39 protein-coding genes are annotated in these 43,902 nt (G+C 33.0%); 11 read left to right on the top strand and 28 right to left on the bottom strand.

Translation table 11 applies throughout. The features are described from left to right. Positions 1-213: 213 nt before the first annotated feature. The 12 genes from K8Z87_RS12200 to K8Z87_RS12255 form a co-directional block, all read right to left on the bottom strand. Entirely contained in the window at positions 214-786 is a 573-nt protein-coding gene (locus tag K8Z87_RS12200) for a nucleoside monophosphate kinase (protein ID WP_227477852.1), read from the bottom strand. Positions 787-1,014: 228 nt separating this feature from the next. Next, complete coding sequence (locus tag K8Z87_RS12205; RefSeq protein WP_227477853.1) at positions 1,015-1,878, bottom strand: thioredoxin family protein; 864 nt, start codon at positions 1,876-1,878, stop codon at positions 1,015-1,017. 119 nt (positions 1,879-1,997) lie between these two features. Further along, on the bottom strand, positions 1,998-3,179 hold the full coding sequence (locus K8Z87_RS12210; protein ID WP_227477854.1) for a tyrosine-type recombinase/integrase: 1,182 nt from the start codon (positions 3,177-3,179) through the stop codon (positions 1,998-2,000). A gap of 295 nt (positions 3,180-3,474) precedes the next feature. Beyond that, entirely contained in the window at positions 3,475-4,221 is a 747-nt protein-coding gene (locus K8Z87_RS12215; RefSeq protein ID WP_227477855.1) for a YebC/PmpR family DNA-binding transcriptional regulator, read from the bottom strand. A 116-nt stretch (positions 4,222-4,337) separates the two neighbouring features. Continuing rightward, a complete protein-coding gene (locus K8Z87_RS12220) occupies positions 4,338-4,628 on the bottom strand; it encodes a 4a-hydroxytetrahydrobiopterin dehydratase (protein WP_227477856.1) in 291 nt (96 codons plus the stop codon). Positions 4,629-4,658: 30 nt separating this feature from the next. Further along, a complete protein-coding gene (locus K8Z87_RS12225) occupies positions 4,659-5,489 on the bottom strand; it encodes a sugar nucleotide-binding protein (RefSeq protein ID WP_227477857.1) in 831 nt (276 codons plus the stop codon). A 26-nt stretch (positions 5,490-5,515) separates the two neighbouring features. After that, a complete protein-coding gene (locus tag K8Z87_RS12230; protein ID WP_227477858.1) occupies positions 5,516-6,430 on the bottom strand; it encodes a glutaminase in 915 nt (304 codons plus the stop codon). After that, the gene (gene gcvT / locus K8Z87_RS12235; protein WP_227477859.1) at positions 6,431-7,513 is read right to left on the bottom strand and encodes a glycine cleavage system aminomethyltransferase GcvT; all 1,083 of its coding nucleotides are present in this window, start codon (positions 7,511-7,513) and stop codon (positions 6,431-6,433) included. Positions 7,514-7,638: 125 nt separating this feature from the next. Further along, positions 7,639-9,969, bottom strand: coding sequence for a glycoside hydrolase family 113 (locus K8Z87_RS12240; RefSeq protein ID WP_227477860.1), 2,331 nt, complete (start codon positions 9,967-9,969; stop codon positions 7,639-7,641). A 121-nt stretch (positions 9,970-10,090) separates the two neighbouring features. Next, positions 10,091-10,612 (bottom strand): DUF7935 family protein, encoded by a 522-nt coding sequence (locus K8Z87_RS12245; RefSeq protein ID WP_227477861.1) that lies wholly within the window; start codon positions 10,610-10,612, stop codon positions 10,091-10,093. A 14-nt stretch (positions 10,613-10,626) separates the two neighbouring features. Next, entirely contained in the window at positions 10,627-12,186 is a 1,560-nt protein-coding gene (locus tag K8Z87_RS12250) for an FMN-binding glutamate synthase family protein (RefSeq protein ID WP_227477862.1), read from the bottom strand. 4 nt (positions 12,187-12,190) lie between these two features. Continuing rightward, positions 12,191-13,465, bottom strand: coding sequence for an amidohydrolase (locus K8Z87_RS12255; RefSeq protein WP_227477889.1), 1,275 nt, complete (start codon positions 13,463-13,465; stop codon positions 12,191-12,193). A gap of 406 nt (positions 13,466-13,871) precedes the next feature. Between K8Z87_RS12255 and K8Z87_RS12260 the strand changes: the two genes are divergently transcribed. Then, positions 13,872-16,202 (top strand): ATP-dependent helicase, encoded by a 2,331-nt coding sequence (locus tag K8Z87_RS12260; protein ID WP_227477863.1) that lies wholly within the window; start codon positions 13,872-13,874, stop codon positions 16,200-16,202. A gap of 98 nt (positions 16,203-16,300) precedes the next feature. Continuing rightward, positions 16,301-16,921, top strand: a complete 621-nt coding sequence (locus K8Z87_RS12265; protein WP_227477864.1) for an L-threonylcarbamoyladenylate synthase — start codon at positions 16,301-16,303, stop codon at positions 16,919-16,921. 2 nt (positions 16,922-16,923) lie between these two features. On the opposite strand, the gene K8Z87_RS12270 is transcribed toward K8Z87_RS12265, so the two are convergent. Beyond that, positions 16,924-18,129, bottom strand: a complete 1,206-nt coding sequence (locus K8Z87_RS12270) for a multidrug effflux MFS transporter (RefSeq protein ID WP_227477865.1) — start codon at positions 18,127-18,129, stop codon at positions 16,924-16,926. Positions 18,130-18,196: 67 nt separating this feature from the next. Between K8Z87_RS12270 and K8Z87_RS12275 the strand changes: the two genes are divergently transcribed. The 3 genes from K8Z87_RS12275 to K8Z87_RS12285 all read left to right on the top strand — a co-directional run bounded on the left by K8Z87_RS12275 (position 18,197) and on the right by K8Z87_RS12285 (position 21,638). Then, entirely contained in the window at positions 18,197-18,646 is a 450-nt protein-coding gene (locus tag K8Z87_RS12275; protein WP_317207426.1) for a DinB family protein, read from the top strand. 25 nt (positions 18,647-18,671) lie between these two features. Beyond that, a complete protein-coding gene (locus K8Z87_RS12280) occupies positions 18,672-20,441 on the top strand; it encodes an ABC transporter ATP-binding protein (RefSeq protein ID WP_227477866.1) in 1,770 nt (589 codons plus the stop codon). Positions 20,442-20,546: 105 nt separating this feature from the next. Further along, the gene (locus K8Z87_RS12285) at positions 20,547-21,638 is read left to right on the top strand and encodes an amidohydrolase family protein (RefSeq protein WP_227477867.1); all 1,092 of its coding nucleotides are present in this window, start codon (positions 20,547-20,549) and stop codon (positions 21,636-21,638) included. A gap of 137 nt (positions 21,639-21,775) precedes the next feature. On the opposite strand, the gene K8Z87_RS12290 is transcribed toward K8Z87_RS12285, so the two are convergent. Genes K8Z87_RS12290 through K8Z87_RS12320 form a run of 7 tightly spaced genes read right to left on the bottom strand, consistent with a single transcriptional unit; the run spans position 21,776 to position 28,778 of the window. Then, a complete protein-coding gene (locus K8Z87_RS12290; RefSeq protein WP_227477868.1) occupies positions 21,776-23,317 on the bottom strand; it encodes an acyl-CoA carboxylase subunit beta in 1,542 nt (513 codons plus the stop codon). An 8-nt stretch (positions 23,318-23,325) separates the two neighbouring features. Next, on the bottom strand, positions 23,326-24,765 hold the full coding sequence (accC, locus tag K8Z87_RS12295) for an acetyl-CoA carboxylase biotin carboxylase subunit (RefSeq protein ID WP_227477869.1): 1,440 nt from the start codon (positions 24,763-24,765) through the stop codon (positions 23,326-23,328). Position 24,766: 1 nt separating this feature from the next. Further along, positions 24,767-25,243, bottom strand: coding sequence for an acyl-CoA carboxylase biotin carboxyl carrier protein subunit (locus K8Z87_RS12300; protein WP_227477870.1), 477 nt, complete (start codon positions 25,241-25,243; stop codon positions 24,767-24,769). Positions 25,244-25,296: 53 nt separating this feature from the next. Beyond that, on the bottom strand, positions 25,297-25,968 hold the full coding sequence (locus K8Z87_RS12305; RefSeq protein WP_227477871.1) for a PrsW family intramembrane metalloprotease: 672 nt from the start codon (positions 25,966-25,968) through the stop codon (positions 25,297-25,299). Beyond that, positions 25,965-26,519, bottom strand: coding sequence for an NUDIX hydrolase (locus K8Z87_RS12310; RefSeq protein ID WP_227477872.1), 555 nt, complete (start codon positions 26,517-26,519; stop codon positions 25,965-25,967). Before K8Z87_RS12310 ends, K8Z87_RS12305 begins: the two co-directional genes overlap by 4 nt. Continuing rightward, positions 26,519-27,685, bottom strand: coding sequence for an aminotransferase class V-fold PLP-dependent enzyme (locus tag K8Z87_RS12315; RefSeq protein ID WP_227477873.1), 1,167 nt, complete (start codon positions 27,683-27,685; stop codon positions 26,519-26,521). The genes K8Z87_RS12310 and K8Z87_RS12315 overlap by 1 nt, the downstream gene beginning before the upstream one ends. Positions 27,686-27,689: 4 nt before the next feature. Continuing rightward, positions 27,690-28,778 carry a M42 family metallopeptidase gene (locus K8Z87_RS12320; RefSeq protein WP_227477874.1) on the bottom strand — a complete coding sequence of 363 codons (1,089 nt, stop codon included), beginning with the start codon at positions 28,776-28,778 and terminating at the stop codon, positions 27,690-27,692. A 127-nt stretch (positions 28,779-28,905) separates the two neighbouring features. Between K8Z87_RS12320 and K8Z87_RS12325 the strand changes: the two genes are divergently transcribed. After that, positions 28,906-29,607, top strand: a complete 702-nt coding sequence (locus tag K8Z87_RS12325) for a DUF4294 domain-containing protein (protein WP_227477875.1) — start codon at positions 28,906-28,908, stop codon at positions 29,605-29,607. After that, entirely contained in the window at positions 29,608-30,234 is a 627-nt protein-coding gene (trhA, locus tag K8Z87_RS12330; RefSeq protein ID WP_227477876.1) for a PAQR family membrane homeostasis protein TrhA, read from the top strand. It begins immediately after the preceding gene. A gap of 34 nt (positions 30,235-30,268) precedes the next feature. Here trhA and K8Z87_RS12335 read toward each other — a convergent pair whose 3' ends face one another. The 8 genes from K8Z87_RS12335 to K8Z87_RS12370 all read right to left on the bottom strand — a co-directional run bounded on the left by K8Z87_RS12335 (position 30,269) and on the right by K8Z87_RS12370 (position 34,802). Then, complete coding sequence (locus K8Z87_RS12335) at positions 30,269-30,721, bottom strand: hypothetical protein (RefSeq protein ID WP_227477877.1); 453 nt, start codon at positions 30,719-30,721, stop codon at positions 30,269-30,271. 16 nt (positions 30,722-30,737) lie between these two features. Next, complete coding sequence (locus K8Z87_RS12340; RefSeq protein ID WP_227477878.1) at positions 30,738-31,076, bottom strand: n-acetylglutamate synthase; 339 nt, start codon at positions 31,074-31,076, stop codon at positions 30,738-30,740. After that, complete coding sequence (locus tag K8Z87_RS12345; RefSeq protein WP_227477879.1) at positions 31,076-31,447, bottom strand: VOC family protein; 372 nt, start codon at positions 31,445-31,447, stop codon at positions 31,076-31,078. Before K8Z87_RS12345 ends, K8Z87_RS12340 begins: the two co-directional genes overlap by 1 nt. A gap of 22 nt (positions 31,448-31,469) precedes the next feature. Further along, entirely contained in the window at positions 31,470-31,997 is a 528-nt protein-coding gene (locus tag K8Z87_RS12350; RefSeq protein ID WP_227477880.1) for a GNAT family N-acetyltransferase, read from the bottom strand. Between the two features lie 7 nt (positions 31,998-32,004). Continuing rightward, positions 32,005-32,835, bottom strand: coding sequence for an SMP-30/gluconolactonase/LRE family protein (locus K8Z87_RS12355; RefSeq protein ID WP_227477881.1), 831 nt, complete (start codon positions 32,833-32,835; stop codon positions 32,005-32,007). Positions 32,836-32,929: 94 nt separating this feature from the next. After that, complete coding sequence (locus tag K8Z87_RS12360; protein WP_227477882.1) at positions 32,930-33,373, bottom strand: DUF4268 domain-containing protein; 444 nt, start codon at positions 33,371-33,373, stop codon at positions 32,930-32,932. Further along, on the bottom strand, positions 33,366-34,040 hold the full coding sequence (locus tag K8Z87_RS12365) for a ZIP family metal transporter (RefSeq protein ID WP_227477883.1): 675 nt from the start codon (positions 34,038-34,040) through the stop codon (positions 33,366-33,368). The genes K8Z87_RS12360 and K8Z87_RS12365 overlap by 8 nt, the downstream gene beginning before the upstream one ends. 30 nt (positions 34,041-34,070) lie before the next feature. Beyond that, a complete protein-coding gene (locus K8Z87_RS12370) occupies positions 34,071-34,802 on the bottom strand; it encodes an SAM-dependent methyltransferase (RefSeq protein ID WP_227477884.1) in 732 nt (243 codons plus the stop codon). Between the two features lie 55 nt (positions 34,803-34,857). Between K8Z87_RS12370 and K8Z87_RS12375 the strand changes: the two genes are divergently transcribed. The 4 genes from K8Z87_RS12375 to K8Z87_RS12390 form a co-directional block, all read left to right on the top strand. Next, a complete protein-coding gene (locus K8Z87_RS12375; RefSeq protein ID WP_227477885.1) occupies positions 34,858-36,024 on the top strand; it encodes a THUMP domain-containing class I SAM-dependent RNA methyltransferase in 1,167 nt (388 codons plus the stop codon). A gap of 32 nt (positions 36,025-36,056) precedes the next feature. After that, a complete protein-coding gene (locus K8Z87_RS12380) occupies positions 36,057-37,604 on the top strand; it encodes an NAD(P)H-hydrate dehydratase (RefSeq protein ID WP_227477886.1) in 1,548 nt (515 codons plus the stop codon). A 126-nt stretch (positions 37,605-37,730) separates the two neighbouring features. After that, positions 37,731-39,281, top strand: coding sequence for a histidine ammonia-lyase (gene hutH / locus K8Z87_RS12385; RefSeq protein WP_227477887.1), 1,551 nt, complete (start codon positions 37,731-37,733; stop codon positions 39,279-39,281). 354 nt (positions 39,282-39,635) lie between these two features. Continuing rightward, positions 39,636-43,902: PKD domain-containing protein (locus K8Z87_RS12390; protein WP_227477888.1), on the top strand; the 4,267-nt coding region annotated here is incomplete at its 3' end.

Consider the following 43,902-nt stretch of genomic DNA (forward strand, 5'->3'; position numbering starts at 1 on the left):
GAGTTATCTGAGTCTTCTTTCTCACTACATCCAATTACAGATACTAAGGCTAAAAATATTATAATTCTCTTCATTTTTTTATGTTGGGTAACGTGTTTGTGTATGATTTCGTTGCGTGTTTCAGCAACTAAATTAGTAAACTAAAACGAACCAGAGGAAATTCCGAAGGAATTTCCAAGTAGGCTAGAACCTAGCAATGAATTATACACGTTGTTAGGCACAGTCTTTTATTCTTCGTGTTATATATTCCGAATTTAAATTCTTAATATAATCCATTTCTATTATTTTCCATTTAGATTTGTCGGTTACATTTTGAATCTCAGCGATCTGTTCACGTCTTCGAGTAAATTCAATTTTCCATTTTTCAATGACTTCATCACCATATTTATCCAGCCATTGTTTTTCTATTGGATTTTTAAAATGGTTGGTCATAAATTCTTTTGGTTCACGTTGTTTGAAATACCAAATATTTTCCAATTCAATATTTTCATCAGTTAACACTTTCTTTAATCCGTCAAATTGTTCAATGGTTCTTGGATATTCTAGAAACAATACATTTCTATCAACTTCTTTTAAGTTTTTAGAGATAAATCTTCCAATTATTTCAGTTGTCAGCATTTCTCCGCTCTCCAATATTCTAGTCATTTCTTTCCCTAAACTATCATTGTTCCTCAATTGCTCTTTTAATAAATTACCTAAATTAAAAATCGAAGAATTTAATTCAGACGATAATGTGCTTCCAATTTTATTTTGTGAAAGTCGCCAGTCGAGGAATAGAATGTTCAATTTTCGCATTTTTTTCAGATTGTGCCTAACGGTTTAGCTAAGCGTAGTGCGGAAGGTAAGGAAACGTTACGTTTCCGCCGTAGCACTAAGCTAAAGCTTTTTGTTTAGTTATTATTTTTCTTATCCAAAGCTAAATCGGAAAGATTTAGCGACATCATAAATATACACAGACCTTTTGATTTAGCACTAAACTCCGCATTACGTTTAGGTTTTGTTGGCAACTGGATTTTACCCTTTTTTAGCTTCATCAAATTGCTTTTGGAATAATGACGTCATTCTCTCTGCGCTTTCTTTGCTCAAGGCTTTATTTACAAATTCAACAGCTTTATCAAATTTTTCTTCATTTTTATGTTCAATTGCATCCTCAAATTTACCAAAACTAAAGAATACAAGTGCTACGTTTACATCGGTCTCCCCATAGAGTTCAGTATATTTTTCTTTTCTTTCAAGAAAATCATTTGCGATATTTATAGGGACATCTTTTGCAAAATATACTAACGTTGAAAAATATTCTTCAGATGTGAGGTCAGTATTCGTTTTCCAATAATTTTTAAAATCTTCGCTTCTGGTCACTTTTGTATTGTCCCTATTTACAAAATCTATATAAAACTTAGGGTAATTGGATATTTTTATCGTATTCGAATATCCTTTTAAAATTTTTTTTTGTTTATCAAGTTCGATAGATTGGTCTGTAAATTCGTATACTGCTTTGCTCAATTCGTCAATATTTTCGCTAGCAAAACCATATTTTCGATTTACTACAAATCCTTTTCTGTTAAGAATTATTCCAGTAGGATAGCTATTTACGTGGTGTTTTTTCGATAAGTGAAATTCTTTATCTTTCTCAGCATCGTATCTTAAAAGCACAAAGTCTTTAGCAAGTTTTTTACTTTTGTTCTTATCTTGAAAAATCCATTTATCCATTTTTTTACAAGGTTTACACCAAGTTGTATAGAAGTCAATAAATAATAGTTTGTTTTCCTTTTTAGCTAATTTTTTTGCTTCATTGTAATTTTGTTCTACAATAGTTAATTCTTGGGAAAACCCAATAATATTAGTGCTGAAAATCAGAAGTGTAATTAATTTTTTCATTGAATATGTTTTTATTAAAGACTTTATTTTTTTATCAATGTTGCAAATTTTTTACAATTGGGTTTATCAATCTTGTTGCCAACTCGTTATATCACTACTAATATACGTATTTTTAATTTTTATTTACTGGATAATAGGAATTTTTGTTCCGACTTTTCATTTGTAGAAAATTGCTTTATGGCCAAATCTAATGGACTACTAATATCTAGTAAATCTTTTCTAGCTACGTGTGTGTAAATCATTGTAGTTTCGGGCTTAGAATGTCCTAACAACTCTTGTATATGCCTTAAACCTACACCATGTTCTAATAAATGAGTAGCATAACTATGCCTTAGCGTATGCGGCGTAATGTTACGTTTTATACCAGATGCTTTACATGATTTGCTTAAAAATTTACGTACACTGCTTGCAGAATATGGTCTCCGTTTTGGGCCTTCTACAAAATAAACACTGGGCTTATAGGTTAAAATGTAATTGTGAAGCAATGGCAAAAAGCTATCAGCAATGCTTACAAATCTATCTTTTCGTCCTTTACCAGATCTAATATGTATTTGTTTTCTTTCTACATTAAAGTCACTTAACTTTAAGGTTAATAACTCTCCAATTCTAAGCCCAGAGGAATAGAGTAGTGTTAAAATAGCACGATGCTTTAGGTTTTTGGTATGCTGAATGATACCTATCATTTCTTGTGGCGATAAAACGATAGGTAATTTTTTAGAGCGTTTAGGTCTAGTCAATGCTAAATTACTAATTTGAGTATCTGGGTAAAACAAAATAAATTGCTTTATGGCACTAATAAATTGGCGTTGTGTACTAATAGAGTAATTGCGTTTTAAAAATACCGACTCAATAAATAATTCTACATCTCTGTTAGATAAATTTTTTAAATCAATTTTATTATGATATTCAATAAAATCTGCAATAAAAAACGAATATGTATCTACTGTACTTTTACTGTAACGCTTACCCTTTAAATAAGTGTAAAAATTGTTAAGAAATTGACGTTGTATATTATTTATATTTCGTTTGCGTTTTACAGGAAAATAGTCCTTTTTCTCAACGGCTTTTTCAAAAAGTAATCGATTATCAATCTCTGCAGAGTCTTTAAATGTAGAATAAATTAGCTTTAAGTTTTTAGAATTATTTTTTACATACCAACTCTTTAAGGTTTTACTCCATTTTGCTTCCGGAATATGTTTTACAACATTTATTAATGACCAATCATGCTTAAATCCTATTAAAATTTGATTTTCATTTCTATGATTTGCCACAGATAAACTTACAATTGGTAATTTGCTCATAACCTTAAAAATTTGACTATAAGATAAGAAAAATTAGTGTACTAACCCGTTGTTTATGTATAATTTATATAATATTAAACGTTAGATCAGTTTGAATGCTTTTGAGATACAAAAAAGTGTATCGATAATTATTTTAGAACTATAACTCGTATTCTCTATAGAATTTTCATTATTCCAATAGTTATCGAGGCATTTTGAAAAATCACTCGAATTGATAGAATTTCACTTCAAAAGCATTTGTACTAATAAAATATATTGTACTGTGATGTAGTAGATTAAAAATATTGATGTCTTGCTATTCTGCACTTTCTTCCATAGTATGATATACATTTTGTACATCATCATCTTCTTCAAGTTTTTCAATAAGTTTTTCTACATCTTTAACTTGATCTGCTGTTAGTGTCTTAGTCACTTGCGGAATACGTTCAAAACCAGAAGATATAATTTCAATATTATGACTCTCTAAATACGATTGAATGTTTCCAAAACTCTCAAATGGTGCATAGATCATTATACTAGTAAGCTCATTGCCATCGGCATCTTCGTCTGTATCTTCAAAAATTTCTTCAACTCCATAGTCTATCAATTCTAACTCTAGCTCTTCTAAGTCTAATGTATCTCCTTTAATTTTAAAATTACAAGTATGGTCAAACATAAAAACTACAGAACCAGATGTGCCTAAACTACCATCACATTTATTAAAATAACTACGTACATTAGCTACTGTACGTGTATTATTATCTGTAGCTGTTTCTATCAATACGGCAATGCCATGCTGCGCGTATCCTTCAAAAAGAACTTCTTTATAATCTCCTTGGCCTTTATCGCTTGCTTTTTTTATGGCGCGTTCTACATTGTCTTTAGGCATATTTACAGCCTTAGCATTTTGTATAACAGCTCTTAAACGCGAGTTACTAGCAGGGTCTGGACCTCCTTCTTTTACAGCCATAACAATGTCTTTACCTATACGTGTAAAGGCCTTACTCATTGCTGACCAGCGTTTCATTTTGCGTGCCTTTCTAAACTCAAAAGCTCTTCCCATTGAAAATTATATTTTCATTTCCGTGAAAACGGAAATCTCATTAAACAATTTATTAAAATGACCAAAATTTTAGTCGATTCCAAATATAATTCTTTTGCAAAATTCTACAAACTGAATTATTCCTCTGGCTCTACAATATACGCTATAGCTTCAGCCAATTTAAAATCGTTATCAGTAACTCCTCCGGCATCATGCGTAGATAATGAAATTTTTAAAATATTATAGACATTAGACCAATCTGGATGATGATTTAAGGCTTCGCACTCAAAAGCGATACGACTCATAGCACTAAAACAATCTTTAAAGTTTTCGAATTCAAATTCTGTATGTATAGCACCATCAAAATAATCCCAATCAGGGAATTGTAATAATTTAGCTTCTATTGTGGCATCGTTTAACTTTTTCATACTTAGATATTTCTTTAAAAATATTTTAATTTATTTACGAAGTTCTTCAAGAACTTTCTGACTTGTGATTTGAAGGTGTTTTGGTAAGCGATTATACTTTGGTAATACGGCTAAATAACGATCTTCATTTGTAGTGTAAACATGCTTTAAAGCTACTTTGTTTTTATTTAGGTCTGAAATAATTTCTTTGATAAAATCATCATGATGCACTAAATCAGTGCTGCCTAAATGAAAGATGCCAGATTTGTTTCTATTAATAATATAATGAATTTGCTGTGTTACTTTTTTATCTAAAGTAACATTCATAATTAAATTAGGGAAAATCTCAACAGGTGCTTTCTCAGAAATTAATTGCTTTATTTCTCGTATTCTTGGACAATTACTACCAAATACCATTGGTAAACGCAATACGGTAACTTGTTTTTTTGGCATGCGTAATAGCATGTTTTCGATCTTAATCTTAAAATGTCCGTAGACGCTATTGCTTAAGGTTTTGTCGGTTTCGTAGCTTGGGTATTTGCTATAAGCATCAAACGCATTGGCAGACGATAAAAATATGATTCTAGTTTGGTGCTCTAAGGCATATTCGGCCACATGTGCATGTGCTATAGTTTGTGCATAAAAGTCTCCTCGTAGCGCAGAGATAATAATATCTGGTTTTGTAGCTTCAAGAATTTCATAAATATCATCTTCTTCTACATTATACTGAAAGAAGTGTTTGTTTTTTTCGTAGTCTTTTTTAGGACTAAAATAGGTGCCAAAAGTTCTAAAGTAATCGCAGAGTTCTTTATAAATGGCACTTCCGAGATAACCACTAGCACCAAGTATAAGTATTCTATGTTTAGTTTGTTTGCGTACCATTAATATATTCTATACTCAGTGACGCATTAAAAAATAGATAATTGTGTTTCGGTGGTAAATAATTTTAAAGCTTGCATACCTAATAATGAGTTCCCTTTTGCATTTAAGCCAGGCGACCAAGTTGTTATAGTAAAGGTATTAGGTAAAAGTGCAACAATGCCACCGCCAACACCACTTTTACCAGGTAACCCTACTTCAAAAGCAAATTCTCCAGCTTCATCATAAAATCCGCAAGAGAGCATAATAGCATTAATACGTTTAACTTGGCTTAATGTAAGATAATCTTTATGCTGCGAGCAAGTACCTCTGTTAGCAAATACATAAAATGTATCTGCAAGTTGCTTACAATTCATTTCAATAGCACACTGATGAAAATAGAAATCTAATACCTCATCAACATCATTCTCTAAATTACCGAAGGATTTTAAAAGATTTGCAGCAGCAAAATTTTTATAGCCAGTCGCTTTTTCAGAAGCTGCAACATTTTTATTAAAATTAATAGTAGGATCGTTTGCCAAATCTCTAACAAAATTTAAAAAATCGGCTTTCGGATTTTTTAAATGCGATACTAATATATCGGCAATAACAATAGCACCCGAATTTATTAACGGATTTCTTGGTATACCGTTTTCTAGTTCTAATAATGATAAATGGTTAAAAGGATTACCTGATGGTTCTACATTAACACGCTGCCATAATTGCTCACCTATAATAGAAAATGCTTTAGCTAAGGCTAATACTTTAGAAATACTTTGAATAGAAAATGGGGTATTTGTATTTCCAACAGAAAATTGATCGCCGTTTAAAACATTTAAATGAATTCCGAAATTATGAATATCTACATGTGATAATTCAGGAATATAATTAGCCACTTCTCCTCTAAAATGCGATGCATTGAGTTCTGTATATATGTTGTTTAAAATGGCGCTATAATTTTGCATCTATTTTTTATAAAAAGGTAATTTTACTACAGTTGCCGGAATAGCTTTTTTACGCACTTGAATATTAATTTTACTATCTACAGCAGCAAAAACCTTAGGCACATAACCTAAGCCAATACCAATGCCTAAACTAGGGCTCATGGTACCAGATGTAACTCTACCAATGGTTTTACCTTGTGTATCTACAATATCATAACCATGACGCGGAATACCGCGTTCGTCGAGTTTAAAGGCTACTAATTTATTTTCAGGCTTACGTAATTTTTCAGCCTCTAAAGCTTCACTATTAGTAAAGGTTTTGTTGAATTTACAAACCCAACCTAATCCTGCTTCAATAGGCGATGTAGTATCATCTATATCATTGCCATATAAGCAGTAACCCATTTCTAAACGTAGCGTATCTCTTGCAGCAAGACCAATAGGTTTAATACCAAAATCTGCACCAGCTTCTAAAACTTTATCCCATATTTGTTTTACTTCAGAATTTTTGCAATAAATTTCAAATCCACCGCTTCCAGTATAACCTGTAGCTGAAATGATAACATGTTCTATTCCCGCAAAATCACCAACTACAAAATTGTAAAAGTTTATGGCAGACAGATCATGGCTAGATAAAGACTGCATGGCTTCTACAGCTTTTGGACCTTGTATAGCTAATAAGGAATAATCTTCGCTTAAATCGCGCATATCTGCGCCAACATCATTTTTTGAAGCTATCCAATTCCAATCTTTTTCTATATTACTGGCATTAACGACTAAAAGATACGTTTCATCTTTTATCTTGTAGATGATTAAATCGTCAACAACTCCGCCATCATCATTAGGTAAACAACTATATTGTGCTTTTCCTATATCTAATTTTGAAGCATCATTACTAGATACTTTTTGTATAAGATCTAATGCCTTTGGGCCTTCAATTAAAAATTCTCCCATATGAGACACATCAAAAACACCAACGGCTTTTCTAACGGTTTCGTGTTCTATATTAACGCCTTCATATTGCACAGGCATATTATAACCCGCAAATGGTACCATTTTAGCTCCAAGGGCTTCGTGTGTAGCTGTTAATGCTGTATTTTTCATTTGTATTAAATTCAAAAAATTGATGCGCTAAATTAATGAAATTTTGCGTTAAAGTAGAGTAGTAGCTATAGTTAAAATATAGTAAAAGTTATCGGCTAAATTTAAAGTGATTATTTGCTCTATAACTAAAGAGAAAACCATTTACGAACCGTAGCTTCTGCTTTTTTGTTATTAGGTGTAAACGACGTATTCTCTCGACCACGATATTCTAAATAACTTGGAAATTTCCACCACAGAATACCACGACACCATTCCTCGTCTTTAATACCGTTAAAAATCACCTTATAAGCTCTATCTTGATGTTCTTCATTAAAGATGTTGTTATCTCCATCTGAATAAGGTAATTTCCATGGTGCGTTTAAGCTCCTAAATCCTATTTCTGTAAATACTATTGGCTTTTTGTAGGTGTTGTATACCGATTTTATTTTCGTTTTTACATCTTCAAACGTAGCATTTAACTCTTCGTCAGTAGCATTATTTTTATCGCTTAATGGATAGTAAGAATTAATACCAATAAAATCGAGTTCATTCCAAAGGCTTACGGTTTCAAATTCTTTTCCCCAATTGGCGCAATACGTCATTTGACCAGAGTATAATCCACGAAGATTTTTAATCATTTTCTCCCATTCTTCTTGATGTGTAAGCATAGCTTTAGAAAACTCAACACCAACGGCAAACATTTCAATATCATGTATTTCAGCTAAAAAGGCATAATGTCTAATCCATTTGTAATAATACTTAAAGAATTTTTGCCATTGCGCTTCAGTTTTAAACTCCATATCACCAGACCAACCTCTACCAACAAAAACTTGAGGTTTAAGTAGTGTAGACATACCGAGTTGTTTGGCTTCATAAGCAGAATGAATAACTCCTTGATCATTCTCTGAACGAGCACTTTTATTTAAAGATAAATATGTAGGATCTGTATCTCCGCTATTTCTTATATAACTATATGGCACAATAGTAACGGCATTGGCGCCCATGTTTTTTTGTTTGGTTAAAGACTCTGTAGCTTTACGAGAGAGATAACCATTGTAAATGCCATAACCTTCATGCGCAAAATTAAACCCTTTTAAATAAGATATATAGGGTTTGCGCTTTATTGCAATAGGAATATTATCGGCTATGGTTTTGAGATGTGTTTTCCAACCGATTTCTAATTGTTTTATTTCTATTACTGTTGGTTGCCAGGTGTTATAACGCTCTAAGAATATAGATTTGCCCCATGTTTTAAGTAAAAAATCAACTAAAATTGCAGACATACAATCTACAACTAAACCCGATTCGTTTTCTATAAGCGTATTGTCAAATAATTCTTTTAAAGATAATGTATTATTAGATTTTACTAGTCTGCCAACCCAATATTTATAACCGTTGCGTTGCCATTGTGTGGTAAAGTATACAGGTAAACCTCGTTGTAACGTTAAAGATTTTGAAGTGCCTAATACTTTTTGAATAATTAAATCATTTTCTTTCTGAATGTAGTTGTCACGGTATTTATCGTTAATAATAGTATGTACAGAAAAATCACTGGTATTAAAATGCGCTTGTTCGGTAATCCCTAACATTAAGCCTTTGTCTTCTGCAGTTTTATAAATGTGATAATTAATCTTTGGTAACAATTCTGTTGTATTGGTAAATTCTAAAATAGCAGTTGTTGAGGTTTCTAATGTTGTTGCTAATTGCGATACTTTTGAAGGCGACATCTCCTTTTGATGCGATATAATATTAAAATGCTCTGTTTTATTAATCGTATCATTTCCTGACGAATAATCGAAATGAACTTTACGATCTACTTTCCAAGATGCATTAAAATCACCCATGGTAACCTTAGAATTGTTTCTGTAGATTTCATAATCCATATTCTGAAAATAAAAACCACGTCGCCTTCTACCGCTTTGCTCTAATTGTTTTTCTAAAAAATTATAAACCGCATTGGCGTCATTACCAGTGATAAGACTAAAAGGTAATGTGTTATTCTCTGGGTTTGGATAAGACATTAAAGAAAAGATGTCTTGTTTTTTATTGTAGGTATTTTGGTTAAAACGGAGACTGTTTTTGGTAAAATTAAGCGGTAAGTCTTTAGAGAATTCTTTAACTAAAGGATTATCTTCTGGTGTACCTACAATAAAAAGTACATTATTAGCTTTGTCTTGAGCTGTTAACTCAGAAACAGATTTGTATGTTGTAGCGATAGAAAAACGGCCTTGTTGCGGAGCTTTAGAAGCCGTTTCTAACAGAGTACGATATTTAGTTTCTAAAGCTGTGTTTTTGGTACCAAAAACAAATAATACAGAACGTTTTTCAAATCCGTTGCGTTGTAATTGACGTTTCGTTATGGTTGAGTCTATTTGTGTTTCAGGTGTTAGTATAGCTAAATCTTTCTTAGATGTAGAGGTATTACAACATAGTAATGTTATAGCTAAAATAAAAGTTAGGTATACCCCGTTTTTCATAGGTTAAAAATTGAAACGTTAGTTTGAAGGGCTTAAAATACTATTTATTGCATAATTAGTATTTAAATATAAGTTAAGATTGATAAAGTGTCTTAAAATAGAAGACTAACTAAAAGATTAACTACCACATTTCACTCACTTCATTTTTAATAAAAGAAAGCGCTGCATTACTTGGTGGTTGTTTGTCCATAAGATCAGTTAAAATAATCTCGCGTAACTTGTTTGCTGTTTTTGCTTTTTCTAGTAAGCTCGCCTTACGAATCATTTGAATAGTTGCATTCTTGGCGGCATTAATAATACTCCAACATTCGTCAGAAACATAGATTTGTTGCGATAAATTATGTTCAAACTCTTGTTCAATAGTAGCTATAAGTAAGGCTTCATAATCTTCTTTATTAGAAGAAGTTGGATGGACTCTAATTAATAATTTAGAAGGAGATATGCGTTCTAAAAAAAGTGCCATGCGTTCATAGGCTTGTAAGCGTATAGGAAAGGCATCTTTTTGCAAATCTTTTTGAAGTGTAAATTTCCTTAAATTAAATTCGTTTTCAATATGCTGCTTAAAAAAATAGTAAGCAATACCACCAGTAATTAGTGCTGGTATTGCATATAAAAAAAGGTCAAATAGTTTATCAGTATCCATTGTTTAGTATGTTTTTATGTATTATCATTTCCGCCTAAATGTATACAATCTTTTAGCGATTGCATACTTTTAAATGGTACAGGTGTTTTTTCGTAACAATACGTTTTGTTTAGCGCTTTCGCTAAATTTTGATCATCTACATTAACTTGAACATCACCCATATTAAATTGCGCAGGATGTTCATGGCCAGCTGCATGTGTAATTTCAATAAGCTCTTTTCTAAAAGTTTTAAAATATTGGGCCAAACGTTCAGATTTTAAGGTGACATTAATACCTTTTTGTAACCACTTGTTTTGGGTTGCAACTCCACTAGGACAATGATTTGTATGGCATACTTGCGCTTGTATACAGCCAATGCTCATCATAGCTTCTCTAGCGACATTAATGCAATCTACACCCATAGCAAATGCCATAGCTGCTTTTGCAGGAAAGCCTAATTTTCCGCTACCAATAAAAACAATACGATCGGTTAGGTTTTTCTCTTGAAATAATTTGTACACTTTACTAAAGCCATAAACCCAAGGTAAGGACACATGATCTGCAAAACTTGGAGGTGCAGCTCCTGTACCGCCTTCGCCACCATCAATAGTAATAAAATCTGGACCTTTATTTGTTGAACTCATAATATTAACGAGCTCTTCCCATTGTTCAGTTTTACCAATAGCAGCTTTTACACCAACAGGTAAGCCTGTAGCTTCAGCTATAGATTCAATAAACTCTATTAACTCCGGAACATTAGTAAATGCCGTGTGATGCGGTGGAGATAATACATCTTCTCCAAGTTTAACACCTCGTATTTCAGCAATTTCCTCAGTAATCTTTGCGCCAGGTAAAACACCACCTTTTCCAGGTTTAGCACCTTGCGATAATTTAATTTCTATGGCTCTTATAAAAGGATTTTTGTTAACGAGCTCTACCATTTTATCCATTGAAAAATTACCTTCAGTATCTCTAACTCCAAAATAACCTGTCCCAAAATGAAATACAACATCACCACCATTACTGTGGTATGAAGATAGTCCTCCTTCTCCAGTATTATGATAAGCTCCTGCCATTTTGGCTCCTTTGTTTAACGAATCTACAGCTCTAGCCGATAAAGAGCCAAAACTCATTGCAGAAATGTTAATGATCGATGCTGGGCGAAAGGGTTTTCTACGATTGCTATGTTTCCCCATGACTTTAGCACAAGGTAAAAAGCAATGATCAGTAGCATTTGGATGATCATCTCCTATTTTATAGGGCATCATGGCATTGGTGATAAACATATGCTGGTATGCAAAAATATCACGATCAGTACCAAAACCTTCATAGTTGTTTTCTTTCTTCGCAGAAGCGTATATCCAACCGCGTTCAATACGATTAAAAGGTAATTCTTCGCGATTATTGGCGACCAAATACTGCCTTAATTCTGGACCTATTTTTTCAAGAATATACCTAAAATGTCCAATAATAGGAAAGTTGTGACTTACGGTATGTTTTTTTTGAAAAACATCTCTAATGGCAATTATTATTAAAATTAAAATAACCCATTGCCACCATGTAACTGCTTGTAAAAAGTTTAAAAAAGTATCCATTTGTCTAATAATTTAAATAATCAAACGACATTTGAATAAATGTCTTTACACCTAATAAAATTCCGCTTTCATCAATAAAAAAATCAGGCGTGTGATGAGGTGCCGCTTCAGATCGAGGTGTATTTACAGGTTTACCTCCTAAAAAGAAATATACGCCAGGAATTTCTTTTTGAAAAAAAGAAAAATCTTCTGCACCTGTAATAGCTTTCATTAAAATAACATTGTCTTTACCAGCAACTTTTTCAAAAGAAGGCAACATTTGTGCGGTTAAATCTGGGTCGTTATAAGTAATTGGATAGCCTTCATCAATATCAACCACAGCTTCTGCACGATATGCTTTTGCAAGAGTAGGAATCATCTCTTTCATGCGTTTATGAATCTGTGCTTGCATATCATAATCTAATGTTCTTAACGTCCCAATAATTTGAGCAGATTCTGGGATGATGTTACTACGAACACCACTTGTAAATTTCCCAATAGATAATACTGCAGCTTCTTTAGTAAGCGGTGACTCTCGACTAATAATGGTTTGTAACCCATCAATAATCTTAACGCTAGCCATAATAGGGTCTACACTTGTCCATGGTGTAGAACCATGACTTTGTTTTCCTGTAACATTAATTTCAAAACTATTTACAGCAGCCATAATGCCAGCAGGTTTATAGGATATGGTTCCAACATCATTTCCTGCACTAATATGTAAACCAAAAATAGCATCTACATCAGGGTTTTTTAAAACACCTTCTTTTACCATTAGCTTAGCTCCACCTTCTTCTCCAGGAGGCGCACCTTCTTCGGCAGGTTGAAAAATGAATTTAATTGTACCTTTTATTTTATCGGTATTATTTGCCATAATTTCAGCGACTCCCATTAAAATAGCAATATGTGTATCGTGACCACAAGCGTGCATAACACCAACCTCAGTATCTCTAAATGTAGAAGTCACTGTAGATTTAAAAGGGACATCAGTACGTTCAGTAACTGGTAAGGCATCAATGTCAGCTCTAAGTGCTAAAACTTTCCCTGGGTTATCTCCTTTTAAAATTCCAACGACTCCAGTATGCGCAATAACGGTTTGTACTTCCATTCCTAGAGATTTTAAATGCGCAGCAATTTTTTCAGCAGTTTTAAATTCACGGTTAGACAATTCTGGATTTTGATGAAAATGGCGACGCCATTCAATAACCTTATCTTCAATGTCTATAATGTCTTTTTCAATTTTGTTTTGTGCAAAAGACAAAGACACTCCTAGAAAAAGAAAAATATAAAATGGTTTCATAGACTTAATTAGTTTCATAGGGTTAGTGATTTAATATAATTCTGAATTATAAAAGCTAAAGATATTTAAAATTTAATAAACTTATATCCGTTGTTTTAATATTGAAGTAATGCAGTCATAGCAGACAAAGCAAATTTTACATTTGAGTTAACAGCAGTTGCTATTTTGCTGTTAATTGACATAGCGTTTTTAGCACTTTCTGAAACATCAAAAATCACTTTAAAAATAAAACACCGAATGTTATAAGTATATATAATGGATAATGTGTTTTTATATAATTATTTTTAATAAACATATCGATATAAAATAGGATTACAAATTATCTGTAGATTGTTTATAATTATTAATAAAACCGCCCATTAATAATGTATACTTTGGTTATTTTCACAATTCGAAAATTTAAGATTTGGAAAACTATTTAAGTCAACTTAATGAAGCACAATTAGCGCCAACTTTACAAAAAGATGGACCGATGATTGTAATTGCAGGCGCAGGATCTGGTAAAACACGTGTACTTACCTATAGGATTGCCTATTTAATGAGTCAAGGTGTGGATGCTTTTAATATATTGGCATTGACATTTACCAATAAAGCGGCTCGAGAAATGAAAGGTAGAATTGCGGATATCGTTGGTGATAGTGAAGCAAAAAACCTTTGGATGGGAACATTTCACTCTGTTTTTGCAAAGATTTTGCGTTTTGAAGGTCATCATCTTGGTTTTCCTAGTAATTTCACGATCTACGACACGCAAGATTCTCAAAAACTTTTAGGTTCTATAATTAAAGAAATGAACCTCGATAAAGACATCTATAAAACAAAACAGATTTATAGTAGAATATCTTCATACAAGAACAGCTTAATTACAGTAAAAGCCTATTTTAAAAATCCTGAATTGATTGAAGCTGATGCTATGGCACGTCGACCACGTATGGGAGACATATATGCAGCATATGTAGATCGCTGTTTCAAAGCTGGCGCTATGGATTTTGATGACTTGCTCTTACGCACTAATGAGTTGTTAACGCGTTTTCCAAACGTTTTAGCGCAGTACCAAAATAAGTTCCGTTACATATTGGTAGACGAGTATCAAGATACCAATCACTCGCAATATTTAATTGTAAGAGCTTTAGCAGATCGCTTTCAAAACATATGTGTAGTTGGTGATGACGCGCAAAGTATCTATGCATTTCGTGGGGCAAACATTAATAATATTCTAAATTTTCAAAAAGATTATGATGATGTAAAACTTTATCGATTAGAACAAAACTACCGATCTACAAAGAATATTGTTGGTGCAGCTAATTCTGTTATAGAACACAACAAAACAAAGCTTGATAAAGTGGTATGGACTGCTAATGAAGAAGGCGAGAAAGTAAAAGTTAATCGTTCTTTAACCGATGGTGATGAAGGACGTTACGTTGCAAGTACTATTTGGGAAACAAAAATGAATCAACATCTACATAATAGTGATTTTGCAGTATTATACAGAACAAATGCGCAATCTAGAGCTATTGAAGATGCTTTGCGTAAACGTGATATCCCTTATAGAATCTATGGAGGTTTATCTTTCTATCAACGAAAAGAAATTAAAGACGTTACTGCTTATTTAAGGTTAATATTAAATCCATCGGATGAAGAAGCTTTAAAACGAATTATTAATTATCCAGCAAGAGGAATAGGTCAGACAACTGTTGATAAATTGGTAGTAGCAGCAAATAATTATGGTAAAACTATTTTTGAAGTTTTACAACAGTTAGAAAATATTGACATTAGTCTTAACAATGGTACAAAAAACAAACTTAAAGATTTTGTAACGCTTATTGAAAGTTATCAGGTAATGAATCAGAATGCTAATGCTTTTGATTTGGCTGAACACGTTACTAAATCTAGTGGTTTAATACGTGAGTTTAATAAAGATGGAACACCTGAAGGAATTACGCGATTAGAGAATGTTGAAGAGCTTTTAAACGGTATTAAAGATTTTGTAGAAGGGCAAATAGAAATTGCAGATGCTAATGGTTCGCTTGCAGAATTTTTAGAAGATGTGGCTTTGGCAACCGATTTAGATGCAGATAAAGGAGATCCAAACCATGTAGCACTAATGACTATTCATTTAGCAAAAGGCTTAGAGTTTTCTCATGTATTCATCGTTGGTTTAGAAGAAGATTTATTTCCTAGTGGTATGAGTATGAATACGCGTAGTGAGCTAGAAGAAGAGCGACGTTTATTTTATGTAGCTCTGACAAGAGCAGAAAAACAAGCTTATTTAACATACACACTATCGCGTTACCGTTGGGGAAAATTAATAGATGCAGAACCAAGTCGGTTTATAGAAGAAATTGATGATCAATTTGTAGATATTATTACACCATTGAAAGAACAAAACTTCAACCCTATGCTAGATGCTTCTATATTTGGCGACATAGAACCTAATAAAATAAGATTTGCTAAGCCTAAAACGGCTACCATAAAACGAAAAGATAAAAACTCTAAACTTGAAAATTTTGTAATTAGCACTCCTAAAAAAATGAAACCGTTAGCAAAATCAGAAGATAATACAAATCTTTTTGATCATAAACTGACTGTTGGTAATATTGTAAGACATCAGCGTTTTGGAAAAGGCGAAGTGCTTAAGATTGAAGGTAAAGGAGGTGATGCAAAAGCAGAAATAAAATTTGAAGTTGGTGGTTCTAAGAAGTTGTTATTACGCTTTGCTAAACTTCAGATATTGAGATAATATAAGAGATAAGAAGTAAGAAGTAAGAAGCAAGAGGAAAGAGATAAGAGATAAGAGGAAAGAGATAAGTTATAAGTGCATTGTCTCAAGAAAATAAAATGGCCGAATTCATTAAAATATATCCAGAAAACCCTAACTCAAGAGCGATTCAACAAGTTGTAGATTGCTTAAAACGAGGTGGATTAATTATTTACCCAACAGATACGGTATATGGATTAGGCTGCGATTTTACAAATATTAAAGCCTTAGAGCGCGTGGCAAAGTTAAAAGGAGTAAAGCTAGAAAAATCAAACTTTTCTTTTGTCTGCGAAGATTTAAGTAATCTTAGCGATTATGCAAAGCAAATCGATAATTCTGCATTTAAAATTCTTAAGCGCGCTTTGCCAGGACCTTATACATTTATTTTGCCAGGAGCGAAAACACTTCCTAATCCATTTAAAAAGCGTAAAACGGTTGGGATTAGAGTTCCTGACAATAGCATAGCCATAGCGATAGTTAATGCCTTAGGAAACCCAATTGTATCAACCTCAATTAGAGATGATGATGATATTATTGAATATACTACAGACCCCGAATTAATTCTAGAAAAATGGGATGATAAAGTAGATCTTGTTATTGACGGAGGTTATGGAGATAATGAAGCTTCAACCATAATAGATTTATCTGAAAATCCACCTTTAATTGTTAGAGAAGGTAAAGGGAGTTTAGAGATTTTTTAATGCTAAAAAGATCTTAATGTCGTTGGCTTTTTTATCAAATAAAATAAAATTAAGCAAATCACACCTGTAATAAAGAACCCTATAAATAAAGGTAACACAGAGGTATTGACAAAACTTCCAATATAATTTGCTATAGGAACAGCCATAATAGTAGATATAAAACCATTTAATGCGGCTCCAATACCAGCAATATGTCCCAGAGGTTCCATAGCTAAAGCTCTATAGTTTCCAAATAAAAACGCAATGCAAGTAAACTGAAAGGCTAAGAATATAAGAAAGGTTAGTATGCTAGGATTTCTACCAGAAGAAAACAATATAATGTAAATTAGTGCAACAACAATAAAGCAGATCAGAGCAATATGTACAATACGTCTCATCCCATATTTTACGACTAAAGTGCTATTGATATAAGTAGCAAAACCTATTGCTACAGCCATACTGGCAAATATGTAGGGAAACAAATCTCCTAAACCATATTGTTCTTCAAAGATTTGCTGAGAAGTGCTTAGATAAACCATAAATGATCCTGTAATAAAACCAGAAAGTAAAGTATAAATTACGGCAGGTCTAATTTTAAAAAAGGCAATTGTTCCTGTTTTAAATATGGCAAGACGAAAAGGGATTTTGTGTTTTGAATGTAGTGTTTCTGGTTGTCGTCTCCAAAACCAAAGCATAACTAATATGCCAAAAATTAATGTAAATACGAAGATGGATTTCCAATTGTAATGATGCAATAAAAACTGACCAAGCGTTGGAGCTATAACAGGAACTAATATAAAAGCCATCACTACTATAGATAAAATCTTAGCCATATAATCACCACTATAAGAGTCTCTTACCATAGCAATACTCATGGTGCGTGGAGCAGATAGCCCAATGCCTTGTAGTACACGGCCAAAAATCATCATTTCAAAACTCTTTGTAGTTAAGCATATTAATGACGCTATAATAAATACAAAAAAACCAGCATAGACTATGGGTTTTCTGCCAAAGCTATCAGACAAAGGACCAAATAGCATTTGGCCAATACCTAACCCAAGAAAAATCATGGTAATCAATTTCTGATTGTCATTAGGATTCTCTGTACTTAAATGAAACCCAATCTCTGGTAACGCAGGCAAAACAGCATCAATCGATAATGCTACGATAGACATTAAAGCAGCCATCATAACAATAAATTCTAATTGAGTGTGTTTTTGGTTTTCCATTGTGCAAAACTAAACTAATTATTAGCTACTTTTAGCCTGCATAAATGTCAATTTTATATTAATTATAATGAGTATGTTAACAGATACGCTAATACGAGTTTTTAATCGGGATCTTAACCGTCTAAAAGATGAAATCAATGCTTATAAAGACGAGCATAATTTATGGTTACTGCCAAAAGGTATAAGTAATACAGCAGGTAATTTAGCCATACATATTGTGGGTAATCTTAATACGTATATAGGCGCTAAACTAGGTGCTACAGGTTATATTAGACAACGCGATTTAGAATTTTCAATAAAAAACGTTTCAAGAGAAGACATCATTAATCAAATAGATGACGTCATGGTAATTATTGAAAACACATTAAAAACACTAACGACTGAGGATTTAGAAAAGGAGTATCGACGTAGAGACTCCGAAGCTTATATGACTACTGAGTTTTTCTTAGTCCATCTTACGACGCATTTAAATTATCATTTAGGACAAATTAATTATCACAGACGTTTATTAGAATAGTACTTTTACAAAAACAAATCAATTAATGCAACACTTAAAAGACGCATCAACTAAAGATAAAAAGAAACCTAAAGTTAGTATTAAAAAAGCTTTTAGAGACATTATTTGGCCTAGGAGAAACTTAGTGTTTATAGGTTTAGTTTTAATTGTTATTAGAAGTTTAGCCGGTTTAGTATTACCAATACAAAGTAAGGTATTGCTTGATGAGGTAGTGCCAAGTGGTAACGAATCAGATTTGTATATGCTTATTGCTATTGTTATAGGAGCTATAACAATACAAGCGATTACATCTTTTTTACTAACACGAATTTTAAGTGTTCAGGCGCAGTATCTCATATCAGAATTAAGAGCTCAAGTTCAAAAAAAAGTATTGTCTTTGCCTATTAGCTTTTTCGATAACACTAAATCTGGTGCATTAGTGTCTCGTATTATGAGCGATGTAGAAGGTGTTCGAAATTTAATAGGTACTGGTTTAGTGCAATTAGTTGGTGGTACGTTTACCGCAATAATATCTTTGATAATTCTTATTAAGATAAATGCTTGGATGACACTCTTTGTTTTTGTGCCGTTGTCTATTTTTGGTATAGTTGCGCTTAAGGCTTTTAAATACATTCGTCCCATATTTAGAACACGAGGAAAAATTAATGCTGAGGTTAAAGGACGTTTAACCGAAACGTTAGCAGGAGTCAGAGTAATTAAAGCGTTTAATGCAGAAGCTCAAGAAAACAAAGTGTTTGAAAAAGGAGTGAATGAAATTTATCAGAATGTCAAGAAGAGTTTAACAGCAACGGCTATAATGACAAGTTCTTCAACATTTTTAATAGGAATTGCCACTACAGGCATTATGGGTATTGGTGGCTATTATATGATACAAGAGACAATGACTACTGGAGAGTTTTTAGAATTCACATTTCTTTTAGCATTTATGGTAGCGCCCATTGTACAAATGAGCAATATAGGAAGTCAATTGACTGAAGCTTTAGCAGGTTTAGATCGTACAGAAGAATTAATGAATACTATGGCTGAAGATGAAGATGAAAATAGAACGGTAATTCTTGATAAAATTAATGGTGATATTGAGTTTAATGATGTGTCATTTTCTTATGAAGAAGGAAAAGAAGTCCTTCATAACATTAACTTTAAAGCACCTTCAGGATCAGTCATTGCATTGGTAGGAAGTTCTGGCTCAGGGAAATCAACTATTGCAGGATTATCAGCAACGTTTTTAAACCCTAAGTCAGGAAAAGTTACTATCGACGGGCAAGATATGTCTAAGATAAAATTGAGTAGTTACCGCGAACATTTAGGAGTTGTACTTCAAGACGAATTTTTATTTGAAGGTTCTATTCGTGAAAACATTTTGTTTCCAAGACCTAATGCTACAGAAGATCAATTGCAAAATGCCGTAAAAGCAGCTTATGTTAATGAATTTACAGACCGATTTGAAGATGGTTTAGACACTTTAATTGGTGAACGTGGTGTAAAACTATCAGGTGGCCAACGACAACGATTAGCAATTGCCAGAGCGATTTTAGCCGACCCTAAAGTAATTATCCTAGATGAAGCGACCTCTAATTTAGATACCGAGAGCGAAGCGCTAATTCAAAAAAGTTTAGCTGAATTAGTAAAAGAGCGAACCACAATTGTTATTGCACATCGATTGAGTACTATTAAAAAAGCAGACCAAATTTTAGTAATAGAAGCGGGTCATATTGCCGAGCGCGGTACACATGATGAGTTAATTGCGTTACAAGGTCGTTATTACGATTTATATACCTATCAAGCTAAAATATAAAACAACTAACGTTATAACACCTCTTGTTAAACCCATACTAAAATTAAAACTCAATAGTATAAGAATAGTATCTTTAGCTTTTTCAAATAAAAAATCACTAACAAAATGAATTTAAAACATTACGTATTAGCTGTATTTGCAATCTCATTATCTTTGGTAATTACGGCGCAAGACTTAACTTTTGAAGAATATAATCCTAAATCAACACTGGTTGTACCTGGTAAAATTATTAAACGCGCTAAATTTCCGTTTATAGATGTGCATGGTCATCAATACCGTATGCCAACTCAAGATTTGGCACCTGTAATCGCAGCTATGGATACACTTAACATGGGGTTAATGGTAAATTTAAGTGGACGCTCTGGTGAAGATTTAATGAAATCTGTAGCTAATATTAAAAATAATTATCCTAATCGTTTCGTTGTTTTTGCTAATATAGGATTTAATGGAAATGTAGGTAAAGATGGATGGATAGAAGCTACTGTAGCTCAGCTAGAACAAGATGTGAAAAATGGAGCACGTGGTTTGAAAATATATAAAGGACTTGGGCTTAGAGATAAAGATGTAAAAGGGGAACGTGTAGCAGTAGACGATCCACGTTTGGCACCAATTTGGGATAAGTGTGGAGAATTAGGTATCCCGGTATTAATTCATTCTGCAGATCCAAAATCGTTTTGGGATGATTTTGATGGTGATAACGAGCGTTGGTTGGAGTTAAAGACACGACCAGGCAGAAAACGAGGTGCTGATAATCCAGCTCCTTGGGAACAAATTATAGGAGAACAACATAACATGTTTAAGCGTCATAAAAACACCACGTTTATCAATGCACATATGGGTTGGTATGCTAATAATCTTGGTAAACTATCACAGTTACTAGATGAAATGCCAAATATGAATGTGGGTATTGGAGCCATCATTGCAGAACTAGGACGTCAACCGCGGTTTGCAAAAGCGTTTTTTATTAAATATCAAGACCGTATTTTGTTTGGAAAAGACAGTTGGAAGCCTGAAGAATTCCCAACCTATTTTAGAGTGTTAGAAAGTGATGACGAGTACTTTCCGTATCATAAAAAGTATCATGCATTTTGGCCTATGTATGGTTTAGACTTGCCAGACGAAGTACTTAAAAAAGTATATTATAAAAATGCATTACGTATTGTTCCTGGCTTGGACAAGAGTTTGTTTCCTAATTAGAATGAACTAGATATAATGAAAAAGTAGTATAAACGAAATGTTTATACTACTTTTTTGAATTTGGACACGTCTCGTTTATGATTTGAAAAGACTTATTTTCAAATTAATAGTTATAAAGTAAGCGCCTTGTATGTTTTTTATAAAGGAATATTCCCATGTTTACGCTTAGGTTTATTAACTTCTTTATTTTCAAGCATGCTAAACGCCTTGATTAATTTTCGACGTGTGTCTTTTGGTAAAATGACTTCATCAACAAAACCACGTTCAGCAGCGCTATAAGGATTTGCAAAGAGTTCTGCATATTCTGCTTCTTTCTCTTTCCATTTAGCTTCTTTGTCTTCGGCAGCTTGTATATCGCGTTTAAAAATAATTTCAGCAGCTCCTTTAGCACCCATAACGGCAATTTCGGCACTTGGCCAAGCAAAATTCATATCTGCTCCAATGTGTTTAGAATTCATAACATCATAAGCACCGCCATAAGCTTTACGCGTAATTACAGTCACTCTAGGTACAGTAGCTTCACTAAACGCATAGAGTAGTTTTGCACCATGAACAATGATACCGTTCCATTCTTGATCTGTGCCTGGCAAAAATCCTGGAACATCTTCTAATACCAATAAAGGGATATTAAAACAATCACAGAAGCGTACAAAACGTGCTGCTTTTTTAGAGCTATTGACATCAAGTACTCCTGCTAAAAATAATGGTTGGTTAGCAATAATACCAATACTTTTTCCACCTAAACGCGCAAAACCAACAATAATATTTTCGGCATAATCTTTATGAACTTCATAGAAAGAATCTTCATCAATAATACCTTCAATAACCGAATGCATATCGTAAGGCTTATTTGCGTTATCAGGTACAATGTCTGATAACACGTCTCTTACTTCATCTGTAATATTATAATTGAGGTCAACAGGCTTCTCTGTGTTGTTTTGAGGTAAGTAACTTAATAAACGTTTTATGCTTTCTAAGCATTCTATATCATTAGAGGCAGTAATATGTGCAACACCAGATTTAGTAGAATGTGTGCTTGCTCCACCAAGTGCTTCACTTGTTACCTCTTCGTTAGTTACCGTTTTAACTACATTAGGTCCAGTAACAAACATATAACTACTGTCTTCAACCATAATCGTAAAATCTGTCATGGCAGGTGAGTATACTGCTCCACCAGCGCAAGGTCCCATAATTGCAGAAATTTGTGGGATAACTCCAGAAGATTGTACATTTCTATAGAAGATATCTGCATAACCACCTAAAGAACGTACGCCTTCTTGTATACGAGCGCCACCAGAATCGTTAAGTCCAATTAAAGGCGCTCCGACTTGTACTGCTAAATCCATAATTTTACAGATTTTCTCGGCATGCGTTTCAGATAATGAACCACCAAACACTGTGAAATCTTGAGCAAACACGTAGATTAAACGTCCATTTACAGTACCGTAACCTGTAACAACTCCATCTCCATAGAATTGTTGTTTTTCCATGCCAAAATCTTTGGTGCGATGTGTTACTAGAGCACCAATTTCTTCAAAAGAACCTTCGTCCAAGAAATAATTAACACGTTCTCTTGCGGTTAGTTTTTTCTTTTCATGTTGTTTATCTATTCTAGCTTGTCCGCCTCCCAAATGCGCTAAAGCTAACTTATCGTTTAATGTTTTTATTTTAGAATCCATACTATATCTTAATTAGGTAAGCGTAATTGTTTCTGATCTTCAAAATAACGTTTCAAAGCAATCTGTGCTGCAATCTCAGCTTCATTTTTATGTTGTTCCTCTAATAATTTTGGTGAATAGTAATTTTTTACAAAATGCGTATCAAAATTACCAGAACGGAATGCTTCGTGTTCGCATACAAATCTCCCAAATGCTAATGTGGTTTGTACTCCTTGTATCTTGTAGTTGTTAATGGCTTTAATCATTAATTCAATAGCTTCATCACGTGTTTTGCCATAGGTAATTAATTTTGAAAGCATCGGGTCGTAGTAGATAGGAATATCCATACCTTCTTCAAAACCATTATCTACACGAATGTTTTTTCCGACAGGCAGTTGATAGACTTCTAGATTACCAACGCTAGGTAAAAAATCATTTAAAGGATCTTCAGCGTATACACGTAGTTCTAAGGCATGACCATTAATTTTTAAATCGTCTTGCGCTATATCTAAAACTTCGCCACGTGCCACTTTAATTTGTAGTTCTACTAAATCTACACCTGCAATAATTTCTGAGACAGGATGCTCAACTTGTAAGCGTGTATTCATTTCTAAGAAATAGAAATTATGATCTGCATCTAATAAAAACTCTACAGTACCAGCTCCAATATAATCGCAAGAACGTGCTACATTAATAGCGGCTTGTCCCATTTCCTCTCTCAATTCAGACGATAACACAGAAGATGGTGCTTCTTCAACAACTTTTTGATGACGGCGTTGTACGCTACATTCGCGTTCAAATAAATGGATGACATTACCATGCATGTCGGCCATAATTTGTATTTCGATATGTCGTGGTGATTTTACATACTTTTCAATAAAAACAGATCCATCACCAAATGCCGACGTTGCTTCAGAAATAGCACGTTCCATTTGCGATTCTAAATCCGCTTCTTTCTCAACCACACGCATACCTTTTCCGCCTCCGCCTGCAGAAGCTTTAATTAGTATAGGAAAACCAATTTCTAAGGCTATAGCTTTCGCTTTTTCTACATCTGTAACAGCTTCATCAATGCCGGGAACCATAGGAATATCATAAGCCTTTACGGTTTCTTTGGCAGCTAACTTACTACCCATGACTTTAATGGCTTTAGATCTAGGTCCTATAAATGTAATGGAATTCGCCTCGCAAAGCTCTGCAAAATCTGCATTTTCACTTAAAAACCCATAACCCGGATGGATTGCGTCTACATTTAAAGTTTTAGAGACTTCAATAATTTTGTCTCCTCTTAGATAAGATTGATTGGATGGAGCAGGACCAATACAAACAGCTTCGTCAGCATATCTTACATGTGGTGCATTACGGTCTACTTCAGAAAACACTGCCACTGTTTTAATGCCCATCTTCTTAGCGGTTTGCATAACACGAATGGCAATTTCACCTCTATTTGCTACTAGTATTTTTTTCATATTATTCAAAAGCGATTAAAAGTGAATTTTTACCTACAGTTTCTCCCTGATTAACAGCTATAGATTTAATAACACCAGCTCGTGGTGAACTAATAACATTTTCCATTTTCATGGCCTCAAGGATTAGAAGTTGATCGTTTTCTTCAACTTCATCACCAACAGCTACAGAAATCTCTAATATTAAACCTGGCATAGGTGCTTTAATATCGTTTACTTTTTTAGAAGCTCCGATTTCAAATCCCATAGCGCTAATTTGTTGGTCTAATGCGTCTTGAATCTGTACCTCATAAGAATTATTATTTACTACAACTGTATAGGTTTTTGTTAGAAAAGAAGCATCAGTAATTTGTGCTTCAACAGAAGTATCATCTTTAAGTATATGATACTTGTTTCTGGAAGTTTTTATTGTATCTGAAGAGTGAATGTCTTCTTCAGTAAACTCAAAACTAAAATTTGAATTAACATTAGTTTTATACATGGTTTAAGTATTTGATATTATTTATTTTAAATAGCATTATATAATGTTATTATTCATTTAAAATTTGAAATTTCTTGATGCCGTTTTATAGCTTTTCGAGACAAAATTACACCAATTATTAATGATATAAATGCTCCGATGGAAATTCCTGGTATAAAATTTATAAACAAAAAGAAATCGTATGAGCCATGGAATAAAACAGCTAGAAATAATCCGGCCATATTCCATTTTAATCTATTGTTAGAAAATTTTGCTTTTCCCATAAAATACCCCATTAATACTCCAAATGTTGCATGAGCAGGCACAGCTGTAAAGGCTCTTAATATAGCTGTTGAATATCCGCCATTTAACACATACATTATATTTTCTGTACAAGCAAAACCCATAGACACAATAACAGCATAAACAATACCATCATAAGGTTCATTAAAGGCTTTTCGGGGTTGTGCAAAATATTTTACAATAACGTATTTACTAAATTCTTCAGCCAATGCAACCACAATAAAAGCTTGAATGAATTGCTGCCATATACTACGCTCATCTGTAATAGGAATATATTTTCCGGTAAATAGATATATACCAATAACGATAAGAATACTTAATACAGCTCCTAATAAGAAACTAGCTATAAGTAAACTCGCAGGTTCTTTTTCGTATTTATCTTGTAAATAAATGTATAAAATAATAGCCAATACAGGTGCAACTGCTAATAAAACTAGAGTCATAATCTACATTGGGTTTTAATTGTATCTATAACGAACGTATAGTAGGTGCGATTTGAAGCTATAAAATGAGAATTTGTTTCACTGTTTTGTAATAAATCTTCAAATTCTGTAAAACTTACCAATTTTAAAGCTTCAACTTCATCGGCTTGTGGAGTTAACGCATTTAGATCTACATTTAATTCTGAAATATAAACTTGATGAAACTCATAATCTAAAATAGTTCCATCTGCATAAGAAGATTCATGCAATCGTGTATCTATCTTTTTTAAAGCTTTAGGCGGTAATTTTAACCCTATTTCTTCTTCGGTTTCACGTATAGCGGCAGTTTCAAAAGTTTCGCCAGCATCTATATGTCCGGCAACAGAGACATCCCAAAGTAATGGGTAAATCTTTTTTTTGTGCGAGCGTTGTTGTAACAATATGCGATGGTCTGAAGTATATAACCATAAATGAATAGTGTTGTGATACCATCCGTTTTTGTGAGCTTCAGACTTTAAAGCTATACCTTTGGGTTGGCCATTTTTATCAACAATATCTATATATTCATCCATTACACTAATGTCATAACCGATTTAATACAGCGTAATAATTTATCAAAATCAGCTTTAGTATTTAACACATGGCATGACAAGCGGATATAATTACCACGAAACGATACGTAAATATTTTGCTCAGCTAAAGCCATTCTTAATTGTTCTCCATCTATAGATTTTGGTATTTCAATTCCGAATAAATGTTTTGCACGTTGCTCGTCTTTATTAACATAAAAACCTATATCCTTTAGTTCTTTAACAGCATCTTTTGTAATAGAATGACAATAGGTTTGAATATCTTTAGGACTAAATTGAGAGACTTGTTTTATGCCTTCAATCTGCATGCTTACATTAATAAAATTGCCACTCTCACCAACATTATATCTATTGGCAAGAGGTTTGTATTCTGGTTGATAGTGAGTTAAACCTGTAATGTTCTCACTCCCTAACCGATTGGACCAATTTTCTTCAAATGGAATACCGTTATCAAAATAAGACCCATAATAGGCATAAGCGCAACCGTATGGTCCAAATAACCATTTATAACCTGCGCAAACTAAAGCATCTGGTTGTATGTCATTAACATCAAAAGGTAAAGCTCCAATAGATTGACTACCATCTACAATGAGCAATGCATTGTGTTGTCTGCTTTTTTGTCTAATGGCTTTTAGGTCGAAAACAAGTCCGTTAGCCCAATGAATATTTCCTAGTGTTACTAATGCAGTTTTCTCAGTAATGGCTTCAAGTATCGCTTCATTCCATAAATCACCACAATGTTCTCTGTCTTCGGGTTGCTTAATCGTTACAATAGATGCTCCGTACCGATCTGCAATTTTTTTCCAAACATAATAATTACTTGGAAATTGCTCTTCTACAATAATGATTTCATCACCTTTTTGTAAAGTAATATTTTCTGCAGCATTTGCTAATCCGTAAGATACAGACGGAATTGTAGCAATACGGTTATAATCTTTAGCATTGATAACTTTAGCAAATTCTTTTTTAAGCTCAGTAACGGCATCAAAAAAATGATAACCAGTAATTTTATATGGTCTGCTTTTTTCTAATACAGAAGTTATCCCAGCAGTTTCTACAGACTTAAAAGATGGAGATAAATTGGCTGTATTTAAATAACAGATATCTTCAGGAATATCAAATAAATGTTTTTGTTGTTGTAAGGGCATTTGTTTATTTAAAATAACTAAAAGTTTCTCCGTCTTCTATTTTTAAAATTGTTTCGTAGATTAAACGAATTACGTTTTCTACGTCATCTTGATGTACCATTTCTACCGTAGTATGCATATAACGTAGCGGTAAAGAAATTAGAGCAGAAGCAACACCACCATTGCTATAAGCAAAAGCATCTGTATCTGTGCCAGTAGCTCTAGAGAGTGCAGCGCGTTGAAATGGTATTTTCTTTTCTTCAGCAGTATCGGTGATTAAATCGCGTAACTTTTGCTGAACTGCTGGAGCATAAGCCACAACAGGACCATCTCCAATTTTAGCTAAACCTTGTTTTTTAGGATCTATCATTGGCGTTGTAGTATCGTGAGTAACATCAGTTACTATCGCCACATTAGGCTTAATCGTTTGTGTTATCATCTCAGCTCCACGTAAACCAATTTCTTCTTGTACAGAATTGGTGACATATAAGCCAAATGGCAATTTTTTTTTATTCTCTTTTAATAGACGTGCAACTTCAGCAATCATAAAACCTCCCATGCGGTTGTCTAAAGCTCTACATACAAATTTATCTTTGTTAAGAATATGAAATTCGTCTGGATAGGTAATAACACAACCTATATGAACTCCCATTTTTTCAACTTCTTTTTTGTCTTTAGCTCCAACATCTATGCAAATATTGTCTGGTTTAGGTGGTTCTTCTTTAGCTCTACTTCTGGTATGTATAGCAGGCCATCCAAAAACCCCTTTTACAATACCTTTTTTAGTATGAATATTAACCACCTTACTTGGCGCTATTTGATGATCACTACCACCATTTCTAATGACATATATTAAACCTTTGTCAGAAATGTAATTAACATACCAAGAAATTTCATCGGCATGTCCTTCAATAACCACTTTATATTTTGCATCTGGATTTATAACACCAACGGCAGTGCCATAAGTGTCTGTTATAAATTCATCTACATAAGGTTTTAAGTAGTTCATCCATATTTTTTGCCCATCCCATTCATAACCTGTAGGTGCTGCGTTATTTAGATATTTTTCTAAAAAGTCCATTGACTTTTTATTTAATAATTTTTGTTTTGCCATTGTCTAAAAAATTTTTCTAAAAATAATAATATTAATACGATTTTAAGGTTAAAGGGTTTATAAATTGTTAATTTTGAATAGTGATGAAATGTTGTTTTGGAATGATTTTAGCGACATAAAGTATAATATGAAATATTTAATAGGCATTTTATTCTTTTTTCCATTGGGGTTAATGGCTCAGATAGATCCTGTTGAGCAAGATTCTACCCAGGTAAAATACCTTATCATAGAAGGAGATTCAATTCCTCGTTTGGCTATTGACTTAGATGAAGTTATGGTAATGCCAAAGTTAAAGTATGCGAATAGAGAAGAGCGTATTCGTTATTTAATCTTAAAACGAAAAACGCTTAAAGTATATCCTTATGCAAAAATGGCTGCGGACCGTTTGGTACTTTTAAATGAAGAGTTAAAACAATATGAAAAACGCAGGAAAAAGAAAAAACATGCTAAGCAAGTTCAGAAATTTATTGAAAAGGAATTTTCGGCAGAGTTGAAAAAAATGACAAAAACCGAAGGGCAAATACTTATAAAATTAATTCATCGTCAAACAGGAAAAACAGCTTTTAGTTTGGTGAAAGAACTAAGAAATGGTTGGCGTGCCTTCTGGTATAATAATACAGCAAATTTGTTTGACATTTCTTTAAAACGTGAGTTTAACCCGTTAGAGGTAGAAGAAGATTTTTTAATAGAAGACATTTTATTACGTGCGTTTCAAGATCAACGGTTAGAACGTCAAAAATCCGCTTTTGAGATTGATTATTATGCGCTTACGGATAAATGGTTACCTAAAAAAGAAACAAAACCAATACCTAATCGTAAAAAACAGTAGGTGAGTACCCAAACTAAATTAGAAGAACAACTTAATGCTTGGTCTCATGGATTTGGAGTTGTTTTAGGTTGTATTGGTTTAATCTTCCTTGTTAATAATGTAGACGCTACGCAAAATTGGCATTTATTTAGTGTTGTAGTTTATGGACTTTCAATTATTGTTCTGTTTTTGGCGTCCACTTTATATCATTCAGTATCTAGTAAAAAGTTAAAACAACGTTTTCGTATAATTGATCATATTAGCATCTACCTACTAATTGCTGGAACATATACGCCTGTATTACTTATTTTATTATCCAAAAGTTTAGGTTGGCCATTGTTTTATTCTGTTTGGGGAATCGCTGCTTTTGGTGTGGTATTGAAACTCTTTTTTACAGGTAAATTTGAAATTTTTTCAACACTCTTATATTTGATTATGGGCTGGTTGATTGTGTTTGATTATTCAACATTATCAAGTATAATAGGTGCTGATGGAACATGGTGGTTATTTGCTGGTGGATTTTTTTACACGGTTGGTATTGTGTTTTATGCAATACATAAAATTCCGTACAATCATGTTATTTGGCATGTTTTTGTTTTGGCAGGAGCTATTTGTCATTTTTTGATGATATTTTGGTATGTGATATAGAATAGATATTAGTAAAAGTACTATAAAATGTTTTTTAGCACCATTGTATAATTTTCGTCTCAAAATTAATTGGTGTCGGCCCATCTGAACAACCTCCAATTTCCTCAGCGTTTTTATCAGTCTTTGCTTTTCCAATAATCCATTTGCCAGACTTGTGTTTTAATAAAATTCCTTTTACTATTACGTTTCCACCTATCAAAGGATTCTCTTCTTTATTATAAACAATGATTTTATTTCCAGTTATAATTATTTCAACAGACAAATTTTCCATTCGCCCGCCAAATTCCGTAAAGTATAATTCATATGTAAATTCTCCTTGAGGAATAGAATCTTTTATTATTAATTTAGTTTCTAGATTCTGTTTTTCAGAAAAATTATAATTATCTGCTTTCTTTCCCATAGCAGCTCCAATAAACATTATAAATCCTATTAATATTAAACTCCCAATTCCGAAGATGATTAGCGATATGTTTAGTGTTTTCTTCAAATGTTTTTATAATTAATTAAATCTCTTCTAAAATAGATATTCCTTTAGATAAATCACCAGATGTCCATTGCCAAGTTTCATGCAACCTTATTTTTCCGTTAGGGCGTATTTCTGGTTTAGAAAAACAAACACCTGTCATTAATTCTCCTTTTGTATTAATTTGATGGTAGCGCATGTCTATACATCCGTTATCATTTACAATACCAATTAAATGCCCTTTTGCAATTGAACCTCCTTTATATTCTGAAGTTAAAACGTTTCCAACTTGCTTATAGATAAATCGTGTATCGTCAGAAACTTCAGCATTATCTGAAATAGAAATAGGCTTAAAAACTTTGTTATTGTAATTTATCATTACACATGCTGGTCAAATAGAATGGTGTTACCATCAGGATCAGTCAGCATAAAGTTTGCTGGACCCGATGTAGTTTCATCTGCTTCGCTTGTTAAGGAAACAGCTTTGGATTTTAAATGTTTTTGAATGCTACGGATATCTTCAAAATTATCTAGAGCATTTGCGCTTTGATCCCAACCTGGATTAAATGTGAGAATGTTTTGTTCAAACATGCCTTGAAACAATCCAATGACGGTTTCACCATTTTTAAGAATGAGATAATTACGCTCTATATCTCCTGCAAAGACAGTAAATCCTAAAGTTTCGTAGAATGTTTTAGAAGCATGAATGTCCTTTACACACAAGCTCACAGAGAAAGCTCCTAATTTCATGATTTTATGTGATATTGATTAGTTAGCCTAATTTACCATAATAAATTAAATCTACCAATTCGCCAGAAGTAGTAACATAATCACGACGGATTGTACCTTCAATTTCAAAACCTGCTTGTTCGGCAACTTTACGTGCGGCATAATTTTTGGAATGCGTTCTGAGAAATAGTTTTTTAAAACGATATGTCTTAAAACAATGTTCTTGAAATAGTACAAATGCTTTTGTGGAAATGCCTTTGCCAGCATAATCTTCATCAATATATAGACCCATTTCAGATTTAGGGATACTCCAATCAATGTTTTTTAGGTCTAGAAAACCAATAATGGCATTAGTAGAATCTTCAATAATGATATAAGGGAAATATTGCCTTTTGTTAGCTTTATCTGCAATTTCAGAAAGGAAGGCTTTAGTATCTTCAAAAGTAGCGGTTCTAGAAACGGTGCCTGTAAAAAAATCTTCAAGGCGTGCCCTGTTTTTTTGAACCATATTATAATACGATTCTAAATCACTTTCTTTTAAAAGACGAATACTGTAATCTTCAAAACGCACAATTGACTTATTTAAGTTTATAGAAAAGTAAACGACTTTGACGATTCATTGGTAATAGTAGTAAGTTTTTCTCTTTAATATAAGCAATATCGCCAACACTTTCCCCAACAGTTAGTATCTTTTCGGTCTTACCGTTTGCATCAATCAAATGAATATTTCCACTTCTCCAATCTGAGATAATCATACGTTCATTGTCGTAAGGTCTAATGCCATCTAAGTTACCAATAGATGAAGATATATTTTCTATAGTTTTTGTTTTCATATCTATTTTAGATACGGCACCTCCGTCTTTACCAGCTCCCCAAGATGCCACATACATAGTATTGCCTTGTATTAAAAGACCATTAGGTCTATCTAAAGTTTCATTAGCCATCCAAAGCGAAAAATGACCAGATGTATCTAATCTATATATTTCGGACGTTCGTGTATCAGAAGCATATACATTGCCATCCGCATCGATAGCAACATCGTTTAAAAACTGAACGCTTTCTGCGGTATGCTTTTTAAGTACTTTACCTGTTTTTAAATCTGCTTCAATAAGCATTTTATTATCAGACACAAATAAACGGTCTTTAGTAATAGCGATACCTTTTGGATCATTAAGGCCTTCGACAAACGTTTTATTAATGAGTTTTCCGTCAGTACTTACTGTAGCTATAGATCCATCACCAGCTTCTCGGTCTCCAATTAAAGATGCATATATACGGTTATTTGCTTTATCATATACGGCAGACTCACAATGCGTCAACTCTAAAGTCTCACTAATAAATGTAGGTGTAGAGGTTTGTGCTTGTGTAACACAAATAAAAACGAAAAGAATATATGATAAGGATTTCATAATGTTAGTAGTTTAAAAATTAAAGATTTAAAATTAATTAATTTCTAAAATTAATCCCTTAATACAAATGTTATTTTGTTCTTAAAAGAAATATTTACCCTTTGATAATATCTTTGTATTCTTCAAAAAAAGCTTCAAACTTTGGCATGGTAGTATTAAAGAATTCCATAACGGCTTGCCAAGAGTCTTTGTTATGGATAGATACTTTTTGTTCTAGAGGTACATAAATACGTGAGATTTCTTTACCATTATCGAGATAAAATTCTTCTTCGTAAATCGCTTTGGGTAAAAACTCAGAATGTAAAATGTGTTTTAAGGCTTCTAATTTCTCCCAGCAATTGATTCGATTTTCTATCCCGATAGTTATCGGGACATCTTCTAAATCTAGAGCTACAAATGCTTTTTTAGTATCAAAATAGAATTTAAAAGAAAGGCCTTTTATTTTGGTATTGTATAGTAACCATTTTCTAGGAAATGATTTTCCGAAGCTAATCCAAAACGTTTCTCTTAGCAAACGCGATTCTTCTTTACTAAACAAAATAAGCAATAATTACACCAAGAATAATAGTAAATAGCTTGGTAAGATTGAACTTATGGCCTTCGCTGCTTTCAAATAAAATAATAGTGGCAATATGTAAAAAGATACCAATAACTATAGCATTTACATAATTTGTATAATCGATGAGAATAGGAATATTGTTGGATAAAATAGTACCTAGTGGTGTCATTATAGCAAATACAATTAAAGCTATAGTAATTTGAAGCTTAGTGTATTTTGAATCTAACAAAAATGAGGTTATAAGTATAGCAATCGGTATTTTATGAATAAGTATGCCATATACCATATCGTTATTTTCGTGTATAGGAAAACCTTCTAAAAAACTATGAATGCTTAAACTAATAAAAAGCAACCAAGGAAATGTTGTTGTGTGTTTATGTATGTGTAAATGTCCGTGTTCGGCACCTTTGGAGAGCGATTCTAAAAATATTTGAATAACTATTCCTCCCAAAATTAGTACACCAATTAATTTTGCTTCTAAATGCATGTACACTTCTGGTAATAATTCAATAAGTGTGAGTGCTAATATAAAAGCTCCACTAAAAGAGAGTAAGTGTTTAGTGAATGATTTTTTTTTGCGTTTTGTTATCAATGCAATGCAAATACCAATGATTACAGCATATAGCGGGAATAAATAATTGTACATTGAAAACATAGACTGACTACAAAAAAGATTTTATTTAAAAATCATTATTAACCGCTCGGACGTTTTAGTATGAAATTTATTGAGTTTGTAATCTCCAAACACATCTAAGAGATGAACTCCGGCTTTTTCAAAAAAAGATTCAAAGTCATTTAAAGTTAAGGCTTTTACACGTTCTTGATATTCATAATGCTCATCATCTACATCAAAAGAAATGTCTTTAATAATATAACCATTCTCTAAACGTCTTTTTTGAAGAAAATCAATACCATCTACTGTTTTTGTGTTTTCTGGTATAAGATGATCAATAACATATTCGGCATTCATAAAATCGATAACTCCAAAACCAGAAGCATTAAGTTCAGCTTTAATCGATTCTACGGTTTTTAGATTGCATTCGTCAGTTTCAAAATAACCAAAACTGGTAAATAGGTTAAAGACCGCATCAAACGTATCTGGATAAGGTTTAGTCATATCATGCACATTAAACTTTAAGGTGTCATTCTCAAATTGCTTAGCATGTGCAATGCTTTGTTCAGATAAATCAACTCCAGTAATTTGATAACCCAATTTATTAAGATATACAGAATGTCTCCCTTTACCACAAGCTAAATCTAAAACCTTAGCATTTTCGGGTAAATTAAGATATTGAGTAAGTGTATCCATAAAGGCTTGTGCCTCAGTATAGTCTCTATCTTTATATAAAATGTGGTAAAATGGTGTGTCAAACCAAGAGGCATACCATTGTTTCGTTGTTTTTGTCATAACATTAAATGTACTACAAAAATACTGTATTTTTGTTTTCTATTTGACGTATTATATGGACAATAATTTCAAGATGGTTGCCAAAACTTTATTTGGCTTTGAAGATCTATTAGCAAAAGAGTTAACGCAATTAGGAGCGATGGAGGTAGAGAAAGGAGTGCGTAATGTGTCTTTTGTTGGAGATAAAGGGTTTATGTACAAAGCCAATTTAGGTTTACGTACAGCTATAAAAATCTTGAAACCTATAAAATCATTCCGTGTTGTTAAAGAACAAGATCTTTATGATAATGTAAAAAACATAAAATGGGAAAAGTATTTAAAATCTAATGGTTCTTTAGCTGTTGATGCCACAGTACATTCTACAGTTTTTACACATTCGTTATATACAGCTTTAAAAACTAAAGATGCTATAGTGGATCGGTTTAGAGCAAATACAGGAGAACGCCCTAATGTAGACTTGCGTTTTCCTGATATAAAAATAAATGTGCATATAGATCGTCAACGCTGTACAATTTCTTTAGATACTTCAGGAGAGTCTTTACATCAACGTGGTTATAAAACAGCGACTAATATTGCGCCAATTAACGAGGTGCTTGCTGCGGGTTTAATTCTATTAAGCGGTTGGGATGGACAGACCGATTTTATGGATCCTATGTGTGGTAGTGGTACTGTTTTAGCAGAAGCAGCAATGATAGCATGTAATATTCCACCCAATTTAATGCGAAAAGAATTTGCTTTTGAGCGTTGGGAAGATTGGGATGTGAATTTATTTGAAAAGATCGAAGAATCCTTACTTAAAAAAACGCGAGACTTTCATTATAAGATTTTAGGATATGATAAATCTCCATCTGCGGTTACTAAAGCAAAAGAAAATATTAAGAATGCACATTTAGATGAGTTTATTCATATTCAGCATGAAGATTTCTTTAAAACACAAAAAGCAGGTACAGACAAATTGCATATGGTATTTAATCCACCTTATGGAGAGCGTTTAGAAAATTTGAATGTGGAAGAATTCTATGGAGATATCGGTACAACTTTAAAGCACGGTTACCCAAATACAAATGCATGGTTAATTACTTCTAACCTAGAAGCATTAAAATTTGTAGGCTTACGTCCATCTCGAAAAATAAAATTATATAATGCTAAACTTGAAGCACGTTTTGTAAAATACGAAATGTATGAGGGTAGCAAGAAAGCAAAAAAGCAAATTAGAGATTAGTATTACAATCAATAATAAAACAACAAAAGTAAATGAAAGTCTTTTCAAAAGCACAAATATACGAAGGAGATAAGCTGACTTCAGAGCGCCAGAACATATCATCTACAGACTTAATGGAGCGCGCTGGCACACAAATCTTTAATTGGATGCATACCCGTATGCAAGGTGCTCAAGTGCCAATACATGTGTTTTGTGGCATAGGTAATAATGGAGGAGATGGTTTGGTTTTAGCGCGTCATTTAATTACACATGGTTATAATGTAATAACTTATGTGGTTAATTGTGGCAATAGCCGATCTAAAGATTTTTTAGAGAATTACGATCGTATAAAATCAGTAACTAAAGAATGGCCGCAACTTTTAAAATGCGAAAGTGATTTCCCTGAAATACATAAAGATGACATCATTGTTGACGCTATTTTTGGAATAGGTTTAAATAAACCTGTTGACGGTTGGATAAAAGATATGTTTCATCATTTTAAAGCCTCGCAAGCATTTACATTAGCGGTAGATATTCCTTCAGGATTGTATACAGATAAGGCTGTTGAAGATGCTAACGGAGTTGTTAGAGCAAATTATACCTTAAGTTTTCAATCTCCAAAGTTAGTATTCTTTTTACCTGAAACAGCTGAATATACGATACAGTGGGAAGTTTTAGATATAGGTATTGATCGCGAGTATTTAATGACTACTGAAACTGAAGTAGAGTTGATTTCTAAACACGAAATTTTACCACTATATAAGCCTAGAGCAAAATTTGATCATAAAGGTATTTTTGGACATGGATTGATTGTAGGAGGAAGTTATGGTAAAATCGGAGCTGTTCATTTAGCAACTAAATCGGTTTTGTCGGTTGGATCTGGTGTGGCTACAGCATATATTCCTAAATGTGGTTACACCGCATTGCAAGCCAGCTTGCCAGAGGCTATGGTAATTACAGATGCTAATGAAGAACATTTAACTGCTATAGATTTTAAAATTAAACCTACAGCTATTGGTGTTGGTGTAGGATTAGGTACAGAAGTAAACACAATTAAAGCTTTTGAAGCTTTTTTGAAGATTAATAAAGCTCCATTAGTTATTGATGCAGATGCTCTAAATATAATTTCAAAGAAAAAGACATTGCTAAAATTATTACCAGAGCATTCTATACTGACTCCTCATGTTAAAGAGCTAGAAGGCTTAATTGGTAAATGGTCTGATGATTTTGAAAAACTTAAAAAAACGAAAGCATTTTCTTCTAAGTATAAAATTATAATTGTGATCAAAGGAGCTAATACCATTACAGTTTATGGTAATAAGCTTTATGTCAATACAACGGGTAATCCAGGTATGGCAACAGCCGGTTCTGGAGATGTACTTACAGGGATTATTACAGGATTAATATGTCAAGGATATTCAGAAATTGAAGCTTCATTATTTGGTGTCTATTTACATGGAAGATCTGCCGATTTAGCATTAGAAGAATATGGATACCAAAGCCTTCTTGCTAGTAATATTATTGATTACATAGCTGAAGCTTATATCGATTTGTTTAAACAACCTGAGCAACCCGAAGTAGAAGTTGAAGGAGAAGATTAATTTAGATTGAGTTTTATGACATTGCTTTTTTTGCAACTTTCTTTAAAATTCTAACACTTTAAATTATTAACATTTATTGTAAAGTTTAAAAGTTATGTTCAACTTTGATAAAATTAAACTTTAAAAATGACTAAAACCTATACAATATCTTCAGAACGTTTAACACTAAAAGCTATAAATGATATCATTTTTAATGATAGAAAAATTAAACTTTCAGATCAGGTTATTTCAAATATAAAAAAATCGAAAACCTATTTAGACGCTAAACTTTCTGAAAGTGATAAACCTTTTTATGGTATAAATACAGGTTTTGGTTCATTATATGATGTAAAAATTTCTAAACGCGATTTAACAAAATTGCAAGAAAACCTGGTGATGTCTCATGCTTGTGGAACAGGAGACAAAGTGCCAGAGGTCATTGTAAAAATTATGTTGCTTTTAAAAATTAAATCTCTAAGTTTTGGACATAGCGGTGTGCAACTGTCTACAGTTAATCGCTTAATTGACTTTTTTAACAATGACATTTTTCCTTTTGTATATACCCAAGGTTCACTAGGTGCTTCAGGCGATTTAGCTCCTTTGGCACACTTATCATTGCCATTGATAGGTAAAGGCAAAGTGACTTATCGGAAACGTTTAGTGAATACGACTACAGTTTTAAAAAAATTTAATTGGAAACCTATAAAATTAGAAGCTAAAGAAGGATTAGCTTTATTAAATGGAACGCAGTTTATGACAGCTTATGGAGTATACTGTTTATTATTGTCTCATAAAACATCTTACTTAGCAGATATAGTAGCTAGTATTTCTTTAGATGCATACGATGGTCGTATAGATCCGTTTAATGATTTAGTACACCTTATAAGACCACATGCTGGACAGCTTAAAGTAGCTAGACGTTTTACTGAATTTTTAAAAGATAGTGAGCTGATTCATCGTAAAAAAGAACACGTTCAAGATCCGTATTCATTTCGATGTATTCCTCAAGTTCATGGGGCTACAAAAGACACGATTGACTTTGTTGAAAAAACCATGATTACAGAAATTAATTCAGTGACAGATAACCCTAATATTTTCCCTGATGAGGACGAAATTATTTCTGCAGGTAATTTTCACGGCCAACCATTAGCTCTAGCTTTTGATTATTTAAAGATTGCCATGGCTGAGATTGGAAATATTTCTGAGCGTCGCATTTTTCAATTAATTTCAGGGCAAAGAGGTTTACCAGCATTTTTAGTTGATAATCCAGGATTAAATTCGGGGTTTATGATTCCTCAATATACTGCAGCGAGTATAGTAAGTGCTAATAAACAGTTGGCCACGCCAGCCAGTATCGATAGTATTGTGTCTAGTAATGGACAAGAAGATCATGTGAGTATGGGAGCAAATGCAGCGACACAAGCTTATAATTTAATACGTAATGTAGAACGTATTATTGCTATTGAGTTGTTTAATGCTTCACAAGCTATGGTATTTAGAAAACCTTATAAATCTTCAACATTTATAGAGCTATTTTTAAAGGCTTACAGAAAAGAAATTCCTTTTATTAAAAGTGATGAGATATTGCATGATGATATAGAGAAAACCATTCAATTTTTAAAGAAATATAACATTACAGATTTCGAATTATTCCTTAATGATTATGGAATAAAAGCAGATCTTTTAGAGACTGAATAATAATTTTATTTTTTAATATACAAAAATTTAATTATCTAGTAATGAACAATTTATAATTTTATCAAATTGCTTTTCGTAAACAGAATCTAGCTTTTCAATCTTATCATTTTCGATCTCTAATTCAAAGAAAAACATGTCCTTTAGCGAATAAATTTACACTTTGTCTAAAAGGCTAAATTTAATCAAGAATGTTGTCTGTGATTTTATATTTTTATAATCGTTAAAGAAGATGTTAATTCTATTTTGACATATATAAAGGCATTGATTAGTAGCAAATTAAAGCCCTTAACTACCTTATTTTTAGCATACTCATGTTTGTTTTAATTAGCATTAATTCAACTATTAAACATGTCTATGTACAATTTTACTCAAGTATTAAAGAATTTATCTGTAACAGCGAAGAAAGCATTTTTGTTAAAACAGGCTTTTAAAAGTGTAATTACCTTTATGGTTTTTGCTCTTTTTTTTATGTTATCTAACTCAATAGGAGGTCAATCTTATTTACAGGAAGATAATATTCAGCAAACCAGTACAACTCAATACGTCTATTCTACGGAAGATACTATAGATGATAATGAGCCTATTAACTATGCTGTAGTCGATGATTCTCCGAGTTATGGACCTGTATACAAATCTTACCAAGCTATTGAGTGCTATCTCAATGTGGATATAGGAGAAGATGTAACTATCTGTGATGGAGATGAGGTTACACTAACAGCTAGTGTTAGTGGAGAATCTCAATGTCAAGAGTGTGAAATAGTTGAAGAAAGCGTAACTATACCTTTAGATATCTGGGAAGCTGATACTAGACAAATCTGTAATGACGAATTTACATCTACTACTCAAGATGAGTATGAAGATATTGTGCCATTTGACGACCCTATATTAGATTCTACAAAAGAGGTAACATCTATTGAGATTCAATTTAACGTAGCAGCATGTTATGGCACAGAAGAACAGAATAATCACTCTTACCCTATAGAATTAAATGGAACGGTTATTGGATATTTTAATCCAACAGAACTTCCATGTCAAACAGATGTTTGTGAGTCAACTCCTCCTGTAACGTATACTATAGATTCTACAATATATAACTATAATGGATCTAATGAAATAGATTTAAATTTCGATACTATTGGTGCTCATATTTGTGTAGCAAATATTGATGTAACACTTAATACAGAAAAAGAAGTTTGTGTTGATGTCGATTCCTCAGTTTCTTATTTATGGTCTACAGGTGAAGAAACGGAATCAATAACTGTTGATAAAGATGGAGTATATAGTGTTACAGTAACAGATTGCGAAGGTTGTGAAGCTACTGACGAAATTGAAGTAACAGTAACTTCATTGACAGCTGAAGTTACAACTACAGAAGCACGATGTGATTCTGAAACAATTAAAGTTTGTGACTTATTTGATTACAACGGATCTAGGACAATTTGGTTGCCTAATTTTGGTGGTTCTGGTAAAACAGCACGATTTTCTTTTATAGAAAACTCAGGAAAACTATATCAATACACTGATGGAACAGCGCATTTAGTTGCAAAAGCTGAAAGAACAGATAACTCAAATGAACAAGTTGCTGTTTCTGTTTGGCTTACAGATAGAAAAGATTGGAATGACTGGAGTAGTGAAAGTGGAAAAACTTATAAAAACGGTGGAGGCTTATCTGATGCTTATTTAGATTGGGATTATTATGTAATAGATGATTCTAAACCAAACACAATAACAGGTTTATTAGACCTTGCAGGTTTACAATTAGATTTAACAACTAGAGATAGTAGGTATGGGGTACAAGTAGGTGAAGGAGCTAATGATAAAGATTCTTCTTTCGGAGTTTCATTTTGGTTTAATTATACAAGTTCTACTCCTAATTTCAATGGAAGAGGTGATTTTAATATAGGTGCTTCATGTGCTGAAGCAGAAAGTTGTGGAGCTACAGCTTCTGTATCAGTAAATGGAGGAACACCACCATTTGTTTTCAGTTGGTCTAATGGGTTCTATGGAAATCATATAAAAGGACTTTGTCCAGGAGATTTTAGTGTAACTATTACAGATGCGAACGGTTGCGCTACAACAGAGAATTTTACAATAGTAGAAAGCCCATCTCCTGAAGTAACAATTGCAGATATAGAATCAGTATGCTCTAAAGATACAGGGAATGATTTAGCTTTATTAGCATCATCAGATGATGATATAGTAAGTTGGTCTTGGAGTACTAATGGTACTGCAGAATTTAGTGATGATAGCATTCCAAACCCAACAGTAACAAAAGTAACTGATGATGAGGTGTTGAGAGTAACGGTTACAGATGGTAATGGTTGTACAGCATCAGCAGAAATAACTGTTGAGGTAATAGTATGCTGTGTGCCTTCTGCAGAGTGTAAATTACCGCCAACACGTACTATAGCCTGTTCTACAGAATATCCAGATACCTATAGAGATTATAATGATGTGTTTGAAAATGTAGAATCTTGTGGAGGAGTAGTAACTATGGGGGTTTCTAATACTACGCCGGTTGTAGAAACAACGGATTCTGGAGTTATAAAAACTAAGATTAGAACTTATACGCTTTATGTAGATGGAATAGAAATCGCAACTTGTACCCAAGAATTAATTATAACCAATAACACACCTATATTTATAGGTGAAGGTGATGGATTTTCTCAAGACGATATATTAGATATAGATTTTGATGGTTGTATGCCAGAGAATAATTTAGAATTTGAGATATCAGAAGACTTATTTCAAGATTGTGGAGGTTCTATAGTAAGTAATACGTATATAGACTCTAGAATTATAAACGTTAGAGGTGATGATTGCGATTGGTATATTACGGTGCGTATTAAGGCGGAAGGTTTTCAAGGACCACCATTAATTTTTGAGCAAGAGTTCCATGGAGGTGATAATATAGCACCAGAGATTAGTGATGCAGGATCAGACATAACAATCGAGTGTACAGATACGCCTGAGTTCACACCACCAACGGCTACAGATAACTGCGGTGAAGTAACAATAGAACAAGTAGGAGCTGATGTACGTGAAGATGGAGACTGTGCAAATGAGTACAGATTAACAAGAACATGGAAGGCAGTAGATACTTGTGGAAATGAGAGTGGTACAGTAAGCCAAACAATTACTGTTCAAGATACAACAGGCCCAGAGTTAATTGATGATTGTAATGAGAATGAATTTGTTATAAAAACGAGTGAGTTTCCATATGCAGATTGTCCAGCAGATGCAGAAGCAGATGTTTATGTAGGACAAGAAATAACGGTAGAAGGCTTATTTACAGTAGCAGGTATAGATTTAGGCGCACCTTCGCTTAATTTATCTTTAGTACAGTGTTTTACAGATAATTGCTCAGAAACAGAAAATTTAACATACCGAGTACGAGAAGTAGATAATGGAAAATCAGATGGATGTGATCGCTTAATAACAGTATATATAGAAGCTATAGATGAGTGTGGTAACGAATCTGTTGGTACTTTACGTTGTCAATTTAGAATTATTGATGATACAGCACCAACAATAACTCAACCAGCAGACATAACAATCGAGTGTACAGATACGCCTGAGTTCACACCACCAACGGCTACAGATAACTGCGGTGAAGCAACAATAGAACAAGTAGGAAAAGATATACGCGAAGAAGGAGACTGTCCAAATGAGTACAGATTAACAAGAACATGGAAGGCAGAAGATGCTTGTGGAAACATGAGTGGTACAGTAAGCCAGACTATTTCAGTAATAGCACCAGAAATAGATGTAGATGGTCCAGAAGACATAGAATTAACACAGCCAGAAGATTATACAACTTTAGCAGAATTGCAAGCAGCATATCAAGCTTGGTTAGCTGAGTTTGTAACATTAGAAGCAGGTTGTGGTGATGAAGGAGCTTTCGAAGGAGAAGTTCCTAGTATAGAAGATTTTGAAATTTGTAGTGATATAAATATAACATTAACTTATAGTGCTAATGATGGTTGTTCAGAAGATTCTGTAACAGCAAGCTTTAAAGCAGATGCAGATAATATGTTAACCCTTATTGAAGGGGAAGATTTAACGCCACAAGATTTGAATTTAGATCTTACAGGTTGTATGCCAGAAGATGATTTTAGTTTAGATGTAGAAAGAGATTTATTCCAAGATTGTTTTGGTAATGTTGTAAATAATTCAAGACTTTTATTACAAACTGCTGAAGTTACAGGGACAGATTGTGATTGGACGGTTACTGTAACTATTACTGTTACTGGTGATACAGACCCACCATTAGTTTTCACGGAGACATTCCAAGGTGGTGATCAAGAAGCTCCAGTAATAACATTAGGTGAAGGAGTAGCACCAAGTGGTACAGATTTTGGCTGTTCAGTGCCGCCTGTACCAACATTTACAGCTACTGATAATTGTGCGGAAGGTTTAACCGCAGATGTAGATTTTGAAGATACTGTTGATGGTTGTATTAATACTCGAGTATATACAGCAACAGCTTCAGACGGTTGTAATGATGCGATTCCTGTTGAAGTTGTTTACACATGGACAGTAGATGAAGATAGCCCAGTTATTTCAACGACATCAGAGAGTGGTGAATTAGAATGTAATGCAAGGATAACTCCACCAGTAT

This window comes from Winogradskyella immobilis, from assembly GCF_021887715.1.
In the GTDB taxonomy this organism is placed as follows: domain Bacteria; phylum Bacteroidota; class Bacteroidia; order Flavobacteriales; family Flavobacteriaceae; genus Winogradskyella; species Winogradskyella immobilis.

Excerpts from the sequence above, each read along its gene's own strand:
- K8Z87_RS12205 (WP_227477853.1), bottom strand. The coding sequence starts at position 1,878 with ATGAAAAAATTAATTACACTTCTGATTTTCAGCACTAATATTATTGGG.
- K8Z87_RS12210 (WP_227477854.1), bottom strand. The coding sequence starts at position 3,179 with ATGAGCAAATTACCAATTGTAAGTTTATCTGTGGCAAATCATAGAAAT.
- K8Z87_RS12215 (WP_227477855.1), bottom strand. The coding sequence starts at position 4,221 with ATGGGAAGAGCTTTTGAGTTTAGAAAGGCACGCAAAATGAAACGCTGG.
- K8Z87_RS12220 (WP_227477856.1), bottom strand. The coding sequence starts at position 4,628 with ATGAAAAAGTTAAACGATGCCACAATAGAAGCTAAATTATTACAATTC.
- K8Z87_RS12225 (WP_227477857.1), bottom strand. The coding sequence starts at position 5,489 with ATGGTACGCAAACAAACTAAACATAGAATACTTATACTTGGTGCTAGT.
- K8Z87_RS12230 (WP_227477858.1), bottom strand. The coding sequence starts at position 6,430 with ATGCAAAATTATAGCGCCATTTTAAACAACATATATACAGAACTCAAT.
- gcvT (WP_227477859.1), bottom strand. The coding sequence starts at position 7,513 with ATGAAAAATACAGCATTAACAGCTACACACGAAGCCCTTGGAGCTAAA.
- K8Z87_RS12240 (WP_227477860.1), bottom strand. The coding sequence starts at position 9,969 with ATGAAAAACGGGGTATACCTAACTTTTATTTTAGCTATAACATTACTA.
- K8Z87_RS12245 (WP_227477861.1), bottom strand. The coding sequence starts at position 10,612 with ATGGATACTGATAAACTATTTGACCTTTTTTTATATGCAATACCAGCA.
- K8Z87_RS12250 (WP_227477862.1), bottom strand. The coding sequence starts at position 12,186 with ATGGATACTTTTTTAAACTTTTTACAAGCAGTTACATGGTGGCAATGG.
- K8Z87_RS12255 (WP_227477889.1), bottom strand. The coding sequence starts at position 13,465 with ATGAAACCATTTTATATTTTTCTTTTTCTAGGAGTGTCTTTGTCTTTT.
- K8Z87_RS12265 (WP_227477864.1), top strand. The coding sequence starts at position 16,301 with ATGGCCGAATTCATTAAAATATATCCAGAAAACCCTAACTCAAGAGCG.
- K8Z87_RS12270 (WP_227477865.1), bottom strand. The coding sequence starts at position 18,129 with ATGGAAAACCAAAAACACACTCAATTAGAATTTATTGTTATGATGGCT.
- K8Z87_RS12275 (WP_317207426.1), top strand. The coding sequence starts at position 18,197 with ATGAGTATGTTAACAGATACGCTAATACGAGTTTTTAATCGGGATCTT.
- K8Z87_RS12280 (WP_227477866.1), top strand. The coding sequence starts at position 18,672 with ATGCAACACTTAAAAGACGCATCAACTAAAGATAAAAAGAAACCTAAA.
- K8Z87_RS12285 (WP_227477867.1), top strand. The coding sequence starts at position 20,547 with ATGAATTTAAAACATTACGTATTAGCTGTATTTGCAATCTCATTATCT.
- K8Z87_RS12290 (WP_227477868.1), bottom strand. The coding sequence starts at position 23,317 with ATGGATTCTAAAATAAAAACATTAAACGATAAGTTAGCTTTAGCGCAT.
- accC (WP_227477869.1), bottom strand. The coding sequence starts at position 24,765 with ATGAAAAAAATACTAGTAGCAAATAGAGGTGAAATTGCCATTCGTGTT.
- K8Z87_RS12300 (WP_227477870.1), bottom strand. The coding sequence starts at position 25,243 with ATGTATAAAACTAATGTTAATTCAAATTTTAGTTTTGAGTTTACTGAA.
- K8Z87_RS12305 (WP_227477871.1), bottom strand. The coding sequence starts at position 25,968 with ATGACTCTAGTTTTATTAGCAGTTGCACCTGTATTGGCTATTATTTTA.
- K8Z87_RS12310 (WP_227477872.1), bottom strand. The coding sequence starts at position 26,519 with ATGGATGAATATATAGATATTGTTGATAAAAATGGCCAACCCAAAGGT.
- K8Z87_RS12315 (WP_227477873.1), bottom strand. The coding sequence starts at position 27,685 with ATGCCCTTACAACAACAAAAACATTTATTTGATATTCCTGAAGATATC.
- K8Z87_RS12320 (WP_227477874.1), bottom strand. The coding sequence starts at position 28,778 with ATGGCAAAACAAAAATTATTAAATAAAAAGTCAATGGACTTTTTAGAA.
- K8Z87_RS12325 (WP_227477875.1), top strand. The coding sequence starts at position 28,906 with ATGAAATATTTAATAGGCATTTTATTCTTTTTTCCATTGGGGTTAATG.
- K8Z87_RS12340 (WP_227477878.1), bottom strand. The coding sequence starts at position 31,076 with ATGATAAATTACAATAACAAAGTTTTTAAGCCTATTTCTATTTCAGAT.
- K8Z87_RS12345 (WP_227477879.1), bottom strand. The coding sequence starts at position 31,447 with ATGAAATTAGGAGCTTTCTCTGTGAGCTTGTGTGTAAAGGACATTCAT.
- K8Z87_RS12355 (WP_227477881.1), bottom strand. The coding sequence starts at position 32,835 with ATGAAATCCTTATCATATATTCTTTTCGTTTTTATTTGTGTTACACAA.
- K8Z87_RS12365 (WP_227477883.1), bottom strand. The coding sequence starts at position 34,040 with ATGTACAATTATTTATTCCCGCTATATGCTGTAATCATTGGTATTTGC.
- K8Z87_RS12370 (WP_227477884.1), bottom strand. The coding sequence starts at position 34,802 with ATGACAAAAACAACGAAACAATGGTATGCCTCTTGGTTTGACACACCA.
- K8Z87_RS12375 (WP_227477885.1), top strand. The coding sequence starts at position 34,858 with ATGGACAATAATTTCAAGATGGTTGCCAAAACTTTATTTGGCTTTGAA.
- K8Z87_RS12380 (WP_227477886.1), top strand. The coding sequence starts at position 36,057 with ATGAAAGTCTTTTCAAAAGCACAAATATACGAAGGAGATAAGCTGACT.
- hutH (WP_227477887.1), top strand. The coding sequence starts at position 37,731 with ATGACTAAAACCTATACAATATCTTCAGAACGTTTAACACTAAAAGCT.